Source organism: Gemmatimonadota bacterium, from assembly GCA_040882465.1.
Taxonomy (GTDB): domain Bacteria; phylum Gemmatimonadota; class Gemmatimonadetes; order Longimicrobiales; family Gaopeijiaceae; genus JBBEBG01.
The window spans coordinates 114746-171141 of the sequence record JBBEBG010000001.1; the positions used below are offsets into that span (position 1 = coordinate 114746).

The window sequence follows — 56396 nt, forward strand, 5'->3', positions numbered from 1 at the left end:
CGTCCCGTATCGGTTGTCGAAGAGGTGTTTCGTCTCGGAGTCGTTGACCGCGATGACCGGGAACCGCAGCACGCCGTCCCGCGCCATGGCCCTGAGTCGGATGACACCGGTGGTCGTCTCTTCGGTCGCACCCACGACCCCTTCCAGGATCTCCTTTCGACGCTCGGCAGAAAGGCTGCCGGCCCAGGCGCGAACGGGTGGCGCGAGATCGTCCAGCCGATCCAGGGCAAGCATGTGCAGCGACCCGACGAGGTCCGCTCCGTCATCCATCGTGACGTGCGGGGCGTGGGCCAAAGCCGCTCGGATGTGATCGTAGTAGCGGCCCTCGTTCTCGCCCTTGACCGCAAAGACCGAAATCCCCTCGTCCACGACGAGGTGCGCGGCGACGTCGTCCTGGGTGGAAAGGGGATTGGAGGCGCAGAGCACGAGATCGGCGCCCCCAGCCTTCAGCGTTCGCATGAGATTGGCCGTCTCGGTCGTCACGTGTAGGCAGGCGGAAAGTCGCACTCCCTCGAACGGCCGCTCCTTTTCGAAGCGCTCCCGGATCTGCCGAAGGACGGGCATGCTTCTCTCAGCCCATGTCGTGCGCAGGCGCCCCTTCCCGGCGAGAGCGGGGTCCTTGATGTCGTGATCAACCTGAGTCGTCGAGGTCATTCCGTATGGGTCCCTGGTGAGGCGAGATCCGTGCGGCCTGTCAGGCTCGCACCCTGCGAGCCGGCGGGATCCAACCCCTCCCCGGCAGGTCGAGTTCCAGGGTCAGGAAAGCCCAAGCGCCGCGCGGAGGTCATCGAGGCGAGGAGTCGCTTCCCAGGGGAAGAGGTGTACGTCCCGATCGAAGCGCCGCACGGTCTCGGGCGTCCGCCCGAAGTGGCCGTTGGACGCCGTGGGCCCGAATATGGGAGAACGGAGTCCCAAGTCCCTGATGATCGCGCCCGGGCGGAAGTCGAAAAGCTCGGAGATGGCGTCGGCGATCTTGGCGTCCGGGACGACCCCCGTGCCGAAGGTGTCCACCCAGACCGAGACGGGGTCGGCGACCCCGATCGCGTAGGCGAGTTGGATCTCGCAGCGACGCGCGGCGCCCGACGCAACGACGTGTTTGGCGGCCCAGCGGCTCGCGTATGCCGCCGACCGATCCACTTTCGTGGCATCCTTTCCGGAGAACGCGCCTCCTCCGTGGCGCCCCATCCCGCCATAGGTGTCCACGATCACCTTTCGGCCGGTGAGGCCGACGTCCCCTTGGGGCCCTCCGGTCACGAACCGTCCCGTGGGATTCACATGGATCGCGGCCTCATCGGGAGAGAAAAACTCCGCGGGAAGGGACGGGACGATGACCTGGTCCCGCAAGACCTCGCGGATCTCGGCGATGGGAATCCCGTCGGCGTGTTGCGCGCTCAGGACCACGGCCGTGACCCGTACCGGCCGGTCCCCATCGTAGGCGACACTCACTTGGGACTTCCCGTCGGGACGGAGCCAGGGAATTCGACCGGATCTGCGTGCCTCCGAAAGGGCGTGCGTGAGCCGGTGGGCGTAAACGATCGGAACCGGCATGAGCTCTTTCGTCTCGTCCGTGGCGAACCCGAACATCATCCCCTGGTCGCCGGCGCCCCCGACATCCACGCCGATCCGAATGTCGTCCGATTGCCGGTCGATCGTCGTGAGAACCGCGCAGGTCCGCCCATCGATCCCGAATGCCGGATTGTCGTAACCGATGGCCAGTATCGTCTCCCGCACGAGCTCCGGGATGATGACCCTCGAGGTCGTCGTGATCTCCCCGGCTACGAAGGCGAGACCCGTCGTCACGAGGGTCTCGCACGCCACGCGGGAATTCGAATCGTCCGCAAGGATCGCATCCAGGATGGCGTCGGAGATCTGGTCCGCGACCTTGTCGGGGTGCCCCTCGCAAACGGACTCTGAACTGAACTGGCGCAGGCTCAACGGGTCTCCTCGGTTGTGGTTCGGCCGATTTTCTTCAGGAAAGGGAAAGGCTCCAGCGCCCGGAAAAGGCGGAGAGATCCACGGCCGGCCCGATCCCTTCCGCCAGGGCTCTCGTGACGTCTCGAGAGGTGGGAGCCGCGAGCGCCTTTCGTGCGGCGGCCCGAGCGTCCTCGATCCTCACGCTTCGTACGACCTTCTTCAACTCCGGAAGGGCCGGCCAGGCGACTGAGAGGGCCGTAATGTCGAGACCGAGCAGAAGGAAGGCTCCGAGCGGATTCGCCGCCATCTCGCCGCAAACGCTGACCTCGATCCCCGCGGCCCGCCCCACGCGCGACACCTGGTGGAGCTGGCGCACGACCGATGGGTGGAAGGGATTGTAGAGGTCGGCGAGCCGGGCGTTCGTCCGGTCCACGGCAAGGGTGTACTGGACCAGATCGTTCGTGCCGATAGAAAAGAAGTCGCAGTGCCGGGCGAGCTCGGCCGCGTCGAGGGCAGCCGCGGGCGTCTCCACGAGGCAACCCAGCTTGTACCCCGAATAAAAGGGAATTCCCGCCTTCCTGAGCGACTCCTCCTCTTCGCTGAGGAGCTCCCGCACACGCACGACCTCCTCGACGTCATTCACGAGGGGGAGCAGGATACGAACGTCTCCATGGGCCGTCGCGCGCAGAATGGCCCGCAGTTGCGGACGGAAGAGCTCGAGGCGATCGAGGCAGACCCGGATGGCGCGCCACCCGAGGAAGGGGTTCTCCTCAGCCGGCATGTGGAGGAACATCGGGAACTTGTCCCCCCCGAGGTCGAAGGTTCTAATAAAAACGGCGTAGTTGGGGAATTCGCAGACGACCTGTCGATAGGCCTGATACTGTTCCTCCTCCTCGGGCATGGAGTTCCGCCCCATGACATGGAACTCCGTGCGAAAAAGTCCGATTCCCTCCGCCCCGTGCTCCTTCGCGCGGACTGCCTCCGAGGGGAGGTCGATATTCGCCCGGAGGGCCACGGGCTGCCCGTCGAGGGTGACCGAATCCAACCTCGCGACCTCCGAGAGATCTTCCTCCCAAGAAAGGATCTGGACTCTCCGTTCCCGGTAGATCTCCCGGTCGCGTTCCGCCGGATCGAGGATCAGCCGTCCGATCCGCCCATCCACGATCGCTTCGCGGGACCGCTCGGCCTCCTCAAAGGCGTTCACGAGTCCTCCGACCGCGGGAATCCCCAGCGAGCGAGCGAGGATCGCCCAGTGTGAAGTCCGCGTTCCGAGCTCGGTCGCGATCCCGAGGACGCGCGACGGATCCATCTGCGCCGTCAAAGAGGGGGTGAGGTTCCGCGCCACCACGATCGCCGGTTTTCCATCCCATACCAGGTCTCCGGCCTCGGGGAGCCCGAGCAAGCGATGCAGCATGCGGACGAGGAGATCCTCGAGGTCGTTCAGCCGGTCGAGAACCATGGGGTTCGAGGTCCGGATCCAGAGCACCTGGAGCTCCAACATGCGCCACTCGAAGGCGCGCGCGGCAGTGAGCCGGTTCTCGCGGATGTAGAGAAGTGTGGGCTCCACGACTTCGACGTCTTCGAGCATCATGAGTTGCGGCTCGAAGATGCGGGCTTCCATGGCTCCAAGCCTCCCGGCCGTCAGCTCCCGCATCTCTTCCAGGCGCCCACGAGCCCAGGTGCATGCCTCGTCAAAGCGTTCGACCTCGGCTTCGATTCCGTCCTCGGCCACCGTCAGATGCGGAACAGCGGGCACCCCCCAGCGGACCGTCCGCACCGGTCCGAGAGCGATCCCTTCCGAGATCGGAAGCCCCTCGTAAGTCCGGCCCACGTTCAGGTCTCCTTGAAGCCCTGTTCCACGAAGATGCGCAGCGCCTCGACGGCCTCGGCAGCGTCGCGGCCCTCGCCACGAATGACCAACTCGGACCCCCTCTCGGCTGCGAGCATCAGCACGCCCATGATGCTCTTCCCGTTCACCGCGAGCCCCTCTTTCGAGAGCTGGACCTCGGATTCGAATCGAGCCGCGAGCTTCACGAACTCCGCCGCCGGACGCGCGTGCAATCCCAGTCGATTCCGGACCCGGGCGCGCCCCTCGACGATGTTATTGTCAGTCATCCGCCATCGCGACCTCCGGTCCGTAAGGACCGGCCGCCCAGATGCACACGCGCGCACTCAGGACGGCGGGATCCTTGTTCCGGCCAGGATGAGCAGGAAGAGGAGCTCCGGCCCCCAGCGGCGGACCAAATCCCCGCCCGAGAGCCCGGCCAGAAAGAGTACGATCGCACCCGCGACCCAGGCTGGACCCAACTCCGAAACCCCCACTCCCCGGCCCAGAAGGAGCCCGAGCGCCAGGCCGAGGAGAAGGACCCCCACCGCACGGATCCGTTCCGTCCATGCGGGGAGCCCCATCTTGCTGATTCCCGCGGCCACGTTGAGTCCCGAGTCCGATCCCACCCGAAGGCCGTGGATACGAAGTGCGAGGTGCACCGCGTTGTACGTCACGAGGAAGGTGGCCAGCACGACTCCCGGTCCCCCGCCGAGGAGCGCAACGCATCCGGCCCCGAGCAGGCACGCCGGACGCCATCCTCCCCAAACGAGGCCGTCCCCGAGTCCCCCGAGGGGGCTCCGGAGCGCTTGGCGGAAGGCCCGGATCCGCGCCGGATCGACGCCGTCTTCGCGCATGCGGGCGAGCGCTCCGAGTGCTACCGGGGAGAGATACGGGTGTGTGTTGAAGGGCTCCGCGGCCCTTGCCACCTCGTCGGCTTCCGTGTCCCGGCGACCCGAGGGACCTCCCTCCGGCCCCGAAACCGACCCGTTTTCCGGCCTGAGCGCCCAGGCGAAACCCGTGCCGAGAAGGTTCCGGTAGTTCCACGATCCCTGGATGAAAAAGGACCGAACGAGAAGTCGAGTCCGACTGAACGAATGCCCCATCAGAGGATGACCGCCAAAGCCACTCCGCCGAGCGCGCCGATCAAGAAGAAGAGGGCCCGCCGCCGCGGAAAGGACCAGGACCGAAGGAGGGCGCCGCCCGCGAGCGCTCCCGGAAGGAGGAGGAGGGCGACGGTATCCGGAGTTCCGAGAGGCCACCACGCGCCGCCGAGGCGCGTCGAGAGCGCCGTGCCCATCCCGATCCCGACCGCGGTCAATACCGCGCCCCTGGTCCCGTCGAGCGCGATACACGCCCAGTGCCGGAGGGAAAGCGCGCGATAGTCGCTTCGTCCCTCGTCCACCGGACGGGTGATCCTTCCGTTCGCCCGGCGCAGGAGCGATATGGATCCGCCACCGAGCAGGCCCCACACCGTCCCGAGCGCGGCCCCCGCGGCGAGGCCCGGCGACCCGCCGAGACTCACGGCCACCACGACCCCCGGAATCGCCGCCGGGCCGGGCTCCGGGAGTCGGGCGCCGCCCATGGGAAGGCCCCCAAGGTGAACGGCTTCCAGGACCCCACCCAGGAGGAGGCCCGTCTGAGGGTCGCCCAGGACCCACCCCGCGAGCGTTCCCGACACCAGGGGCCGCGAGATCATGATCTGTCCAACCGAGGTCGTGTCGAGAGCAGCCGCCACTCCGACGGCGACGAGAAGTAGCCAACTCGAGGGCTCAAGCATCGAGGAGCCGGGCGGCGGAAGTCTTTGCCGAGGATGGGAGGTCCTGCGCGACGATGTCCACTCCTTCGGCGACAAGCGCGCGGATGCGCTCCTCGTCGGCATCGTCGAGGAAGAGGTAGGGAAGCCGCTCGCGCCGGCCCGGCCCGTGGTGGATCCCCCCGAGGTTCACGGTTTCCCCGGCGAGCGCGCCTCCACGAGCGAGGCGCGTCATGTGATCCAGGTCGCGGGTGAGTAGGACGACTCTCTCGGCACCCCTTCGCCACTCCGCGAGCCGCCCGCGGGCCTCCTCCACGCCGACGAAGTCCGAGGTGGCCTCCTGCGGCGTCCCGAGCTGGTAGAGATCCTTTTCCCAACCGCTCGCGGCCAGGGCATCGTCCACCACGACATAGTGTGAAGGCCGGATTCTCTCCCCCCAACCGAGGGTGACCTGCCCGTGGATGAGCCGCTCGTCCACGCGAAAGAGAAGGATCGCCACCCGCCGTCTCTTCCTCAGGGCGTTTCCAGTTGGAAGGAGCGCACCGCCTCCCTCCCTCTCTCCAGGACGCGCTGGACAAGCGCATCAAGGGAAAGGTGGCGGTGGAAAACGAAGTCGAGGAGCATCGGAAGGTTCGTGCCATAAACGACCCGGCGCCCGTCGGGGTCTCGGCAGGCAAATCTGGCGGCGAGGGCACAGCTCCCGGTTTGGAGGTCGGTGAAGATGATGGCGGGACCGGGCCCGGCCAGCTCATCCACGGTCCGGAGGAGCTCGTCTGGCCCCTTCGCCTCGTTGCTCACCGGAACGAGTGCGTCGGCCGGGGCTCCCGCGATCTTTCGCACCGCGTCCACCATTCCGAAGCACATGGAGCCATGGGTCACGAGGACGCCCCGCACGAGGGGGACCTCTCGCTCACTCATAGTCCTCCTCCAGGTATTCCCCGACCGGAGCCATCCCTCTCTGAAGATGCAAGTCGAACTCCGCCGCCGAATTTACGCCGGCGTATTTGAGGAGGTGGTTCATAGCCACGACTTCCGAGATGACCGTGATGTTTTTTCCCGGATTCAGCGGAATGGTGACGCGAGGCAGATTCACACCGAGGATTTGTGTCTCGTCCACGTCGAGGCCGGTGCGATCGAAGGGGCGCGAATCGTCCCACTCGTCCAGCTGCACGATGACCTCGATCCGCTTCTGGAGGCGTATGGCCCGGATCCCGAAGAGCGCCTGAACGTCAATGATCCCGATCCCGCGGATCTCCATGTGATGTCGCTGGCGTTCGTGTCCCCGTCCGATCAGAACGTCGTTTCCCCGTTCGGACACCATGACGAGGTCGTCGGCTACGAGGCGATGTCCGCGCTCGATGAGGTCGAGGACACATTCGCTTTTCCCGATCCCGCTTTTTCCCATGAAAAGAAGTCCGACTCCGTAAACGTCGGCGAGGGAGCCGTGCACGGTCGTGGAGGGTGCAAGGGTGACCTCCACGTACGGCTTGATTCGCCGGAAGAAATCACGGGTGCTCAACGAGGACCGGAAGACGGGAACGCCGGCGGCAAGGGCGATGTCCAGCAGGACGGAAGGAACCTGCTGACCCTTGGTGACGAAGGCCGCGGGGACCGCCTTCGAGAAAAAGGCCTCGAGCCGGACGCGTCGCTCCTCTTCCGAGAGCGTGGAGAGGTAGGTCATTTCGGTCTCGCCGAAGACCTGCATCCGCCCATCGGGGAACCGCGCGACGTAGCCCGCGAGCGCGAGGCCCGGCGTGGAGACGTCCGCGTCGGAACACTCCCGGTCGAGTGAAACTCCGGGGGTGAGGAGCTCGAGGGCGAGCGTCTCGCCCCGGGTGTCCATGAGCTCCTGGATGCGGAAACTTCCGGCCATCTTGGACCCCTTCTCCCCTCGTTGGGCCATGGACGAAAAAAGCTAGCGGCCGTCCCCGGAGGCGGCTACTGCGTCCTCGAAAACCCGCCCCAGGCGGGCGGCGGCCCGGTCCCAGGAGAGCCCTTCGGCAAAACTCCGCCCCGCCCGACCAAACGCCCGGCGCAGGTCCTCATTATCGAGGAGGCGTCGGATGCTCCGGGCGAGCGCAGAGACGTCACCGTGTTGCACCAATAACCCGGTTTTTTCGTGTAGGACCGAGTCGCGGAGCCCGAGGACGTCGCTCGCGACGCTCGGAGTGCCGCAGGCGGCAGCCTCCAGGATGGAGATCCCCCACCCTTCCTTTTCGGAGGTCAGGACATGTACCCAGCTCCGCTGAAGGAGGCGGACCTTATCCTCCTCCGAAATGAAGCCGAGAAACCGAATCTCCCCTTCCCCGAGTTCCAGCCGCCGGGCTTCCCTCTCCAGTACCGGACGGCGGTCGCCCTCCCCGGCAATGAGAAGCTGCACCGGAAGGCCTTCCGCTCTCAGGGCCGCCGCGGCTCGCAGCACCAGATCCACCCGCTTGTAGCGCTTCAGCCGCCCCAGATAGAGGAGGGTGGGATCCTGGAAACGGGCCCCGTCGTCCCCCGGTCTGAAGCGCTCCGCGTCCACGCCATTTTCGACGACCTCGATGCGCGCGGGGTCGAGCCCGCGGCGGGCGAGATCCTCGCGTGTGCTTTGCGAAATCGCCACGATCGGGACGCCCCGATAAACCCGAGGAATGGGGCGCTCGAGGATCCAGGTGGCGGCGGCGATCGGAAACCTCGCCTCATGGAAGGCGGTTCGTCCGAAGAGGTGGTGCACGAGGAGCACGACGGGAAGGTCCGTCCAGCGCGGCGCGAAGAGGGGGACCTTGTTCAGGTCCTCCACCACCAGCGAGAAACGGTCCGCCGCCAAGAGGCCCCGCGCGTAGCTCGGAGCCGCCGCTGCGAAGGTATGCCGCCCCCCTATGCGGTGCACCTCGATGCCGTCGAGAACACATCGGCCCGGGGCACCCGGCCACCCCGAGGTGACCAGGGTCACCTTCCATCCCTGGGCCACCAGTCTTCCAAAGCACTGGTGCAGGTGGTGCTCCGCTCCGCCGGCCTGCGGGTTCTCCCGATCCAGCCAGTTGAGCAGGAGGACGTTCATGGGGTTCAGGAGGATGGAGTCTTCCGCGGGTTGGCCCGGTACACGGCGTCGAGCACACCGTTCACAAACCGGTGGGAGTCGTCGCCGCCGTATTGCCCGGCGAGGCGAACGCCCTCCTGGAGCGCCACTTTCTGAGGAGTCTCCTCCGCGAAGAGGAGCTCGGCCGTGGCGAGCCGAAGGACCGACCGGTCCACCCGCGAGAGCCGCTCCAGCCGCCAGTTCTCCATCGCGTCCCGGAGGGCACGGTCGATTTCGGGAAGGTGGTCCTTCACGAGCGCCAGGTGGCGGCGGATGAAGGGCTTCCGGGTGGGCGCGACCCGTCGCGTCCGGAATACGTCTTCCATCGCGTCCTCGAGCGGACGGTGCGGGGTCGTGCTCTCCCAGGCGTAGAGCACCTGGAGCGCCCAGGAGCGGGCGCGCACCCGCTGCACTCGCTCGGACGCCGAAAGCGTTCCCACGCGGGTGCCCGCCGTCACCGGAGTGTACCGTAGAGGTTCGCCATTTCCAGGGCGGTGAGCGCCGCCTCCCACCCCTTGTTCTCGGATCCGCTTCCCGCGCGAACGAGTGCCTGTTCGAGAGTTTCCGTCGTGAGAAGGCCGAAGCCGAAGGAGAGCTTCGACTCCCTTGCGAGCTCGCCCAGTCCCCGGGTGGTTTCGCCGGCCACGAAGTCGAAGTGGGGTGTGTCGCCGCGGATCACGCACCCGAGCGCGACGACGCCGTCCACTCCACCTCGTTCGATGACGCGAGCGCAGGCACCGGGAAGCTCGAACGCCCCGGGAACCCGCACGATCTCGATCTCTTCGGGAGAGACACCGTGCGTGGTGAGGGCTTCGAGGGCCCCCGCGGTGAGCTCTTCGGTCACCACCTCGTTGAAACGCGAAACGACGATGGCGAATCGCCTCCCCGCCCCGTCGAGCGACCCCACCCGCTCCTTCACGGAAGGTGCCCGAGCTTTCGCCGTTTGGTTTCGAGGTAGGCGGCGTTGTGTGTCCCCGGTTCGATCCGGAGTGGTTCGCGACCGGTGATCTCGAGCCCATACCCCTCGAGTCCGACGATCTTTTTCGGGTTGTTCGTGAGAAGCCGGATCCTGGAGAGCCCGAGGTCCACGAGAATCTGTGCGCCGATCCCGTAGTCCCGGAGATCCGGCTTGAAGCCGAGCGTCAGATTTGCCTCCACCGTGTCCTGCCCCTGCTCCTGCAGCTCGTAAGCACGGAGCTTGTTCCCGAGCCCCATCCCCCTCCCTTCCTGGCGGAGGTAGACGATCGCGCCGAGCCCCTCGGCCTCGATACGTGCCATCGCGGCATCGAGCTGCTCCCCGCAATCGCAACGGAGCGACCCGAACACATCTCCCGTCAGGCACTCCGAGTGCATTCGCACGAGGACGTCTTCTTTTCCGGCGATTTCGCCCCTCACGAGCGCCACGTGTTCCCGATCGTCTATGAGGCTCTCGTAGCCGATGAGGCGAAAGTCTCCGCGCCGCGTAGGGAGGCCGACTTCGGCGATGCGACGGACGAGGCGTTCCTTCGCGAGGCGATACGCGACCAGCTGGGCCACGGTCACGAAGCGGATCGAGTGTTCGCGCGCGAAGGCTTCGAGTTGCGGGCGGCGCGCCATCGTCCCGTCGGGATTCAGGATCTCGCAGATGACCCCGACGGGCGGGAGGCCGGCCAGCCGTGCCAGGTCGACGGCCGCCTCGGTCTGCCCCACCCGGCGAAGCACACCGCCGGGCTGCGCGCGGAGGGGGAAGATGTGCCCGGGGCGCCGGAGGTCGGCCGGCTTGGATTGGTCGTCCGCGAGGACACGGATCGTCGTGGCGCGATCGTGCGAGCTGATCCCCGTCGTCACGCCGAATCTCTGGTTCGCATCCACCGAGATCGTGAACGCGGTGCGATTCGGGTCGGTATTCTGATCCGTCATCAGGGGAAGATCGAGCTCGTCCGCCCTCTCACGGGTCAGCGCCACGCAGATGAGGCCGCGCCCATGTTTCGCCATGAAGTTGACGTGCTCCGAGGTGACCTCCGCGGCCGCGCACACGAGGTCCCCCTCGTTTTCGCGATCCTCATCGTCCGCCACGATGATCATCCGGCCGTCCCGGATGTCCCGGATGGCTTCCTCGATACGGTCAAACGGCATCCGCCGGCCCTCCCTTCGTCTCTTCGCCCCGCAACCCGCTGCGGAGAAGCTTGCCCACGTATTTTCCGATCAGGTCCCCCTCCACGTTCACCGCGTCCCCCGCTTTCAGCCATCGAAAGTTGGTGTTTTCCCAGGTGTGCGGGATGATCCCGACCTCGACGCCATCGTCGCCGAGGAGACGGTTCACGGTCAGGCTCACTCCGTTGAGTGCGATCGACCCATGGAGGAGGGTCGTCCGATGCACCTCGGGCGGAATCAGGATCTCGAGGACCCGGAATTCCCCGACCTCGCGAATCTCCTTCAGGAAACCTAGTCCATCCACATGTCCCTGAACCAGATGCCCGTCCAGGCGTTCCCCAAGGGCCATCGCCCTTTCGAGATTGACCCGGCTTCCGGGGACATAGGTTCCGGCGAGGGTCCGCGCCACCGTGGTGCCAATCGCCTCGACGAGGAATCCCGCCCCTCCGACGCTGACCGGGGTCAGGCAAGCTCCGTCCACGGCGAGCGAAGAGCCGGGCGAAACGTCCGCGAGGAGGGCTTCATCCGCCTCGATATGGATCCGCCGCACCCCGTCCCCCTCCTCCACGCCGGCGACTCGCCCGACGCCCTCCACGATTCCGGTGAACATCAGGAACTTTCCTCCGTCGGACCCGGCTTCAGGGCGAGCCAGAGATCCTCGCCGAGCCGTCGGGGCGCCTCTCCAAAGCTCCATGCCGCGCCGGCCGCGCCGGCAACCGGGGGAGACGGTAGCCCGGGAAAGGCCGGAACGCCTTCCTCTCCCAGGAAGCGGGGCGCGAGCGCCAGGTAGAGTCGGTCCACGAGCCCGGAGCTGAGCAGCGACGAGGCCACCTCCCCGCCCCCTTCGCAAAGAAGGCTTTCGATTCCGCGTCTCCGCAACTCTTTCATCGCCGTATCCAGATCCACCCTTCCACCCGCGGTCGCGGGGACGTCGACCAGGATCGCACCCTTTTCTTCCACAACGCGCCGCCAGCTCTTCGGGCTCTCGGGAGTGGTGACGATCCACACCTCGCTCTCCCTGTCCCCGAACACCTGGGCACGCGGGCCGAGCTTGCCGGTCGCATCGAGGAGGATCCGGCGCGGCGCGATTCGGGGCTCCACGGGGCCCCGAACCGTCAGGAGGGGATCGTCCGCGATGGCGGTGCCTGTTCCCACGAGAATTCCATCGAACCCCGCCCGCAGGCGATGAACTTCCTCGAGAGCTTCACGCCCCGACAGTGTGCCGCGTTCCCCCGCCCTCGCCGCGATGCGACCGTCGAGGGAGAGGGCGAGCTTGAGCGCGGTCCATGGCCGCTCCCTCTCGGCGGCGAAGAAAGTGGGATTCTCCCACCGGGCCTCTTCCGCCGTCATGGCGGGACCGATGACCGCGATCCCCTTCGCGGCGAGGAGGGGCCCTCCGCCGCCGGACTCCTCCCCGGGATCGGAGGCCCCGAAGACGACCCGCGAAACTCCGGCGGCGAGAAGGGCGTCCGTGCAGGGCGGAGTTTGGCCCTGATGCCGGCAGGGTTCCAGCGAGACAAACACCTCCGCCCCGTTGCTGCGATTCCCCGCGGCCGCCAGGGCGACGACCTCGGCGTGGGGGCCGCCATATTCGGCGTGCCATCCCTCTCCGACGACCTCTCCATCTCGCACGATGACACACCCGACAAGGGGATTCGGGTGAACCCGACCCCACCCCTTTCGCCCCAGCTCCACGGCCCGTTGCAGGGAACCGCGGTCACGAGGCGAGAGGGAAGCCGGCACTTCACCACCACCGACTGGGTCGCGCTTCGTCAGAAAGTCACCCTCACGCTGAACGTGCCCTGGAGCTCGCGCTCGCCGGGACGGTAGGGGCCCGTCCCCTCCAGGGAAGCGGCGGGCGAGGCCGAGTCTGCCCAGACGATTTCGGCTGCGGCCTGGGCGACCACCCAGGTGAAATTCGCGCCGAGAAAAAGATACCGCCGCCGCATTTCGAGCTCCTCCGACCCGGCGCTTCCGGTCACCGCCGGCGACCCCGGAAGGCTCGGGTTTAGAGGCGCGCTTGCGGCGATCCTTCCGTTCCCGCCGTAATGGTCCCACCCGACGCCGCCCGAGACTCCCACGGTCAGGAGGTCCTTCCCCACGATCGCCCGATACGACGTGGCGCGGGGTCCGATCGTCGCTTCTCCCCCGGAGCTTTCGGGGATTCCATTGCGAACTCCGCCCATGCGGTAATGCATGGCGGAAAGCGTCACTCCGGGAAGCGAAAAGGATTCCCTCATGACGCCGACCCGGAACCCGCCGCCCCATCCCGCCACCGAGCCCGAAAACCCGCCCGAACCGGGAAGTCGGAGGAGTTGGGCGGTCGCGACCGCATCCACGGCAAATACTCCCCCGAACCCCGGAGCCGGCGAGAATCCCTCGAAGAGACCGACCGCCGCGGTTACCCGCGGACCGAACGCGAAGCTCCTGCGGTCCTCGAGAGCGCCGTTCACGGGAGCCCTGGCTAGATCGGGATGCCGAAACGAGGCCCATCCGACGCCGGCGTCCACCACGACACGGGGCTGGGTGGAGAGCCGCCGCCCGGCCGTGCTCGGGCTCGCGGGAACCGGTCCGCCCGCGGTCATGAGGAGGCCCAGCCCCGCTTCGAGAGCCTCCACCGCGAGCGCCGCATCGGCACACCGCCCGGCAAGCCCCTGGTGCCCCTGCGCCCCAGCGGCGCAGGTCGTGAAGAGCCGCTCGCCGGCCGTCTGAGCATGAACGAGTCCCGGAACCGCCGCGAAAAAAATCGCGAGGGGGCCGAAGAAGCCGGGGAGGACCCCGAGGACGCGTAGCCCGGCCATCACTCGGGCCTCATACAAATCGCACGCCGGAGTCGGCGGTGACCTCACCGAGGATCCAGGCGGCCTCCCCGCGGTCACGGAGCCGGGCGAGGAGGGCGCCGGAACCCTCCGGATCCACGATCGCGATCATGCCGACACCCATGTTGAAGACCCTTAGCATCTCCTCATCCTCCACCAATCCGAGCGACTGGAGCGCCTCGAAGAGGGGGGGCACCGTCCAGCTCCCCCGCTCGACCTTCGCCCCGAGCGTCCCCGGCAGAGAACGCGGAAGATTTCCGGGGATCCCCCCCCCGGTGATGTGCGCGAGGGCCCGAATCGTTCCCCCCTCCAGTTCCGGCGCCAGCACCCGGAGGTAGCTGCGATGGGGCCGCAGGAGGGCCTCTCCGACCGTTTCCTCGAGCCCGGGAACGGAATCTGACACGCCGAGCCCGGCGGCTTCGAGGAGAATCTCCCGGGCGAGCGTGTACCCGTTCGTGTGGAGCCCCGCCGAGGGAAGGCCGATCAGGTGATCGCCGGCCCGGACCCTGGATCCGTCCAGGATTCGGGCCCGCGCTACAATCCCCACGATGAAGCCGGCCAGATCGTACTCGCCCTCACCGTAGAAGCCCGGCATCTGGGCCGTTTCACCCCCGAGGAGGACACACTCGTTTTCTCGGCACCCGGCAGTGACCCCGGTCACCACCGCGTGCACGACTCCCTCCGCCACCGGGCCGGTGGCCAGGTAGTCGAGGAAAAAGAGTGGTCGGGCGCCCTGCACGAGGATGTCGTTCACGCAGTGATTGACCAGGTCGTGGCCGACCGTGTCGTGACGTCCGGAGAGGAAGGCGATCTTGAGCTTCGTCCCGACCCCATCCGCGGAGGAGACGAGCACCGGCTCCGGAACGTCCCCGGGCACAGCGTAGAGCCCCCCAAAAAGTCCGAGCTCGGAAAGGGTGCGTTCGTCGCGGGTGGCGTCGAGGAGATCGCGGAACCCCGCTTTGTCTCGCTCAGCGCGGTCGAGGTCCACCCCCGCCGTCCGGTAGTCGAGCCTCCGCCCCCCGCTCATCCCTCGACCCCCATCCCCGCGAGCGCGAGGTCGAATTGCGTCATCCGCCCAATCTCCTGAACGCGGGAGGCCACTTCCCGCGGACTCAGCCGCGCCAGACGGCGGACCCCGAAGTCTTCGACGGCGAAGGACCCGATCGCCGACCCGACGACCGCAGCCCCCCGGAGCGCGGCCGGCGAGAGTACCTCCACGTTGTGCAGGAACCCGAGGACTCCCCCGGCGAAGCTGTCCCCCGCGCCGGTCGGGTCGTTCAGGTCCTCCAGCGGATACCCGGGAACGAAGAAGATCTCATCCCGGTCGAAGAGGACCGCGCCGTGCTCCCCTTTCTTGACCATGACCCGAGCCGGGCCACGGCGCTGAACCCACCGGGCGGCGCGCACCAGATTGGGGTCGTCGGCGAGCTGCCGGATTTCGCCATCGTTCACGATGAGAAGGTCCACCCGCTCCAGGAGGCGGAGGAGGTCGTCCCGTTTCCCCACGATCCAGAAGTTCATCGTGTCGCAGGCGACGAGCCGAGGAGTTTCCACCTGGTCGAGCACTTCCAGCTGGAGGGTGGGATCGATGTTGCCGAGAAACACGATATCAGGTGACCTAAACTCCTTTGGAATACGGGGATGAAAGTCTGCGAAGACTCCCAGTTTCGTCTCCAGCGTTTCGGGCGAGGAGAGGTCGTGCGTGTATCTTCCCGACCAGCGGAAGCTCTCCCCCGGAGCCGCCTCGAGACCACTCAGATCCACTCCCCGCTCTTTCAGGAAGTCGAGCTCCGCCAGCGGATAGTCATCCCCGACCACGCCGACAACCTGCACCGGCGCAAAAAGTGAAGCCGCTGCCGAAAAGTGGACCACGGATCCGCCCAGGGTGTCTTCGGCACTCCCGAAGGGAGTCTCGAGCGAGTCGAGCGCCACGCTCCCCACCGCGAGGATCGCCATCCTACCTCTCCTCTCCTTCCTCTGGACTCGCGCCTCGGGTCATTTGCTCCGGCGCCTCGAGCCCCAGGAGGCCCAGGCCGTTTCGCAGGACGATCCTGACCGCATGGGCGAGCACGAGCCGCGCGCGGCGGAGCTCCGGGTCGTCCACGAGGACGGCGAGCTTCGGATCCCTCGTGGGGTTTCCCGCATGGTACCATGAATTGACCTCGCCCGCGGTCCGGTCCAGGTACTCGCAAACGAGGTGCGGGGCGCGGGCCTCAGCGGCACCCGCCACGGCCTCGGGAAAAGCCCCGAGCTGCTGGATCAGGGACCGCTCGCGCTCGTCCACGAGAAGCGAGGGATCCCCATACCCGGGACCGACCTCTCCGTGCGCTACGTCCGCCTTTCGAAAGATCGAGCACATGCGCGCATGCGCGTATTTCACCTTATAGACGGGATTCCGGTCCGATTGATCGAGCGCCTGATCGAGGTCGAAGATGAGGTGCGCTTCCGGCTTTCGCATGAGGAAGAAGTAGCGGGTCACGTCCACTCCCACCTGTTCCATCAGGTCTCGGAGGGTGACGTAGTCACCGGCACGCTTCGAGAACTTGACCTCCCGCCCTTCTTTTTCCACGGTCACCATCTGGTGGAGGAGGTACTCGGGATATGCGGGAGGAAGTCCCAGGGCTCGGAGCCCGGCTCGCACTCGCGCCACCGTGCCATGATGGTCCGATCCCTGCACGTTGATCGCGTGGTGGAAGCCTCGTTCCCATTTCGTCAGGTGGTAGGCGACGTCCGGGAGGAAATAGGTTGGGGAGCCGTCGGACTTGACCATGACGCGGTCCTTTTGGTCCCCGAGCTCCGAGGTGCGGAGCCAGATCGCGCCCTCGAGGTCGTAGACGAGGCCGGTTCCGCGCAGGCGCTCGATCGTCTCCGTGACCTTCCCGTCCTCGTAGAGCGATGATTCGAGGAAATACCGGTCGAAGTGAACGCCGAAGGTCGTAAGGTCGCGATCCTGCTCCTCCCGGAGCCGCCCCACGGCGAAGGCCCGCATTCGTTCTAGGGCAACGGGAAGGGAGGCCGACAGCCACCGGTCGCCATCCTCCCGCGCCAACTCGGCCGCGATCTCGACCAGGATCTCCCCGTGATACCCATCTTCGGGAATTTCCGTCTCGACGCCGAAGTGCTGGCGATACCTCGCGAGGACGCTCTCGGCGAGCCGTTCGATCTGCCGCCCCGCGTCGTTGTAGTAGAACTCCCTCGAGACGACCCACCCCGTCCATTCGAGGAGGGCCCCGATAGCGTCCCCCAGGGCGGCTTGCCTCCCATGCCCCAGGTGGAGGAGCCCGGTCGGATTCGCGGAGACGAACTCCAGGAGGATTGGCTCACCTCCCCCCGCGTCGGTCCGGCCGAAGCGCTCGTCTTGCTCGAGCGCTTGGGTCAGCAGCTCGCCGACGCTCCCGGCCGAGATCCGGAAGTTCAGGAACCCGGGTCCCGCCACCTCGACGGAGTCCACGCCGGCGCTCCCCGGAGCGATCTTCGCGGCGATCGCCTCGGCGATCGCGCGGGGCGGCCTCCGAAGCCGCGAGGCCAGCGTCAGGGCGATGTTTGTCGCGAGATCTCCGTGTGTCGGGTCTCGCGGGCGTTCGAGCTGGATCTCGGGGTCGGCGACGCCGAGATCCCGAACGATCCCCTCTAAAAGGGCGCGAAGTGCGTCCTGAGACATGGGGGGAGCGGGCTGGCTCAGGGCGCGGACGAGGAGGCGCCGCCCTTCTTCTTGGGCGCGGTTTTCGTGGAAGGGGGTGGCGCAGCCGGGCTCTCCTTCACGGGCGGGTCCTTCTCTTCTCCCGCGGCCGGAGGTTTGGCCGAGCCCCCCTCTGTTCCGGCCGCATCCCCGCCCCCCTTCCCCTCGGACTTCGCGGCCTTGCGATAGTCCTCGGAGCGGGAGTCGGTGATGTAGAAGCCTTCTCCCTTGAAGAGAAATCCGGCGCCCGACGAGAGGAGCCGGGCCGCTGCGGCGCCACAGGTGGGGCACCTCGCCCGTGGCTCGTCCGACATCCTCTGGAAGAGTTCGAACTCGTGGCCCTTCGGGCAGCGGTATTCGTAGGTAGGCATCCGTTAAAGCTAATCGTCGATCGGTTGGGGTGAAGGTGGCTCTTGCTCCCGCCCCGCCCAGGACACGGTCAGGAGGAAGGCGCTGTCTTCGAGCGCCTCCACGTCGTGTGGAATTCCCTGGTCCAGCGTGAGAAGGCCTCCGGTGGGGAGACGGAAGGTCCGGCCCAGTGCCCCCACCCGGATCTGGCCCTTCAGGGTATGAATGGAAACTCGTCCGCCCGCCGAATGCTCCTGCATTCCCGCGTGCGCCTTCAGCGCGATGAGGACGATCCGGAGGTCCGGATACTTCGCGAGCGTGCGCGCGTTCTGGCCGTTCGCCCACTCGGCTTCGCGGTGGAGGAGCTCGAGCTCCCTGCCGAGGTCGAACTCCAAAAAAGGCGCCGCGAGCGACTTCGCGTGAGTTCGACGAAGTTGTCCACCTCCGATCATTCCTTCGGACATCGGTTCCTCCTGTTGGCGTTCACGTCCCGGCATCGAAGGTACCCCAGACACGCCTGAGCGTGTGCGAGATCTCGCCGAGGGTCGCCATCGCCCGCACGGCGTCGAGGATGTGAGGCATTAGCGGACCAGCCCCCTCTGCGGCCTGGCTCAAGGCCGCAAGGGCTTCGTCAACCCGCCCTTTTTCCCGGTCTGCCCGCAACCGGGACAGGTGACTCTTCTGCACCCCCGCGAGGGCGGCATAGTCGGGGGCGGGCGGATTCGGAGGAAGAAGGCCTTCCTCACGAAACCGGTTCACGCCGACTACCACCCGCTCCCCGGACTCGATCTCTTTCTGAAAGCGGTACGCCGAGTCCTGGATTTCGGACTGCATGTAGTCGAGCGCGCGCGCCGCGCCTCCCTGGCGTCCGATCTCCGCGACGTAGCGTTCCGCTTCCTCTTCGATCCGGTCGGTGAGGCTCTCGACGAGAAAGCTTCCGGCGAGCGGGTCCACCGCCCTCGCGACTCCGGACTCGTATGCGATGAGCTGTTGGGTACGGAGGGCGAGCTTCGCCGCCGCTTCGGATGGGAGTGCGAGGGCCTCGTCGTAACCGTTCGTGTGGAGAGACTGGGTTCCCCCGAGGACCGCCGAAAGCGCCTGGGTCGTCACACGTACGACATTGTTCAGGGGCTGCTGCGCGGTCAGGGTCGATCCCCCCGTCTGCGTGTGGAAGCGAAGCCGGCATGCCGCATCGGAGGCGCCGTAACGCTCGCGCATGATCCGCGCCCAGAGCCGCCGGGCCGCGCGAAACTTCGCCACCTCCTCGAAAAAGTCGTTGTGTGCCGCGAAGAAAAAGGAGAGGCGGGGCGCGATGTCCTCGAGGCCGGCACCGGACCTGAGCACGCGATCCACATATTCGAGCGCATTCGCGAAGGTGAAGGCGACCTCCTGCGGGGCGGTGGCCCCCGCTTCGCGCATGTGATAACCCGAGACCGAGATCGGATTCCAGCGAGGAACGCGTGCGGCGCAGTACCGGATGAGATCCGACACCAGCCGGAGAGAAGGCTCGACGGGGAAAATGTAAGTCCCGCGCGCGACGTATTCCTTGAGGATATCGTTCTGGACCGTGCCCGAGAGGACCTCCGGTGCCACGCCCTGTTCTTCCGCGACCGCAACGTAGAGGGCCAGGAGGATCGGCGCGGTGGCGTTGATCGTCATGGAGGTGGAGACGCCGTCGAGCCGGATTCCCTCGAAGAGGGCCCGCATGTCACGCAGGGAATCGATCGCGACCCCGGCTCGTCCCACTTCTCCGCCGGCGCGCGGATCATCCGAGTCGAGCCCCATCTGGGTCGGAAGATCGAAGGCGACGGAAAGCCCCGTCTGTCCTTCCGCGAGCAGGTAACGGTACCGCGCGTTCGTCTCGGCCGCGGTTCCAAAGCCGGCGTACTGCCGCATCGTCCAGAGCCGTTCCCGGTACATGGTCGGATGGATGCCGCGGGTGAAGGGAAAAGCGCCGGGCTGGCCCAGCTGCGATTCCAGATCCTCGGAGAGGTCGCGCGGACCGTAACTTGCTTCCAACGGCAACCCCGAGTCGGTGCGGGTCCGTCGTTCGGAACCGGTCATTCCCCTCCCTCGGACTTCTCGAATTCGACCAGGATCTGATCCTTTTCCACCGCCTCGCCTTCGCGGGCATGCACTGCGCGCACCCGACCCGCGCCCACGGCCCGGAGCTCGTTTTCCATCTTCATCGCCTCGACGATCATGATTCCTCCGCCGGCTTCGACCAGGTCGCCGACCTGGACCTCGACCCGCACGACGAGTCCCGGCATCGGCGCGCGGACGGGAGGAGGGCCTCCCGAATCGGTGGATGCGGCGCGGATGCGGCGCATCGCGGCTTCTCCCGGGTCCATGACCTCGACGCGTCGCCTCACTCCGCCGACTTCGAGCGACCACGCCCCCGTCCCGTTCCGCTCCGGAACGACACGGAGGGAGCGACCATCCACCCGGGTACTGCGAACGGGGCCGAGTCCCCGTGGGGCGAGCTCGACATCGACCGGCTTGCCGTCCACCTCGGTCCCGTCCTTTCCGATTCGCACATGAAAGGAGCGGCCCTCGACCTGAACCGTGAGATCCATTGCGCTCAGCTCTTCGTCAGAGTGAGAAGGGTCTCGACGCGCGCGGTCTGCGGGAAGAGATCAAAAACCTCCAGGGTCCGGATGGCGTAGCTGCTCCCAAGCCTGGCCACATCCCGCGCGAGCGTGGCGGGATCGCAGCTCACATAAATGACGCGTGGCGTGACCGCGGCCGCGAGCCGCTCCATGACTCCGTCTTCGACGCCGGCCCGCGGCGGATTCAGGAGGGCGAGATCCGCGGGAAGCGCCTCGCCGATCCGATCCTCCACTCGCCCCTCCAGGAGACTGAACCCCACTTCGACGCCCTCTCGCGCCATGCGAGCGGCGCCCGGGTCGGATTCGATCCCGATACATTGGGCTCCCCGGCATGCCGCCCAACGGCCGTACCCCCCGGACCCGCAGTAAGCGTCGAGAACTCGCATCTCGCGGACCTCGCCCATCGCCCGCACGACGGCGCGGTGCAGAAGCTCCGCGGCCCTCCGGTTCACTTGGAGGAAGGCCATGGGCCCAAGGCGGAACGCCTCTCCCATCCACTCCTCGGTCAGCCCCTGGTCTCCGGCCAAAAGGACCGGCTCGGACCCGTCGCCGCCGGGAAGCCGCCAGATCGCGCGAAGCCCGGGGACGCGGGCCAGCAACTCAACGGGATCGCCGTCTCCGTGGCCGCCCGCCACGACGAGGAGGACTTCGCCCCCCGCGGTCGCTCGAAGGGTCAGCCGGAGCTCTTCCCCCTCGGGAAGGAGGCGGGCGCCCGGGCCCCAGCCCTCTCGAAGCCCTTTCCAGGCACGGAGAACGGGAACTTCCCCGAGAAGACAGCGATCGTCTACGTCCACGATCCGTTCGGGGCGGTCCATGGCGTGAAGTCCGGCCACGACCCGGCCCCCGCTCAATCTCCTCAGGGTGAAGGTGAGCCGATTCCGGTAATGGAACTCTTCCGGGGCAGCGTGGAGCCTTGCGGCCGGAAGGTTCTCTCGCTTCCCGATTCGGTGGAGCGCGGCCGTGACGATGGAGGCCTTGGCCGCGAGCTGCCCTTCGTACCGGAGGTGTTGGAGCGTGCACCCTCCGCAGCGATCGAAGAAGGGGCAGGGTGCCGAGCGGCGATCCGGGCCCTCGTCCAGGAGAGTGAGGAGGCGCCCCCGGGCCCATCGCGCCCCGGAGTGCACAACTTCGATCTCCACCCGATCGCCGGGAGCAGTTCGGTGCACGAACACGGCCCGGCCGTCCGGGAGGCGTCCGACCCCCGCACCTTCCGAGGTGATTCCGTCCACCGTGACCTCGACTTGCCGGCGGATCACCATTCGATCCTGGATCGGCACCCGGGTCATGGACGCTTCGACCAGGGAGCGACCGCAGTCCGCCAGGGCGACAACCCGTCCGTGGCTTCGCCTCGAGCCCGCGGAGTCTCGGCCGAACGTCGCCACTCGGCTTCCAGATGCGCAGCGGTCGCGGCGAGGGCGACGATCTCTGCTTCGCTCGCGCTGTCTCCGTCCCGCAGAGAAGGATGCTCTTCCAGGTAATGCGTCGAGAGATCCCCGGCGCGGAAATCGTCCTCTCGGACGACCCGCGCGAGGAACGATGCGCAGGTTTGCACGCCTTGCACGACCAGCTCGTCGAGGGCACAGGCCATCCGGTCGAGGGCCGCGTTCCTCGAGGGAGCATGCACGATGAGCTTGCCGAGGAGGGGATCGTAGTGGAGTCCGACTTCGGACCCTAGGGTGATCCCCCCGTCCCAGCGGACACCCGGACCTCCGGGAATCTCCAGGTGACGGACTGTCCCGGTCGCGGGGAGGAAGCCGGCGCCCGGGTCCTCCGCCGTGATTCGGCACTCGACGGCGTGCCCCCGGAATTGAATGGCATCCTGCTCCAGGTCGAGCCCGGCACCCGCCGCCACACGGAGCTGGGCCTGCACCAGGTCCACTCCGGTCACCAGCTCGGTGACGGGATGCTCCACCTGGATTCGCGTGTTCATCTCGATGAAATAGAAGTCGCCGTCCTGAAGGAGAAATTCGATCGTCCCGGCGCCGCGGTAGTGCACCGATCGAGCCGCCTGGACCGCGGCCTCACCCATCGCCCGCCTTAGAGCGGGCGAAACCGCGGGAGAAGGCGACTCCTCGATCAACTTCTGGTGGCGACGCTGGACCGAACACTCGCGCTCGCCGAGGTGGACCACGTTCCCGCGCCCGTCTCCCAGGAGCTGAATCTCGATGTGTCGGGGACGGTCCAGATATCGTTCGAGGTACACCGCTCCGTCTCCGAACGCCGCGAGCGCCTCCCTCCGCGCCGCGTCGAGCGCGCGGGCCAGTTCACCGCTCGAGGCCACGACCCTCATCCCCTTTCCTCCTCCCCCCGCAACCGCCTTGAGCACCACCGGGTAGCCGATCTCGTCCGCGCGCCTTGCCGCGTCGTCGGCATCTTCGATCGGACCCTCGGAGCCCGGAACGACGGGGACTCCCGCCTTCCGCATGAGATCCCGAGCCTCCGACTTGTCTCCCATCGCCGAGATCGTCTCCGGGGCGGGACCGATGAAGATCAGCCCCGCCTCCTCGACCGCGCGGGCGAATTCGGCCCTCTCGGAGAGAAGGCCATACCCGGGATGGACCCCATCCACACGCGCGCGCCGCGCGACCTCCAGGATCCGGTCCATGCGCAGATAACTTTCGGAGACAGGAGGTGGACCGAGCCGATGGGCTTCGTCGGCGAGGAAGACGTGCGGGGCCAGGCGGTCCGCGTCCGAGTAGACGGCGACGGAGCGAAGTCCCAACTCCCTGCACGCTCGAACGATCCGCACCGCAATTTCGCCGCGGTTGGCGATGAGGACGGAATTCATCGGGGCAAGGTAGCCGACGGCGCGATTCGGCGTAAAGTGAAGGGAGAGCGGCGGCCGCGGCCGATCAGGTGCGTAGCCGCCCCAGCACCCGGGCCCGGAACGCTTGGAAGGCGGGACCGTCATAAGACGCGTTGTCCAGGATGGCCGCCACCTCTTCGGCTTCCCTCCACTCCGCTTCGAGCGCTTCCCCTTCGGCGTCTTCGTCCAGGGCGATCCCGAGTGCCACGCGCTCCGTTCGCCCCAGGTCTCCCAGCGCTGTCCCGAGTTCCCCGAGTCCTCGCAGGAGGAGAGACCGGCCGCCGGCGCGGTCCAGCGCCTCGCCCGCCGACTCCCCTACCTTGCGTGCCTCGGGCCCGCTGTCGAGTACGGCAAGCCCCAGCCGGATGGCGGGGCGCGCGTCCCTCAGGTCGAGGAGGACGAGCTCGCCGCAGCTCCCGCACGGCGCCTCCACGCCGGCCCGGCCTTCGGACGTGCGAAGGGTCACCTCCTGGAAGTCCCAGGGATAAAGGGGCATCTCCCCGCCGCACGCGGGACACTCTCGGGCGAAGGGAAAAGAGGTGAAGGCGAGCGTGAGTGGCCGGGCGCTCTCCAGAAACGGCGAGGCGAGCCACTCCAGGGGCCCACTCTTCCCTCCCACCCCACCCAGCGGCCCGGTCAGCCCATACGGGTCGTACCCTTCCAGGGGAGGGGGCGGAAGGACTTCGACGAGGCGGGAAAAAAACGACGGTGCGGGACCCGTGGCGATGAGCCTACTCCCGTAGCGCCACCCGCCCCATTCAGGCGGTGGTGGACGCCCCACCCGCACCACCTCGTTTTTCCCGACGCGCAGGAGGGCGAGCTCGGAGGTTTCGAGAACGGTTCGGCCCTCCCGGCGAACCCGCTCTTCCCATTCCTCGACCGCCTCCCAACGGAGCTCGAGAGGAACGGGACTCCACCGCCAGCACCGGGAGCAGACGTCCCACAAGCGCCCGAGAGTGGGATCGTAGGCCTGCCTGCGCCCGCTGACCGTCACCTCCGGGTCTGTGCCAGGGAGCCGTGCATCGCAATAGAGGCAACGTCGCATAAGGTTCGCCTCCTTCCGCACGGCGTGGGAGGGGGGGCGGCCAGGCAGAGATAGTTGGCCAGCCCGTCAAAAAAATCCGCGAAGAATCCGCCTCGGATCGGTGGTCCCGATCGTCGACCCTATAGGGGAAGGTTTCCGTGCTTCCGAGGCGGGTTGGAGTCGCGCTTGTTTCGGAGCATATCGAGCCCCGAGATCAGGCGCTCGCGCGTTCGCCGCGGATCGATGACATCGTCTACGAACCCCCGCGCCGCGGCGATGTAGGGATTCGCGAACTTGGTCCGGTACTCCGACTCACGTTCGGTCGCCGCCTTCTCCGGGTCCGACGCTTCCGCGATCTCCCTCTTGAAGAGAATCTCGACCGCGCCCTTCGGGCCCATGACGGCGATTTCCGCGGTCGGCCATGCGAGGTTCAGGTCTCCGCGGATGTGTTTCGAGTTCATCACGTCGTACGCGCCGCCGTACGCCTTCCGCGTAATGACCGTGAGCCTCGGGACGGTCGCTTCGGCGAAGGCGTAGAGAAGCTTCGCCCCATGGCGGATGATTCCGCCGTGCTCCTGGCGAACTCCGGGGAGAAAACCCGGAACGTCTTCGAAGACGACCAACGGGATGTTGAACGCGTCGCAGAACCGCACGAAGCGGGCTCCTTTGACCGACGCGTCGATGTCGAGCACCCCCGCGAGTACGGCGGGCTGGTTCGCGACGATCCCAACCGCGTGACCGCCGAGGTGTGCGAAGCCGACAATCAGGTTTTCCGCGAAGCGGGCGTGGACCTCGTAGAAGCGCCCCCCGTCCGTGACTGCCCGGAGCACGCGGTGCATATCGTACGGCTTATTCGGATTGTCGGGAACGAGATCCAGGAGGAGCGCCTCGGAGCCTTCGGGCGGCGGATCACCCGCACCCCGGGGCGGAAGTTCTGTGTTGTTCTGGGGAAGGTACTGGATCAGGTCGCGCACGGCCGCGATCGCATCCGCTTCGGAGTCGTGCGCGAAGTGCGCCACCCCGGAAACCGAGGCATGCACGTCCGCCCCCCCGAGCCCTTCCATGTCCACGCCCTCGTGCGTGACCGCTTTCACCACGCCCGGGCCCGTCACGAACATGTAGCTCGTTCCCCGCACCATATACACGAAGTCGGTGATCGCGGGCGAATAGACGGCGCCCCCGGCACAGGGCCCGAGTATCAGCGAGATCTGGGGGACGACGCCCGAGGCGAGGGTGTTGCGGAGAAAGATGTCCGCGTAACCTCCGAGCGAGACGACCCCCTCCTGGATTCGCGCTCCTCCCGAGTCGTTGAGTCCGATCAGGGGAGCCCCACCCCGGATCGCCAACTCCTGCACCTTCACTATCTTTTCGGCGTGGGTCTCGGAGAGAGAGCCGCCGAATACGGTGAAGTCCTGCGAAAAGACATAGACCGGTCGGCCCAGGATCGTCCCGTAGCCGGTAACGACACCGTCTCCCAGGATTCGCTTCCCGTCCAGACCGAAGTCCGTCGAGCGATGTGTGACGAAGCGGTCCAGCTCCACGAAGGAGTCGGGGTCGAGGAGGAGGCGGAGCCGCTCCCGCGCCGAGAGCTTCCCTCGCTCATGCTGCGCCGCAAGGCGATCGGCGCCGCCGCCCTGGAGCGCCTCAGCGCCGAGGCGCTCCAACTCCGCCAGCTTCTCTCTGGAGCTCACGGCGTGAGTGGAATCACCCGGCGGTTCTCGAGCCGGACCGGCTGGTAGCTCCGCCGGACTCTACCGTCCACGACCGAGAGGACTCCCGTCGCACCCTCGAAGTCTCGAATCTCTTGGAAGGCGCGCAGGGTGCCGGCCGGGGTTCCGCCTCCGGCGCGTGCGGCCCGGAGAAGGAGGCGAGCGGAGTCATACCCCAGCGCGGAGACCGGAGAACGGAGGGTTCGGCGGAAGTGTGCCTCGTATGCTTGGACGAAGTCGGTCCATCCCGGGCCGAATTCGCCCTCCTGCACCCACGTCGTCACGGAGAGGATGCCGTCCGTATGGCGCGGCGGAACGACCTGGAGGACGGACTGGCTCACCCAGGCCTCGTTCCCGAAGATCGTGAGGCCCGCGATCGTATTGACCCCGTAAAAGGAGAGTTGGGGTGCGAGCGTTTCGATGTCCTGCTGAGAGAGGATGAGAACGAGTCCGCGCGGGGCCAGGCTCGCGACTTCTCCGAGGGGGGCCGCGAGGCTCGTGGCTCCCACGGGGTAGGTCAGCGTCCGCACGATCGTTCCACCGCCCGCGAGATACGCCTCGCGGAACCACCGCACCTCCTCCAGGATCTCGGCGGATGTGGGGTGGAGCAGGACGACCTGTCGGATCCCCTGCTGGAAGACGAGTGCCGCGAGGGCGCGCCCCGCTTCCGGGTCCACTCCCGTCAAGGAGAAGACGCCCGGCCCGGCATCGGGGACCATCCTCACAGTCGGGGAGAGAATGGCGAGGGGCTCACTCCGCGAGCGCGCCGCCGCGCCGAGCGACGCCTCTTCGAGCGGCCCCACGACGCCGGCGACGCCCTGGCTCTCGAGCGCGGATATCGCCTCCGCGACCCCGGAAAGTGTCCCCTGCTCGTTCATCGCGACGAACCGGACGCGAAGATCCGTCGCCTCCTCCTCGACGACAAGAGCCACTTCGATCCCCTCGCGAATCTCCTGCGCGAGCTCCCGCACCGAAGGGGAGCCCGATTCGGGGAGGATCGCCCCGATCACGGCCGCGACATTCAATTCGGCGTCGAGGGTGCCGGCGAGAAGGCTTCGCGCCCGCGCCTCCGTCCGCTCCCCAGGGTCGAGGGAAAGCGCCTGTTCAGCGAGGCCGAGCGCCTCGGCTTCCGCGCCGGCGAGGTGGCGGCGCACACCCAGCTCGAGAATGAAGACGGGAAGCAGCCGAGGGTGCGAGGGCGCCTGGTTTACCAGGTCGTGAAGGGCTTGAGTCTCCACGGCCACGGCCCAGCTCGCGGCACGCGCCTCTGCCGCGTTCAGCAGCTCTTCCCTCGATCCCGGCGGAATCTGGAAGAGGGCCTCCAGTGCCCCCCCGAGTTCGCCCTCCCAACGCACCTCGGCCCGGAGGAGAAGCGCTTCGCCGATCCGCACGTCCCCGGCCGGAAAGAGAGGCATAAAGGTGCCGAGGGCATTGTCGGCGGCCGTCCACTCCTCGAGTCCCATGGATGCCCGGGCACCCAGGAGAAGAGCGAGGGCCGACCCCTCTGTCGTCGCGAAGCGCGTCTCGATTTCGCGGCCGCGGTCCCTTGCTTCGGCGAATCGCCCCTGGTTGAGGAGCTCCGTACCCTCCGCGAGGAGACGGGCAACCTCCGCGGCCGTGCCGGGATCACTGGCGCCCGCACGAAGTGCAGGGCCGGAGATGACGGGACCGGGAGGAAGTGCGCCCTCGGACGGCCCCGCGAGCCGGCACCCGGTCGAGAGAGGGGCGAGCCCCAGGGCGAGGAGAAACAGGCGTGGCGCGAGGGCGTTGGGACGACCCACGCCTTTCCGGTTCCTCCTCACGATTGGACTTCTCATGCTCCCCCCGAAGGCCTCTGCGATCCCCTGGATCAGGATTCGGTGGTGCCTTCCTCCGCATCCGGCACAGCGTCCGGCACGGCGGCCGTCGCGCTCACCGGTGCCTCGGCCTCCACCGCAACGGTTTCACCTTCCGCCGTTTCCGCGGTGGGTTCCGTGGGCTCCACCGGCTCGGGAAGGGCCATCCGCTCCGGCACAGTCGTCACTTCCAGCACGATGCGGCGGTTGGCGGCGTCCGACTCGAGGACCCGGAGGTCCACGGCCTCACCCGGCCGGAAGTATTCGGCGAGACGATTCGCGTCTTCGACCGCGGTGTGCGAGGTCGGCACGAAGCCCTCGATCTCGTCACCGAGATCCACGACCACACCCTTGTCCTGGAGCCGGATCACCTTCCCCTCCAGCTCGACGCCGGGCGCGAACCGCTGCACGATTCCGGGCCACGGATCGTCCACCAACTGCTTGATACCGAGGGAGATTCTCTTCTGATCCGAGTCTATGTCGAGGACCATGACCTGTACGTCGTCACCCTTCTCCACGATCTCCGAGGGGTGCTCCACCCGGCGCGTCCAGCTCATGTCGGAGACGTGGACCAGCCCGTCAATTCCAGATTCGATCTCGACGAATGCGCCGAACGACGTGAGGTTGCGCACCTTCCCGGAGAGGATCGTCCCCGTCGGGTACTGCATCGGGAGGGAGAGCCACGGATCCTCCTCGATCTGTTTCATTCCCAGCGAGATCTTTTCTTCCTGCGGATCTACCTTCAGGACGACCGCTTCGATCTCGTCCCCGATCGTCACGAGCTTGGAAGGGTGCCGGACATTCCGCGTCCACGACATCTCGGAGATGTGGACGAGCCCCTCGACTCCCTTCTCCAACTCGACGAAGGCCCCGTAGTTGGTGATCGAAACGACTTTCCCGCGGACGCGATACCCCACAGGGTATTTCTTGTCGATGTCCGTCCAGGGATAGGGGAGGAGCTGCTTCAGCCCGAGGGAAATCCGCTCGCGGTTCCAGTCGATGTCCAGGACTTTGATGTCCACCGCCTGTCCGATCTCGACCACCTCGGACGGATGCCCGACCCTTCCCCAAGACATATCCGTAATGTGGAGGAGCCCGTCGAGGCCGCCGAGGTCGATGAAGGCGCCGAAGTCGGTGATATTTTTCACCAGGCCCTCGCGCACCTGCCCGACAAGGAGTTCCTTCACCAGGTTCTCCCGCTTCTTCTCGCGCTCCGCCTCGAGGATCACGCGCCGCGAAACCACGATGTTGCGACGCCGCTTGTTCAGTTTGATGATCTTGAACTTGTAAGTCTCTCCGAGCAGATCTTCGATGTGCGGGACCCGGCGCAGAGCGATCTGGGACCCCGGGAGGAAGGCATCCACTCCCATGAGGTCCACGGTGACCCCTCCCTTGATCTTCCGGGCGAGGGTTCCCTTGACCGGGCGGTCGTTTTCATAGGCGTCCTTGATCTTCTCCCAGACGCGCAGGAAGTCGGCCTTCCGCTTGGAGAGAACGACGACTCCGTCGTCGTCTTCGAGGCTCTCCAGCAGGACTTCGACTTGGTCCCCCGGAGACAGCGTCGAAGGATCCTTGAATTCGTCCAGTGGAACGGAGCCTTCGCTCTTGAATCCGAATTCGAGGATCACCGCGTTTTCGGTGACAGAAAGGATCTTCGCGGTGACGATCTCCCCTTCCCGCATGTCCTGCATCTCGCCGCCGAACTCCTCGAGCATCGCCTCGAAGTCGTCGCGGGAGAGGTCCATCTCCTCTTCCCCGTAGGGATCCCTGTAGAGCTCGGGAGAGATACCGTCGGGGATTTCCTCCCGCTTCGGCTTGGGCTTGGCGGCAGTCGCCACGGCACCGGGATCTGAGGAGAGCGCTTCCGAGGCTTCGGTTTCGGAGGCGTTCTGGTCTTCGGGAAGGGAGAACATGCGGGTTCCGGATCTCGTATTCCCCGGCAAATGCTTCGCCCGGGAGGGTGATGGACCTGCCGCGAGGGGCGAAATTCGCCTCGGGGATCCTGGTGAAGTAAGAGGGGCGGCCGGTCCCCGGGGGTGGGGCTGTCTTCCGTCCCAGCCCTTCGAAAGGGCAGCGTCGAACCCTTATGTTATTCCGCCGCCTCGCTTCGGGTCAACCCGTGAGGCCACTCCTTGGCGCCCCGCCGGGCGGGGTTGCGCCCGACCCACCCGTCGCGGCCGCCGCCTGGACCCTGCGGACCGCCTCCACTATCCGGTTCACCTGCTCCTCGAATCCGAGCTCGGTCGTGTCCAGAAGGAGCGCGCCGGGGGCCCGCCGGAGCGGCGCCACGGCGCGAGTCTCGTCGGATGCGTCGCGGTCCCGGATCCGGCCCGCCTCATTCGCGATCTCGCCTTCTCCGGCACTCCGACCCTCCTGGAGGAGTCGGCGGCGCGCCCGCTCGCCCAGCGAGGCCGTGAGGAAGACTTTCACGGGCGCCTGGGGAAACACGATCGTTCCCATATCCCGCCCGTCTGCCACCAGCCCTCCGAACGTCGCCGCGGCGCGTTGAAGGGGAAGGAGGCGCCTGCGGACCGCGGGAAACTTCGCGACCCACGCCGCGAGGCGGGTTACCTCCTCCGTACGGATCGCTTCACCGGGATCGGCGCCGTCGAGGAGGAGGCGGAATCCGCCTTCCTCGGGCAGGAGCGCCAGATCCAGCGCCGAAAGAAGCTCGGAGTCCGGTTCTCGCTCGAGCGCCCCTTCCATTCCGGCGCGGAGGAGCCCCAGCGCGACAGTTCGGTAGAGGGCGCCTGAATCGAGATGCCGAAAGTCGAGGCGGCGCGCGATTTCCCGCGCTGTGGATGATTTTCCCGAGCCCGCCGGACCGTCAATCGTAACGACGATCGTGCCCCGCAGTGGCGTCGGGGGGAGGCTCATGCCTGGCCGATCCCGCCCTTCGCGCCGGTTCCCGCCGAAAGCGATGCGAGCAGCTCCCAAAACCCCGGAAAGCTCACGTCGGCCGCGCCCGGGTCGTCCACGGTCACGCGCTGGTTCGGGAGGGCGCCCAACACCCCGAACGCCATCGCGATCCGATGGTCGCGATGCACGCTCACGCGTCCCTCCAGGGGCGCCGCCGCTCCGCGGATCCGGAGGCCGTCCGGAAGCTCCTCCACTTTCGCCCCGAGCGTCCGCAGGTTTCCGGCGATGACGTTCAGTCGATCGGACTCCTTGACCCTCAGCTCGGCCGCGTCTCGGATCTCGGTGACTCCTTCCGCGCGAGCCGCGAGTACGGCGAGAATCGGGATTTCGTCCAGGAGGAGGGGAATCGTCGCCCCGCCGACCGAAGTGCCTCGGAGCTCGGACGGCGACACGACGAGCGTTCCGGCGGGCTCGCCGGCCGGGTCGCCCTCCTCCCTGCCATCTTCCACCCGAATCTCCGCGCCCATGGCGCGGAGGACATCGAGGAGCCCGGTTCTCGTGGGATTGAGACCGACGTTTTCGATGCGGAGCTCCTCTCCGCTCCCCCCCATAAGGCCGAAGGCCACGAGAAAGGCGGCGGATGAGAAGTCTCCCGGAACATGAAAGCGGAGGGGCGCCAACTCCTTGGGAGGATCCGGGATCCGCACCCGCCAACCCGAAGGGCCCGCCTCTTCCTCGACGGCAACTCCCATTCGCCGGAGCATTCGCTCCGTGTGGTCACGCGATCGATGGGGCTCCTCCACTTCCACGGGGACCCCGCCGGTCACCGCGGCGAGGAGGAGGGCACTCTTGATCTGGGCGCTCGCGACCGGAGACCTGTACGAAAAGGACGACAACTTTCCGCCCTTCACCGTGAGGGGAAGGCGATCCGGCTTGCCCTTGTCCTCGAATCGCGCCCCCATGCTCCCGAGAGGCTGCGTGACGCGGCGCATCGGTCTCGACTGGAGCGACAGGTCCCCGGTTAGCGTGGCTTCGACCGGGAGCCCCGCAAGGAGTCCGAGGAGGAGGCGCGCGGTTGTCCCTGAGTTGCCGCAATCGAGAACCTGGGTTGGACTGCCAAGCCCGTGGAGGCCGACCCCTTCGATCCCGAACTCGCTCCCGTCGTCGGGAAGGGGGGGAAGTCGAGCCCCCAGCGCCCGCAGCACGCGCGCCGTGCTCTGGCAGTCTTCTCCATTGAGGAGACCGCGAATGTTGCTCCGGCCGCCACTCAACACCCCGAGAAGGAGGGCACGATGGCTGATGGACTTATCGCCGGGCACCTCGATCATGAAACCCCCGATCGCCACTTCTTGGTCCTCTCCATGAACTCCGAGATCTTATCCACGTCACGGCGCGCCAAGAGATCCGCGAGCACGTTGAGGGCGTTGGATACGGAGGTGAGTCCCGACCCGGTGACGGGCGCGGACGACGCCAGCAAGTCCTTCCAGACCTCGGGATTGGAAGCGGCGAGGCGGGTCATGTCGCGTCCGCCCGGGCCGAGGTCCTGGACCCCGTACCCCGCGGCGTCGAGCGCGCCCGCCAGCGCGTTCGAGACGAGTTGAGGCAGGTGCGACACCCAGGCCATGGTCACGTCGTGTTTTTCGGCCTCGATCCAACGCGGCACTCCGCCCAACCAGGACCAGAAGGATTCGGCCCGGACGCGGAGCCCCTGCTCGACCTCATCGTGCGCGCACAGCCAAATCGTCGCGTCCTCGAAGAGATCCCCGCGAGCGGCGGCGAAGCCGGACGCCTCGCCCCCGCAAATTGGATGTGCCCCCACGACCTTCCCCGCGAAGCCGCCCCTGACCGCTTCACGGATGATCGGGGCTTTGAGGCTCACGACGTCGGTGACCATCGTGTCCGGGCCCCAGAGTGCGGCGTGGGCCCGCATCAGGCGAACGGCCTCTCCCAGCGGCGTCGCGTACACGACCACATTCGCAGCCCGAAGGAGTCCCTCCGGAGTCGGCTCGAGACGATCCACGACACCGGCTTCTACGGCCCGGGCCCCCTGCGACTCATCCCGGTCGAAGCCCGCAATCTCCGGCCGACCCGGGCGTGCGCGCAGGGCGCGGCATACGGAGCCACCCATGAGTCCGAGGCCGACGACCGCGACGCGCCGAGGCGCATCCCCTTCCCCACCTTCGATCACCCCTGGCTCTCCGGCTGGATCATTCCCGTCGTCGCGCCCCGTTGTCCGGGCCTCACTCCCCGTTGTCCGGGTCATATCCGATTTCGACCGACAGGCCGTCGTAGGCGACCTCCGCCGTCGGGAAGAGTCGGCGCGCCTCCTTCTCCAGGGGCGTGGCATTCGCGGAATACCGCGCCGAGAGATGGGTCAGGAAGAGGCGCTTCACCCCCGCGTCGCGCGCCACCTGAGCGGCTTCGAGGGCAGTGCTGTGGTAGGTCTCCCGGGCCCGGGAAGCTTCGTCTTCGCTGAACGTCGCATCATGCACCAGGAGATCCGCTCCGCGCGCCCGCTCGACGAGTTCCGGCGCGGGCGCGGTGTCTCCGGAGTAGACGACGAGCCTCCCCGGTCGGGGGGCACCCACGACTTCTTCGGGTTCGATCCGCCGCCCCACCACCTCCACTCCTTGTCCCCGGTGCAGCATTCCGAAGAGCGGTCCCTCCGGAATCCCGAGCGCCCGGGCCTTCTCCACGTCGAATCGCCCGGCTCTCGGATGTTCGCGCAAGGCGTACCCCAACGCCGCCGTCCCGTGCCTGACGGGAAGGGCCTCGATGCGAAACTCGTCCCAGGTCACGGTGCCCCCCGGCTCGAGCTCGGTGATCTCCACCGGAAAGCCCGTTCGGTTCCCGCCGAGATTCACGGCGGCATCGAGGGTGGGAGCCGATCCGCGAGGGCCGTAGAGGTGCATCGGCTCGGTCCGGCCCTGAAGCGCGAGGGTGCGGAGGAGGCCGATGATTCCGAGGTAATGATCGGCGTGAAGGTGCGAGATAAAGATGTGATCCAGGGCGAATCCCGTTCCGAAACGCATCATCTGGCGCTGGGTGCCCTCCCCGCAATCGAAGAGGAAGAGTTGACCCTCACGCTGAACGGCGAGGGACGAAACGTTTCGGCCGACCGTGGGCCGGGAAGCGCAGGTTCCGAGGAAGGTGACGCGGATCATGCGACCGAAGGTAGCGGGTCCCGGGGACCGATCAACCGGCGAAAGCAGTCGGAAGTCGGCCTGGACACGGCCTTTGGGAATCCCTAATCTGCCCGCGAAGGGGCGCTCTCCGGATGGCGGTGGCGCGCCGCCCTCCCTGGCCATGACACGAGTCCCCCGGCAAAGGATCCGATGACCGTCCGAAATGTTCGCACGGGGCGCGGGCTGAATCCGCGAAGCTCTCAGCGGCGACTGCGCCTTCTCTCGCTCTTCGCCGCCGCGCCCTTTCTCGCGGCCGCGGGGCTTCCACTGCACACCGCGCTCGAACGCTCCATTCCCGATGCGAACAGCGTCCTGGAAATGGCGACGGACCGGATCGTCCTCGACTTCACCACGCCGGTGGACGCGGCCCTTTCCCGCATCACAGTACGGGGTCCGGGGGGCACGCCCGTCGAGACCGGCCCAGTGGAATACACGGAAGCGGGAGAAGACCAGATCCGGGTGGTGTTCGCTTCACCGACCGCGCCGGGCCCGTATCAGGTGGACTGGCAGGCCCTGGCGCCCGACGGACATGTGGTGACGGGGACCTTCGTCTTCCTTGTGTCGGCTCCGGCCCAAGCGCAACCGGCTCCTGGCGGGGGGGCGGGAGCCCCGGGGGCCGGTCAGACCGAGGTCGCCGGGTCCCCCCAGACCGATCCCGTTGCGGCGGAGCCCGCGCTTTCGCGCACGATGGACGTCGGAACGCGTTGGCTCCAACTGATCGGGGCGGCCCTTTTCCTGGGAATCGCGGGGATCCGCTTCGACGTGCTGCGAGTTCTCGGCCGCGCGGGTGCGCTCCCCGAGGTTCGAACCCGCATCCGAGGCGGAATCTGGCGCTTCGGCTGGTTCGCGACCTTCTTACTCCTCGTGGCCCTTCCGCTCCGATTGTGGAATCAGACCGTGGCGCTCGGCGGGGAACTGGACACTTCGCAACTCTCTCATCTCCTCTTTCAGACGGGATGGGGGGCCGGGTGGTGGCTCCATCTGACGGTGCTGGTGCTCGGAACGATCGGCCTCACCCTCGCTTCGCCGCGCGGGCTCGGAGAACGGGGTTGGGGAATCTTCGCGGGCGCGGCGGTTCTTCTTCCCCTCGTGCCTGCCCTACAGGGGCACGCATGGGGGGCCGAAGGGGGGAGGGCGCTCGCGGCGACTTCACTCTACTTCCATGTGGCGGGAGCCGGCCTCTGGCTGGGCGGCCTGATCCTCCTCGTGGCGGTCGGGATGCCGGCCGTGCGGGCGACTCCTCCGGCCCCGGAGGAGCTGGGCGACGAGCCCTCCGTCCTTCCCACCCTCGCCCGGCTGGTGAACGCCTTTTCACGGCTCGCCCTGCTCTCCGTTGCGCTCGTCCTTCTGACCGGCGCGATCAACGCGTGGATGAATGTCGGAACCATCGGAAATCTTTTGGGAAGTGCCTACGGCCGAACCCTGCTCCTCAAACTCGCGGTCGTGGCGGGCGCGCTGATGCTCGGATTCTACAACTGGAGGAAGGTGAGGCCGGCCCTTGCCAAACGCCCGGACCCGGGAGCCCTCCGAATTCCCGCGACGGTCGAGGCGGCCCTCGGGATCGGCGTACTCCTCGTAACGGCCTTCCTCGTCTCGACCGCGGCGCCCTGACCTGCGGGGCCGCTGGAACGCCTCGTCATTCGGGACGAATCCCGATATGCGCCGCCGCGAGAAACTCCTCCGCGGAGACGACTCTCGGCTCCGACTCCCCGGCGACTGCCGCCAGCCACTCGGGCGCGCGAAGTTCCAAATTGACCTTCAGCCGGATGTCGTCTCTGAGGAGAATCTGGAGATCCTCCTCGAGCACGAGAAACCCTTCGTTCCCGAGGTCCACGGTGACGACTCCGCCGCCGCTCGACTCCGAGGACCCTAGCCCCGAGGTCACATCCGCCCTGATCTCGGTGAAGAGGATGCGCAGCCCCTGGTAAACGCCGGGCGAGATAAGGAACGTGTTGAGTGGTGTGGACACGCCTTCAATCAGGCTGACCTCGACTTCCTGGTCCGCACCGGAAATGGAGATGGGAAAGGCTCCGGCGACGAGAAAGGCGCGCAGCCGCACGGTGACCGTGCCTTCGAAGGAGTGCGCGACCTGAAGGGCTGGAGTCGCCCGGGGAGGGCCCACCGAGGGTGCCGGTGCGACTACAACCTCCTTGTCGCCGAAGATGGTGACGTCGGCCTCCGCCGCGCCTCCTCCAACGACACTATTGCATCCCGCGGAGAGAATGAGAAGGAGCGCGCCACACCTAAACATGCTCGTTGACATGTTCGTTCCAATTCGCTGCATCCTTCATCCCCCCGCGTCTCCCGGACCTTTCCGCCGGGATGCCCGTCAATCGAGTGATCCACCCCAGAGCACCGCAACTTACCCCCGATCGTTTTTCCCTCGCCACTCCGCTTCGGATCCAGACCCTCGATCCCCAGCTTCGGAGCTCGATCCATGAGACCGATTGAAGATTACCGAAGGCACGTCGGCATGCGGGAAGGGACACATCACAAGGCGACACTCTTTCGAAGCGACCGTCTCCTCCTCGGGCTCAACTGCCTCGAGCCAGGGCAATCCCAGGCGGTCCACCGGCACGCGGGGCAGGACAAATTTTACCTGGTCATGGAGGGGCGCGGGAAGTTCACGGTTGGCCGTTCCCTCGTCGAAGCCGGACCCGGGGAAATCGTCTGGGCGGCCGCGGAGGAAGACCACGGGGTGGAGAATCAGAGTGCCGAGCGCCTCGTTCTCGTGGTGGGAATCGCTCCGGCGCCTTTGCCCTGAGCCGCGGGGAATGCCACGGGCACCCTGCAGGCGGGCCCGCCGCTGCCCTCGTTACATCCCCGGGCAAGGCTGGACGGGAATCTGCACCGGGCGGTACCCGTAGTTCGGCTCACGCAACTCCGCGCCCGTCGCCTCGAAGTACTCCTCCCAGAAGCGGCGTACGACCTGCGATCGGTCGTTGTCGTCCACGGCGCCCACCACGACCACGCAGAGCCCCGATAGATCGGGGAGGGTTCGCGCCGCCGCCTGCCTCGCCACCCAATCGGCGGGCGGCATGCGGACAAGGCCCTCCATGTTCATGATCTCATTCGCCTGGAGCATGTCCGAGTAGAGCACGAGCGTGGACAGGTGTCCGGGATTCACGGCCAGCTCCTCGTCCACCAGATGAAGCGTCGAAAGGATGTCCGTACCGCGAATCTCCTCCCGCCCCGCCGGATCGGTGAAGATTCCCACGTAGTCGCGGGCGTCTTGAAGGAACCGGGCAAGCGTCACCGAATCGCGCGGCATGGTCCGGTCCGGAAACTCGCGTTCCGGGACCTGCTGGGCCCAGCGATGCGGCTCCTCCACGAGCGAAAGCTGGAGGATCTCGAGGGCCACGAATCGGTCCCCGTGCGTGAGGCGCCGCATCCGGTCGCGGGTCAACGAGGCGGCGTGCGCAAGCTCGTGCTCCAGGATCGAGGACGAACGATCGAACGCGAAGATCACCAGGGAGGGCGGGTTCAGGGGGTCCGAAGCCTGGGCCAACCGCTCCCCGGGGAGCTCGCTGCACCCCGACGCGATCACGATCGCGAGAAGGACCGCCACCGCGAGCGCAACTCTACGGCGGGTCAGCATGAGAAAGCCACCTCCTCGTTGAACTGCGACCGGAGTGCATCGAACCTCGCGGAGAGCGTATTGCGCTCCTTCACGTACTCCTCGGGATCTCGCAGCGTCAGCCCTCCCGCGGCCTCCAGCGCCTCGACGTCGAGGCGGAGCGGTGTGCGGAAGGCGGCAATCGCGTGGGGATCCAGCCGCCGCGCCCGCCCGTTTTCAGACCTGTAGGTCGCGAGGACGGAATCGAGCTGGTGCAACGCCGAACGCCATTCCATGGCGTGCCCTCCCGCCGAGAGCGTGCGGAGCGCTCGGGCCTCCTTCATAACGTCTGCGAGAAGCTGCGCCGTTTCCTTGGCACATTGCTCACCCTGGTCGGCGAAGGCCTTTCGATCTTCCTCGAAGGGATGCTCGTTGAAACTCTCCGATCGTCCGTCCCTCCGATGGAAATACGCCGCAGAGATCGCGCAGAGCACCAGCGTCAGATTCAGGAGAAGAATCGGGACGTTCATCCGCGACATGGAAAGCGAATATTCGCGGAGCTCCGTCGCCGCGTTCTCCATGTCCTCGGCGCGGTTCGTCAGCTCGTTTGCGGAGAGGATCTCTCCATCCACGCGCAGCCACCCGGCCTGGCGGCGAAGTTCTTCGACCTGCGCCATGTCGTTCGTGTATCTTTCGGCACCCACTTCGCCCAGCTGAACCCGGGCCTGAAAGAGGACTCCGAGGACCAGTACGAGCCCGACCGCCGAGAGCACCAGGGGCACGATGTTTTCGCGGGCCGAACGGCTCTGGACGGTATTGAAGTGTCCTCGCCGTTCACCCTGCATCACTAGATCCCGGAGCGAATGCCCGAAGAAGTGTCCGAGCACGCAAAGTAATGTGATCACACCTGCCGCAAGAAGGGCGGCGTCGGGGCGGAAGATGATGTGCGCCCCGACTCGCTCCAGCCCCGCGATCCATCCCGTGGAAGCCTCGGTAAGAAGCCGGATCTGCCGCTCCGTGAGGGGGTCCCGGGGTAGGAGCGTGCCGAATACCGGCGCGTTCGCGAAAAACTCGACGACCCCCAGAAAAAAGAGGGCACCGGCGTAGACGGGAGTGGGAAGCCCCCGATCCCGGCGTGCCCCCTCGCTCTCCAGCTCTTTCGTGACCTCCCGGCGGCGCATCTCCCGGCGCGCCTTGAGGCGCACGAGCTCATTCGTGAGGCGCTGGAATCGGTCCACGCCGAGATTCGCCTGCGCGAGTGCGTCTGCGAGGCGCTCTTCGTGCTCCGCTGCCGCGTTCACCAGCCCCCGCCGCTCTCTCGACTGCCACCGCGCAAAGAAGGCCGTGCAGCGGTTCTTCAGCTCGATTTCGGACTCTGTCGGTCCCATGGATTCGGGTGCCGGCACGCCGCTGGCTGCATCCGCCCGCGCGATGCGTCTGGCCTCCTCGCGGAGCCTATCGACTTCCGCCTCGAAGGCGTCCTGCTGCCTGCTCCCCAGGTCCACATAAGGGGCGGTTCCGTTACCGGTCGGCGAGGAGGCTTCCTCTGTCGCTACGGGCTCCGACTCCTCGAGCCAGGACGCGCGAGATCGCTCAGCCATGATCGCCTTCCCCCTCCCCATTGTCGTGCAGGCTGTTACGTCCGTTTCCGTTGCCGCTGCCGTTCCCCTCGGCCCGGAGTTGCGGGGTGTTGATGAAGTACGCCAGGCAGGCGTCCATCATCGCCTCCTCGGTCAGGATGGGCGGCAGGCTCCGGTATTTTGCCTGGTCGCACACGTCGGCGATCAGGTCTCCCGGATGGCAGGAACGAGGTTCGATTCCGCGCCTCAGATAGAACTCGTCGAAGACAAGGGTGACTGCGCTCTCCTCGAACTTGATCTCCCTACGGGCGCACATGCGGCGGAAGATCTCCCCGAACTGTTGCCTCGAAGGATTCGGCATCAGAAGCTTGTACCGGATCCGGCGGAGAAACGCCTCTTCCGCGAGGTCAGCCGGATTCAGGTTGGTCGCGAAGAAGACCAGACAGTCAAAGGGCACTTCGAGCTTAAAGCCACTCGCGAGCCCGAGGTAGTCAGTTCCCCGGTCCAGCGGGATCATCCACCGGTTGAGGAGGTCCCGCGGACGCACCCGCTGACGGCCGAAGTCATCGATCACGAAGACGCCCCCGTTCGCCTTCATTTGGGGCGGCGCGGTGTACACGCCCGCCTCGTTGGTCTGGTGGAGCTCGAGCGCGTCGAGGGTGAGCTCGCCTCCCACGACCACGGCCGGCCTCCTGACTCGCGCGAACCGCGGATCATGCAACGATACGTCCCGGAGTAGCGCCGAGCGCAACCCTGGCGACAAACCTTCACTTTCGCTCTCAGCAGGATGGTGCACATCCGGATCGTAGATCTGGATCACTTCACCATCCATTTCGACGGCGTGCGGAACGTAAATTGCGCCACCCATGATCTGGGACATCGCGAAGGCGATCTCCGTCTTGCCGTTTCCGGGCTGGCCGTAAAGAAAGATGGACTTTCCGGAGTTGATCCCGGGCCCGAGACGGTCGATAAATTTCTCGTCCAGAACGAGATGGCTGAGCCCCGCATGAATCCGGTCGCGAGGGATGGGATCGTTTCGCACACTCTGCACAGCGATCCACCAGCGATACGCCTCACGCGTGACCGGCGCCGGCCCGACATATCCGTTCGCCTCGCGGAGCTCGCGGGCGCGGGCACGCCCCTCCCCGGTCAGGTCGAAGACGTAAGACCGACGCCCGTGCCCCTCCACCCCTCGGACCTCGAGGAGGCTCCGCTTCTGGAGGGGAAGGAGCTGCTCGTCGAGGATCGAGAAGGGGAGCTTGATCCGACCGGCCAGATAGTCCCCGGACCGGGCGCCATCAACGTAAAGGACCTTCAGAACAAGGTCTGAAACGAATGTGGCGGACAGGCCCGTCTCGGCCAGGGTCTCCGGTGCGATCGGATACTCCAGCCCTTCGGCTCTTCGGCCGGCGGCCTGCCGATAAGCGTTGCGAACGATTTCAGTTTGCATGATTTCCTCCTCCCCGCGCTCCGTGGCTACCGCCCGGAGGCTCCCCCCTGTGAGTGCCACTCGATCTCGTCCCCTTCTTCCGTTCCGCTCCGTCCGATCGCGCCTACCGGAAGCTCGAGTGCAACCCGGGCATTCCCGTGCATTCGTGTCCGGGAACCCGGTGAAAGCTCCGGGTACGAAGCCACGACGCGCCGCTCCTGATCGAGGAGGAGGACGTCGAGCGCATACTTCATCCCGTACATATGCACTCCCCCGCTCGGAAGGATGAGGAGTCCCTCTCCTTCCTCGAGCTCCGGATGTCCGAGCAGTCCCTTGAGGCGGCTGAAAAATCCGTCCGCCAGCGCAATCCGGTCACCGAGCAAGTGTCCACGCGTCCGATTCACGACCGTCATCGTGTGCTGGGCACCCATCAGGGAACGCCCCCCATGACGCCGAAAAGTTCTCCGATCCGGAAGATCGCCGGGCCGAGAATCACGATAAAAAGCGATGGGAAGATGAAAAGCACGATCGGAATGAGGAGCTTCACGGCGAGTTTGGCTGCCGCCTCCTCCGCCATCTGGCGCCGCCGTGTCCGCGATTCATCCGCGTGAATTCGAAGTGCGTGCGCGATCGAGGTCCCGAAACGATCCGTCTGGATCAGCATCGAGACGAAGCTCCGGACCTCCGCGAGCCCGGTGCGGTCGCCCAGGTGCCGAAGGGCGTCGTCCCGGGGCGTTCCGGCTCGGATCTCCAGGCTAACCAGGACGAATTCCTCCGAAAGGGCGCTGCTCACCCGATCGATCTCCTCCCCAACCCGCACCAGGGCTTGATTGAGCCCGAGTCCCGCCTCGACACACACGACCATGAGGTCGAGTGCGTCGGGAAGTGCCCGCTGGAGCTCGTCCTGGCGCCGGCGCATCTTCCGCTTGACCGCCATGAAGGGGACCATCCACCCGAAAAGGAACCCCGCCGCGACCATGAAGAGGCGGTTCTGTGGCGACACTCCGAAGATTGCGGCCGCGACGATCCCCAGGAAAAGAAAGATGGCCGCCAGCGCTACACGAGTCCCCATGAAGATCAGACCGGCACTGGGGTGCCTGAATCCGGCATGGAGAAGTGTGTCGCGGAGCTTCTTTTTCCCGGCCGCATTGCTCCCGACGCGCGCCCCAAAAGCCTCGAGGAAGTTTTCGAGCGACTCGCGCTGGGCCCTCCGGCGACGACGCTCGCGCACCTCCTGCACGCCACCGTTGGTCGCCAGAGACTGAAGCCTCCGGCGGACGAGACGCGTGTCGGACTGCGTCACGAGCTGTGAGCCGCCCAAAACGAGCAGCGTCACCGAAATGGCCGTGAGGCCGACGACGAACCAGATCATTGTGTTTCGTGCAGCTCCCGAGCCGGACTTCCGGCTCCTAGTACTTGATATCCACCATCCGGCGAATCACAAAAAAGGCCATCACCATCATCCCGAGGCCGAGTGCGAGCATCATCCGTCCGAGCGGTTCGACGAACATGGGGGTCATGTACTCCGGGTTCACCATGTACATCCCGACGGCCGCGACGAACGGCGCGGCCGCGACGACGAGCCCAGTGATCCGTCCATGGGCGGTCTTCGTCTTCACGTCGCGCTTGAAGCGGAAGCGGCCTCGGATCACGCTCGACAGCCCATCGAGGCTTTCGGCCAGGTTCCCCCCGGACTCGCGCTGGATGAGGACCGCAGTCACGAGAATCCGCACGTCCACGATGTCCACTCGGTCCGCGAGACCCAGGAGGGCATCCTGGATCGGAAGCCCGAAGCGCTGCTCTTCGAAGACTTGGCGGAACTCGGATGCAATCGGCTCGGCGCCCTCTTCGGAAACGACTTCGAGCCCGGATGCCAGCGAGTGACCCGCCCGCGCCGCCCGCGCCAGGAGATCGATCGCATCCGGAAATCCCTCTTCGAATGCGGCGAAGCGCCGGTTCCTCTTGATCTTCAGGAAGCCGATGGGGATGTATCCCCCCAGGGCTGCCCCCGGGAGCGCCGCGATGAGATTGCCGGTCAGGACGAAGACGATCCCCGCGAGCACCACTGCGATACCGACAGAGGCCACGAGGATCGTCGGGATGCTCAGAGCACGGATTCCCGCCTGGTCCAAAAGGCGCTGGAGGTCATCCCGGTGGGGAAGTCGGACCACAATCGCTTCGAGCCAAGGGGGAACCCCACTTCCTTCCTCCGCACGGAGAAGGCTTCCCGCCTTTCGCGCGTCATCTTTGCCCTTCTGCACACGTGCCGCCGAGATTTCCCGGAGTGCGCGGGATGCGGACTGCGCCCGCAGCCAGCGGCGCGCTCCCTCCCAGAGGAGTCCGATAGCGACCGTGCCCAGCGCGACGACGATGAAGGCCGTGATCGCGAGGATCAGCCCGCGAGAATTCAGGAGTTCTGACATGGCGGCTCCTACCGGCCCCGCGCCGGCATGTCGGAGAAGAGTGTCTCTTCCAGGTTGATCCCGACCGCCTGGAGCCGTTCCGCAGCGCGCGGGCGTATCCCTCGTGCCCGGAAAGCTCCCGTAACGGATCCGTCTTCGCCCACGCCCTTCCTCTCGAAGAGGAAGAGGTCCTGCATGGTGATGACCTCGCCCTCCATCCCGACGACCTCCGAAATGTTCATGACCTTCCTCTTCCCGTCCGAAAGGCGGGAGAGGTGGATCACGATGTCGATGGCCGACGCGATCTGCCGGCGCATCGCGGATTCCCCGAGGCTCATTCCGGCCATCTGGATCAGCGTCTCCAGGCGGCCGAGGGCGTCCCGCGGCGAGTTCGCGTGGAGGGTCGTGATGGACCCGTCGTGCCCGGTATTCATGGCCTGAAGCATGTCGAGGGCCTCGGCGCTCCGGACCTCCCCGACGACGATCCGGTCGGGGCGCATGCGGAGGGCATTGATGACGAGCTGGCGCTGGTCCACCTGCCCGCGACCTTCGATGTTCGGCGGACGGGTCTCGAGCCGAACCACGTGGGGCTGACGGAGCTGGAGCTCCGCCGAGTCCTCGATGGTCACGATTCGTTCGTTCGCGGGAATCGCGTCGGAGAGGACGTTCAGGAAGGTCGTCTTCCCTGAGCCGGTTCCCCCCGAGATCAGGATGTTCAGTCGAGCTGCCACTGCGGCGCGCAGGAAGGTCAACATGGACTCGCTGATCGAGCCGTTTCGAATGAGATCCTCCGCTGAGAGCACGTCTCGACGGAACTTACGGATCGAGATGTGAGGACCGTCGAGCGCGAGCGGGGGGATGATCGCGTTCACGCGCGAGCCGTCGCGAAGCCGTGCGTCCACCATCGGCGACGAGTCGTCGATACGGCGGCCGACCGCCGACACGATCCGGTCGATTACCTGGAGGAGGTGCTGGTTGTCCCGAAAATTGATGCTCGACTTGTAGAGGCGACCGTTCCGCTCCACGTACACCGAATTGTAGCCGTTCACCAGGATGTCCGAGATGGACTGGTCCTTGATTAACGGTTCGAGTGGGCCGAGGCCGAAGATTTCGTGGACCACCTGCTCCACGATTTTCTCCCGCTCCTCCATGTTGAGGGGAGCGCTTTCCGTCGCCAACATCTGGCGGACGATGCGTCCGACCTCCGTCTCGGCCTCTTCCTGATTGCGCTCGCTCAGCGAGCTCAGGTTCAGGCGCTCCAGAAGCTTCCGGTGGAGCCTCGTCTTGATTTCCTGGAATTCGGTGGAGCCTTCGTTCCCTTCCTCGTCGACCCCTTCCGGATTCCAGATGGCCTCGAGAGTCTCCGGGATCGCGGGGAGGTCGGAGGGATTCCAAACCGCTCCGCGCTCGTGCCCGGGACTGCTCACGGAATTCGTCTTGCCGCGCGCGAACACGCTCATCGGTTGCTACCCTTGGTTGCGAGCTGCGAAGTGAATCGGGTCGTTCGGTCCTTTGGGACCTGGCCGCCGCGCTTCCCACTCAACAGGCTACCGAAGAAACCGCCTTTCTCGTCTTCGGAGGGCCCCATCCCGGTAATCCGCGCGGCAAGCTTTCGGACGTCCTCTCCATATTTCGACTTCTTGTTCAGCACGACGGGCCGCCCTTCGTTGATCGAATCCATGATCGGGCGGTAGTCGTTCTGGAGAGTGTGGTAGACCTTCATTCCCAGCGTCCGCTCCACTTCGCCCACGCTGATGGGGAGGGAGGGGTTGAAGCGGTTCACGATGGGACGGATCCAGTTATCGGGTCGTTCCCCGGCGAGTCCCTTCAGAAGGGGAAGCGACCGGGTGACGTTCCGAAGCGACTGGAGATCCGCCGTGCAAAGTAGGTAGATCTGGTCCGACGCCTCGAAGGCGTTCATGGTGACCGGATTCAGCGTCTTCGGGGCGTCCGCGACGATGTAGTCGTAATGCTCCTTGAGGAAGCCGAGGATCATCCCGATCCTTTCGCCGTCCACACTGTGGAAATCCGCCGGCTGATATGGAGCCGAGAGGAGCTCCGTGCCGGATTCGTCGCGCTCGATATATGAGGCTAGGAGTCCCTCGTCCACGCGGTGATAGTTCCGCACCAGATCCACGCTGCTGAAGCGCGGCTCCATTCCCAGAAGGAGTGCGGTCTCACCCAGCTCGAGATCCAGGTCGACGATCAAGGTGCGCTTTCGCGTCAACTGATGGATGGCGACCGCGAGATTCACCGCGAAGGTGGTTGCGCCTGAGCCGCCCTTAGGGCTGAATACCGACAAAAGCTTTCCGACCTCCGCCCCATTTCCAACCGTGCGTCCGGATTTCCCGGCCTTCTTCTGAAGCCGTTCGATCACGCCGGAAAGGCGGTTGGATTCGAGCGGCTTCGGGAGAAACTCCTGGATTCCCGCCTGCATCGCCTGGAGGAGGATCTCCGGCGAATCCGCGCTCCCCGACGCCACGATCGCGCGGCCGAGGGCCGAATCGACGAGGAACTGGGCGAACTTGAGACCGATCTGGGGATCCGACTCGAGATCCACAAAAACGACATCGGGATCGAGGCGGCGTAGAGCCTCCAGGTGCGAATCCGTGATCGAGGTGAACGGCTCAGCCACCTCGAGCGCCATACGCACGTCGGCCGAGGGCGGAAACATCTCCACCAGCCGTCGTGCGAATTCCGGGTCCGTGGACACGATGGCGCTAATCAACGCGCTGTGTCCGTTCCCGTTTCCGTTTCCATTGCCGGTGGGGTGTCCGTTCCCCTGGCCGTGTCCCTGTCCATTCCCCGATGCGTTCGTCACGTCACTACCCCTCTCTTCGAGAACCTCCGGGCGTCCCGGAGTCTGATTCCTGATCCAACCAAGGGCCGTTCGCGAGGCCCCGTCGCGTCAGCGGTCGTTCGTCGCGTCGTTCACTTCGTCCACGGTAGATTCGACCTCCACATCCTGTTCGCTCTCCTCGGCCGGATCTCGCATGAAGCGCATCCAATCCCAGGTGCCGGGCTCACCAGTCGGAATCTCCGGCACTAGGGCATCCGGACCAACCAGGAAAGGCGTCACGAGAACGAGTAGCTCGGTCTCGGACTGCTGCACCGCGGTGGAGCGGAAAAGCGCACCCAGGATCGGAATGTCTCCGAGGATCGGGATCTTCCTCACGCTCTCGGTCATCTGGTGATCCAGGAGTCCAGCGATCGCGAACGTCTGCCCTTCCTGGATCTCGACCACCGTGCTCGCACGGCGGGAGAGGAGGACAGGGATCTGGAACCCCGAGATCTCGAGACCGCCCGAAAAGTCGAGGGTCGAGACCTCGGGCTGGACCGACATCCGAATGGCGCCCGCGTTCGTGATTTCGGGCGTGAAGCTCAACCGGATCCCGAATTCGCGGAATTCGATACTCACACCACCGGCTGCGGCGCCCCCCTGCACGACCGGGAAGGGGAACTCCCCACCCGCCAGGAAGGAGGCCGTCTCGCCCGGAAGGGTCATGAGGTTCGGCTCGGCGAGACTCTTGAAACTCCCCTCCGTCTGGAGCGCTTGGATCAGCGCGGAGACATTCGACTGCTTGTGGAAGAGGAAAAAGTTGACCGCGTCGGAGAACGTCTGGTCGGGCCCCGGAGGGTCGTTCAGAAGGTTCCCGCTGGGCGGCACGACGCCCCCCGGCGAGAGGATCCCCTCATCGTCCCCGCGGAGGTTGAATGGATCGACCCGCACGATGTGCGCGCCGAGGTCGCGAATGGCGTTTCGACTCACTTCCGCGAAGCGAACCTGCAGGAGCACCTGTCCTCGGTCCGGGACCTGGATGTAGTCCACCACCTGCGCGTCGCCCTCCAGGCTCGTGGCCAGCGCGAAAGCGCGCGCAGCCGCGACCGAATTCATGGTCTCGCCGGAGAGAATCAGGGTGTTTCCGACCGCGGTCACTTCGAACGACTCGTCCGGGAAAACCCGGGTGAACTCGCTCTGAAGGCTCGCCGCATCCCTGGTGACTCGCACTGAGTAGCTCGTGCGGACGCCGTTGATGTCCCAGAAGAGAAGCGTCGTCGTGCCGGGGGTAACCCCGTTCACCACAATCTCCTGGGCGGAAACGGGGACCACATCCGCGATTGCGGGATCCCCGATCAGTATTCTCTGGAGAATGACCGGATGCGCGACCACGATGGAGTTTCCTCTCGCCACGGTCAGCTGCTGCATCTGCTGCGCTTGGGACCCTTCAGGGAGCGTCAGGAAAGCGAACCCTAGGAGCGCCCACCTCCACCCCACGCACCTACGTGCGTGTCCGCGACCAATCCCGCGTGGGAGTCGCGAATTCCTCTCTGCCTCTCTCACGAGCCACCTCCTCCGCTTGCCTCAAGGGTACGATCTACATCGGACGTCGAACGCTCGGGTCCGCGATATACTTCGAGCTGCAACTGCGTCGGCGCCTGGGGCGCCGGGGTCGTGGCGGCCGGGCGCGGCGCAGTGGACCTTACCACCGGCTGCGGGCGACCCGCGATGACCTGACTCGCCGTGATTCCGGGAGTGGACACCGAGTCCATGTCGAGGGGGTTTCTGAGGGCAAGCTGGAGACGCCCGTTCGAGTGTGAAATGGCGAGCTGCTCGGCTTGGTCCGGAGCTACGAGAACCGTGACGACCGCGACCTCCACCGGATTCCCATCGGGGTCCCGCTCGAGCGACTGCCCGGCCGAAACCACTTCGATGTTCTGGAGCACGAGGCGCGTCTGCGCCTCGTCGCTCGATCCGGTCCGATCCATCGTTACGACCACGTCCACGCGGGTCCCCGGAAGGACGAAGCCGGCGACGCCGACCACCTCGTCCACGCGAACCGACATGGCGCGTTTCCCTTGAGGAATCATGATCGGCATCCCGCCGCCCGATTCCACGCTGGCCAATTTCTCAGAGAGGAGCGGCTCGTTCGTCCGGACGGGCTGCAGGAGCCCCCGTCCAAGCACGTCCGCGGCCGAAGTGCTGTAGCCCGCGGGGAGGTGGCTCGCCGGCCACTCCACCATGGTCACGTCTTCCGGCCCCAAGAGAGTCCCGGCGTTCATGTCTCGGGCGGCAACCGCGACACTCGTCATGCCCGTCTCCGCCGCCTGAGCCACGTTCGACTCGGGAGTTCGGAGCACGCGCATGGCGAGGAGAGCCGCAGCTCCCCCGGCCGCCACCGCCAGGATCAGTAATATCATTGCCTGTCTTCGCATGGCCCTTTCCGGTTCGTGTCAACCACTCGCTTCTTTTCCCGATGCCGGCTGGCATCGTGGACGCCTCCCACGGCGTTGCCACCTTCCCCTACCCTTCCCCTCCACGACCATGAGGGCGGGACTCCCCGGGTCTCAGAAAAACCAGGCGAAGACCGCACCCGCCGAAATCGCCAGTGCGTACGGAACGGTCACCGCACCGGCTGAGTGAATCGTGAGCCAACCGTCCGAATCCCCCTTCTTCCATCCCGTGAGCGTTCCACGGCCGAGCGTCATCGCCATGAAGAAGAGATTCCTGAACGTCCGACCCACTGCGCGGCGTCGAATCATCTCCACGGCCGCGAGAACTCCGCCCACCAGCGCCATCGCGATGAATCCGCTGACCAGGCGCTGCGGACCCAAAAACGCACCGAATGCCGTGAGGAGCTTGACGTCCCCACCCCCCAACCCTCCCACCAGAAAAAGCGGAAGAGCGAAGAGGAAGCAGATCGCCGCGCCCGCCAGCGCCATCCCGACCCCGGGGAGTCCATCCGCCAGTCCCATGAGAACCGCGAAGCCCAGGGAAGGGATCGTGAGCGCGTTCGGCACCCGCCGTTCGCGGAGATCGAACCATGACGCTGTGATAGCCACCAGGATCAGTGTCCCGCCGATCATCCATTCGAACACGTCGTTTCCTCCTGGACTGCACCTACGAGAGTCTGCCAGACTGCCCAGCGGCCAGAACGGAAGACCGGAAAGGCCTCCCTCATCCTGACCGCTGGGCCGCCAGAGGCACACGTGATGCGTTAGGGCGCACCGCCGCCACCGCCACCGAACAGCGCGTTGGTGACCTGAGTGAACCCACCCGACACGGCGTTCGCGAACGGCGTAAGGACAGCCATCACGACGATCGCCACGAGGACGAGCAGCATGGCGTATTCCGCCAGGTCCTGCCCCGACTCGTCCTGCCAGAGACTCCTGAACATCTGCGACATTCTTTCCTCCCGGCCTTTCGGCCATTGATTCAGATCTCGGCTCTCTCGGCTTGCGGTCGGTCCGGCCCATCGAGGAGCCTCGCCGCGGACGCGCCGTTAAGGGGCCCGTCGCGCCCTATCCCGCAAACCCGGACCGGAGGGATCTGAGGCCCCGATCTCCGCATTGGATGTCTTTGATTCCCAACCCCCTTCCTTCGATCTACGCCTCCACTCCCTCCACCCGCCGTCCTCGCCGCTTGGCGAAGAACCAAGCCGTCACGCCGGCAGCGACGAGGAGGAGTCCGGACCTCCCATCCCCTGCGATGAGCGCGAGCACTCCCAGCAGGGCCACGACGACGCCGCCCCAACTGAAGAGCGCGGTGAAACGCAGTGGCTTGACCTCTTTTTCCGACATGATCCGCTCCTTTTCTCCGTGCCCTCGTTGCTGCCGCGTTCGCGGCGGCACCCGACCGCCGTGCATCCGATCTTCGGCCCGAAGCGCCGACCCATTAGCCGGCGCGGATCCAGTGCTACAGCGCGGGTCCGACAGAAGGGGGGGAAGTGCATGGTCTGTGCCACGCCGTCCAGAGAGGGCGATTGCGCCCATTCCACAGTCACTTTGAGGGGTTTGGCAGGGATCCAGTGGAGAGCGCAGTATCGGTAACTCCTTCGGCACTTTTGTTCGGTATGCAGGAGGGGTTTGAAGCGCACGCGGCATGGAATCGCCTCGTTGGGCGAATCGAGTCTCCGGCACGCTCGATGCATGGTATGGAAGGGACGACGACTGCGGAGAGACCTTCGCGGGTCCTCGAGCCAACGAGGATCGGCACCTAGGGAGATGTCATGTACCTTCAGTGCACTTCGTAATGCATCAGGCTCTCGGAACGTTGACTTCGAGTCGCGTTGCCGTGGCGGGCGGTGGTTTTCGCTCGACGCTCCCCCCCGAAGTCCCTTCGGTGAACGTCCGCGCCTCGCGCCTCCCCCCGGGTCCTTCGCTCCGCGTGCTCTGGCTCGCAGATTCGGAGCGTGAGGCCCTTGTCGAGACCCGGGTCGAGGCCTTCGCCGAAGCGGCCGATCCGGAGCAGCTCCGAATCGAGTTGCTTGGATGCTCCCGGCCGGACGGTGCGCTTTCCTCCGACGTCGGCTTCCACCCAGCCATGCGGCCAGAGTCCCTGGACGGCCGAACCCCTCGTGACATCGCCGCCTTCATGCGGCTGGTTCGACTTCTCAGGAGCGGTGACTACGATCTGATTCACGCCCACCTTCCCTGGGCGTGTGTGTGGGGATCGCTCGCCGCCCGGCTGACCGGCGTTCCCCTCGTCGCGAGTCTTTACGGAACCGGGGGCACGGAAGGGGAAGCCGCCGCCTACGCGAAGCTCGAGCGGACGGCCGTGAAGTCGCTGCAGCGCTGGTCGCGCCGCGTGGTCGCCCTCTCGGGAGCGCAATGGGACCAGTTCGTGCGGAACCACGTCTTTCCCCGTGGGCTTCTCGAGGTCGTTTACCCTGGCGTGGACACGATTTCGCTACCGGAGCCGAACGTGCGGGACCGCCTCGCGCTCCGCCGCATGACCGGGTTCTCCGCGGATGCCCTCGTGGCCGTGACGATCGCCGAGCTGGAGGACCGCCGGAGCGGCGTGGATCTCCTCCTCTGGGCCATCCCCGAGATCCTCGCCGCGATTCCCGACATCCGTTTCCTGATCGTCGGGGGTGGGACGGCCAAGAATGAGCTAATTCGCAGGGTTAAGGCGCGTGGCCTAAATCGTTATGTACATTGGCACGACGATGGACCGGAGGCCCGCAGGTTGCTCACGGGAGCGGACTTCTTGATCCACCCGAACTCAGGGGAACCGTTTCCCTTTCCAGTTGTGGAAGCCATGGCCGCCGGCCTCCCCGTCGTCGCGACGCGCGCCGGGGGCGCGCCGGAGCTCCTGGGACCCGACAACGCGGGGCGTCTCGTTCCTTCGACCAATCCTGAGTCGCTGGCCAAGACTGTCATCGAGCTTGCACAGGTCCCCGAGCAGCTCGCACGAATGGGGCTGGCCGGGCAGGCTCGCGTTCGGGACAAATTCTCCTCGGATCGCTGGGTGTCTCAGATGACGCGAATTTATCGGAGCGTCGTGGCCGAGGCGGAGTCGGGGGTGAAGCGGCCGGCGTGGCCACATGCGGGCCTCAGTGTCGAACTCCTGGGACTGAAAAAGGGACTGGCCGCACTCGCATCTGCGCGCCGCTGAGAGCTGGCCCCGTAAGTTAGTCCCGTGTGTCACCCGGGGTTACGGTACCACACCTCGCCTCGCTTCGGCGCCGCGTGCCTAAGAGTCTCCGGCCCCACCTTCGGGTAGCAGGAGCGGCCCCGGCCGGGTTCCTTCCGCCGACACCCGATCGACGCCCGATACGGTCACCGCGAAGCGCCCGTCCTCGAGCCGCTCGATCCATCCTTGTTCCTTCAAGTACCAGACATGGAATTTCATGTGCTCGGACGGACAGTCGAGGAGCCGTTCCAGCTCATAGATTCCCACTCCCGGCTGGTCCACGTCCTGCCGCCGGGCGGCGTATAGGAGTGCGAGGATGGCGGTGCGAATGCGGAGGTCCGAGGCGAACTCGTTCTCGGCGGGTCCGGGGTCGAGGAGCTTCCACCGTTCCGCACGGATTCTCGAATGGCGGGCGTCGTATTGGGCGCGGCGCTCCGCGTCGGTGAGGACCCGGAACGCATCCGTGATCATCGCGAATCGGTCGGGATCCCCTCCGTCGGGCCCGTCCGGATGGTAGCGCTTCGCGAGAAAACGAAAGACCCGCCCGATCGTTTCACTGTCCGCGTTCGGGCTGACCTGCAGGATCTCGTAATAGTCCGCCGATTCCCCACTTGCCATGGCACTTCCCCCCCCTGGTTACCCTCCGGAAATCGCCCCGATGACCAGGAAGGCCTCGGATCCATCGAGTACCGAATCGGGCAACGGCGTATTTGTCGGATCATGGGAAAGATCCGTGCCATCGGCGAAATACCGAATGAAGGCCCGGCGCTCCTTCGTCCTCTGGTCCCGAATTGTCCCACGCAGCATCGGGTAATGGCCCTCGAGGGCATCCAGGACATCTTTGATGGTCGGCGCCTCCACCAGGTCCACATGCACTTCTCCCCCCACGCGCGCGAGCGTGCGAAGGTGTGCGGGAAGCGCGACCCGGACCGATCTCACGGAAGTGTCTGAACCTCGACCGAATAAACGGCCGGAAGATTCTTCACGATCGGCTTCCAGCTGTCCCCTCCGTCGGGGGAAACGTAGACTTGCCCGCCCGTGGTGCCGAAATAGACCCCGCAATCGTCCAATGAGTCCACGGCCAACGCGTCGCGGAGGACGTTCACGTAACAGTTCCGCTGCGGGAGCCCCTTTCCCAACATCTCCCACTCGTTCCCCGCGGTCCGGCTCCGTGCAACCCGGAGCCGTCCGCCGGGAGGATAGTGCAACGCGTCGCTCGTGATTGGAATCACGTAAATCGTCTCCGGTTCGTGGGCATGCACGGCGATCGGGAAGCCGAAGTCCGTCGGGAGGTTTCCGCTTACCTCGATCCACGACTCTCCGGCGTTGTCGCTCCGGCAGACGTCCCAGTGCTTCTGCATGAAGACGGTGTCCGGACGCGACGGATGGAAGGCGAGGTTGTGAACGCAGTGACCGACGCTCGCGGTGGGATTCGGGAGAAAGTCAGAATTGAGTCCGCCCGTCGCGACATGCCAGGATGCGCCCCCGTCATCCGTGCGGAAGGCTCCCGCGGCGGAGATCGCGACATACATGCGCTTGGGATTCGCGGGATCGATCAGAATCGTATGGAGGCACATTCCGCCCGCCCCCGGCATCCACGCTTGCGGAGTGCAGTCGGTGCGGAGGGCGGGAAGCTCCGACCAGCTCTTCCCTCCGTCCCGTGACTGGAAGAGGGCGGCGTCCTCGACCCCCGCGAACACGGTGTCGGGATCGGTCACCGAAGGCTCCAGGTGCCAGACTCGCTTGAAGGCCCAAGGGTGGGGGGTCCCGTCATACCAGAGATGCATGCCCGGCTCGCCGCGATAGGCGAACTCGTTCCCGACCGGCTCCCAACTCTTCCCTCCATTGTCCGAACGCTGGACGACCTGCCCATGCCAGTCCGTCCATTGCGAAGCATAGATCCGGTTCGGATCCGCGGCCGAGCCGTTCACATGCATCACTTCCCACCCCCCGAAGTGAGGGCCCGACACCTTCCAGCTCCGCCGCGCTCCGTCGGACGAAAGAACGAACGCGCCCTTCTTCGTGCCGACGAGGACTCGGACTCCGGTCATAACAACCTCCGCTTCGCATGGACCGACGTGGGAAAGTGGAACTACTCAAGGGTCGAATACGGAAAGATAGTCGCCCGGGGAAATGGGGGACAGCCTTACTCGGGGGCTGATCTCGTGGCCCTTTCCGGACGAATTCCTGACCTTTTGGAGGGTGGCGCGGTCGTGCTCCGCTTCACGGAGCACGGCGGAAAGTTCATTGACACGGCACCCTCTTATGGCGCTTCCGAGCAGGTGCTCGGGGAGCTCGCCCGGGATATCGGGAGCTCCGACGAGATGTGGTGGGCCACGAAAGTCAGTGGAGTGAATGGTCGCGCCACGGGGCTGGCGCAGGTCGCGCAATCCGAGGCACGCTTGGCTCCCGGCCGGATCCGGTTGCAGCAGGTCCATAATCTGGGTGACTGGCAGGTCCAGCTCCCGCTCCTCCGCGAGCTCAAGGCCGAAGGGCGGATCAGCTATCTCGGGATCACGACGACGGGCGACAATCGTTACGAGGACGTAATCCAGATGCTGCGGAACGAGACGCTCGACTTTGTCCAACTCGACTTCGCGATCGACAATCGTGAGGTGGAGGAGACCATCTTTCCGATCGCGCGCGACCGGGGCATCGCGACCATCGCCGCCCTTCCCTTTGGGCGAGCGCGCCTCTTCAGCCGCGTGCAGGGACGGACTCTCCCCGAGTGGGCCGCAGAGTTCGACGCGAATTCGTGGGCCCAATTCTTCCTCAAGTATCTCCTCAGCAATCCGGATATGACCGTAGTGATTCTGGGGACTTCGAACCCGGACAACCTGGTGGACAACATGGGTGCTGGACTGGGGAGGCTACCGGACGCGGCCATGCGCCGCCGGATGGCGGAACACGTGGACGCGCTGCCGCAGGCCTGACGCGCCGCGCCGAAGCGGCGCCATCCGGCTACGACGTCGGATCGGATCGGGCTCAGCGACGGTCGAAGATGACGCCGACGAGGATCCATCCGGCGGCCGGCTCGCCCGCGATGCGCCCTGGAGTGAAGGCGAAGTCATGGGCGACGCGGAGCGCCGCTTCGTCCAGCTCGGAAGCTCCGGAGCTCTGGTGCAGCTGAACACTTTCCGCCACCCCCTCATTGTTGACGTAGAACCACAAGTCGGCTCTTCCTCCGATCCCCGCCTCCAGCAGGTTCGAGGGGTATTCCCTGCGAAGCGCCGCTCGGACCGCGGTGGAGTTGCTGACGCGGGGCGGGACCTCGAAAAAAGTGACGATCGGCCGGCCCCTGGGGTCCACCGCCGGCGACGGAGCCGCGGTGGGAGCGGACAGGAGGTCTTCGATTCTCACCACCTCGGCGATCGTAGGTAGGCCGACATCCCCGCCGTCCGACGGGAGTTCAGCGCTCAGTTCGATCACGGGCGGCGGGATCGGAATGCTCTGAACTGCCTCGTCCACAAGGACCGCGGGATCCACCTCGAAGTCGGACTCGGACACGCGAACGGCCTCGGAGCCTTCCGGGACCAGTCGGAAGGGCGCCGGCGGTGAAACTGCGCGATCGGCGCCGAGATCCGTCATGGCGATCGGACCAAGGCCGAGGTCCAACACGGACTTCGCCCTCGTAAGGTTCGTGGAGTCCGCGAACGCCTCCTCCGTTCTCAAGCGGGGGATGACCAGGAATGCGGCCACCACGAGAGCTCCGGCAATCGTTATGAGAAACGCCGCCGCGCGGCGTGGACTTCCGATTGAAACCCGAGCTGGGAACGATGGGCTGGGCTGGAGCGGGGATCGGACGGAAGGAATGTCGGGAATCGCGGCCGCGACCTCGAGGGACGGTGGCTCGACCTTCGCGGGGGCGCCGACACTGCCGACCGCCGCGGGTGGAGCACCCGACGCAGACGTCGTTTCGACGGACGCGACTGACTCCGTCCTATCCGTCGTTGTCTCGGAGATGGCATCGGAGCCCGCGACCCAGGCCTCCAGCGGCTCCTGCAGCTGGAGGCTCGCCTCTTCCACGACGAATCTCACCACCGGGATGTCACCTGCCCGCCGCCACTCGTTCGTCCCCGAGTCGTAAATCGGCGTATCCGGCAGGACATCCCCGCGGACGACGCGGAGGGTCAACGCCTCCATCGAGAGAACGGCGAGCTCGCCACCGTCCGTCGTGCGAATGCGGAAGCCGGGGGGAGGAAGAGGACAAAAGTTCGCCTTCGCGGAAGATGATACCGCTCTCCACACGGTTCATCGCAGTAGCCGTCCGAGTGAGACCGATGGGGAAGACCCCTTCCCTACGCGACCCCAGGCACCCCGCACGGCCGGAGCACCGAGTGGATCGGTGGAGGCAAGAGCAAGTGCCCTGCGCCGCACTACGCCGGGAACATACCAGGGCCTCCGCCAGCGAGAGTCCCGGAGTCTCGAGACGATTAGGGAAAGCAAGTTCCGAGCCGTGGAGCCGTCGCCGGGTGACGCCCCATCGGATGCGCCCTAAACGACTGCCCTAGCCTTGAGATGATGGGCGTCGAGCGCCAGAGCCTGAAACGGCGAGAACCTGGCGGGACCCTGTCAGTTCGCTGGACAGCTACGCCCCCCCTAGCACCGCCGGCCGGAAGCGAGGCCGTGCGGAAGATTGGGCGCAGCCGGCAAGCCGAGCTCTCCGCGCTTGTATACCTGTTGCACGGTAGGCCGAATATGCTTATATTGAAGCATGGACAGTCACTCACTCCTTCGGCGCGGGCTTCGGATCGTCCTTGTGGGCGACCTTCTTAAGCTCTTTGACGACCTTTTTGGAAAATACCTTCTCCATGAGTTCGTCGGCCGTGAGTGCTCTCACGTCGGCCGGAAGCTTGTCTTTCTCCCTACGCTTGGTTTCTGACATGCCTAACACCGCTAAGCTGAATTTGATGTCCCTTATGGATCAGTTCGGGGACGACAACACTTGCCGCGAGTACATCGAGAAGCTTCGCTGGCCTTCCGGCGTTGCTTGCCCGCGTTGCGGGGATCTTTCCGTCTCGGAGATCAGCACTCGCGACCAGTTCGATTGCAACGGGTGCCGCTACCGCTTCTCGGTTACGTCGGGGACGATCTTCGACAACACCAAGCTTCCCCTGCGGAAGTGGTTCGTCGCGATTTACCTCATGCTCGAATCCAAGAAGGGGATCAGCGCGAACCAGATGAAGCGGACCCTCGGTGTCTCCTACAAAACCGCATGGCATCTGTGCCATCGGATTCGTGAGGCGATGGAGGGTGGCAACTTCAGCATCGGCCCCACGCTGTTCGGGATCGTCGAGGTGGACGAAACGCTCGTGGGCGGTAAGCGCGAAGGTGTAGGGACCGGCAACACCGTCGGCAAGCATTGGGTTGTCGGTGCCGTCCAGCGCGGCGGCAACATCCGCCTTGAGGCCATTCCGAACGTGCGGAAAGCCACCCTGCACGACTTCATCTTCC

General features: G+C 66.1%; 57 protein-coding genes (2 of these 57 running past the window's edge). 5 read left to right on the forward strand and 52 right to left on the reverse strand.

Annotated features, from left to right (window positions below; all coding sequences use genetic code 11):
* The 33 genes from ahcY to rnz form a co-directional block, all read right to left on the reverse strand.
* A protein-coding gene (gene ahcY, locus WEG36_00500) for an adenosylhomocysteinase (protein ID MEX1256075.1) crosses the window boundary here: on the reverse strand, positions 1-654 show its 5' portion. The gene continues 690 nt to the left of window position 1, outside the view; 654 of the gene's 1344 nt are visible here — the first part of the coding sequence; its start codon is at positions 652-654; its stop codon lies off the left edge, out of view.
* Between the two features lie 102 nt (positions 655-756).
* Positions 757-1935: a methionine adenosyltransferase gene (gene metK, locus WEG36_00505; protein MEX1256076.1), complete on the reverse strand. Its 1179-nt coding sequence runs from the start codon at positions 1933-1935 to the stop codon at positions 757-759.
* Positions 1936-1969: 34 nt separating this feature from the next.
* Positions 1970-3745 (reverse strand): phosphoenolpyruvate--protein phosphotransferase, encoded by a 1776-nt coding sequence (gene ptsP, locus WEG36_00510; GenBank protein ID MEX1256077.1) that lies wholly within the window; start codon positions 3743-3745, stop codon positions 1970-1972.
* Between the two features lie 2 nt (positions 3746-3747).
* The gene (locus WEG36_00515) at positions 3748-4029 is read right to left on the reverse strand and encodes an HPr family phosphocarrier protein (protein ID MEX1256078.1); all 282 of its coding nucleotides are present in this window, start codon (positions 4027-4029) and stop codon (positions 3748-3750) included.
* A gap of 57 nt (positions 4030-4086) precedes the next feature.
* Positions 4087-4845, reverse strand: a complete 759-nt coding sequence (locus WEG36_00520) for a PTS system mannose/fructose/sorbose family transporter subunit IID (GenBank protein ID MEX1256079.1) — start codon at positions 4843-4845, stop codon at positions 4087-4089.
* On the reverse strand, positions 4845-5519 hold the full coding sequence (locus tag WEG36_00525) for a PTS sugar transporter subunit IIC (GenBank protein MEX1256080.1): 675 nt from the start codon (positions 5517-5519) through the stop codon (positions 4845-4847). Before WEG36_00525 ends, WEG36_00520 begins: the two co-directional genes overlap by 1 nt.
* Positions 5512-5994 carry a PTS sugar transporter subunit IIB gene (locus WEG36_00530; protein MEX1256081.1) on the reverse strand — a complete coding sequence of 161 codons (483 nt, stop codon included), beginning with the start codon at positions 5992-5994 and terminating at the stop codon, positions 5512-5514. The genes WEG36_00525 and WEG36_00530 overlap by 8 nt, the downstream gene beginning before the upstream one ends.
* Before the next feature lie 14 nt (positions 5995-6008).
* On the reverse strand, positions 6009-6413 hold the full coding sequence (locus WEG36_00535) for a hypothetical protein (protein MEX1256082.1): 405 nt from the start codon (positions 6411-6413) through the stop codon (positions 6009-6011).
* Complete coding sequence (hprK, locus tag WEG36_00540; protein MEX1256083.1) at positions 6406-7368, reverse strand: HPr(Ser) kinase/phosphatase; 963 nt, start codon at positions 7366-7368, stop codon at positions 6406-6408. The genes WEG36_00535 and hprK overlap by 8 nt, the downstream gene beginning before the upstream one ends.
* Positions 7369-7410: 42 nt before the next feature.
* The gene (locus tag WEG36_00545) at positions 7411-8538 is read right to left on the reverse strand and encodes a glycosyltransferase family 4 protein (GenBank protein ID MEX1256084.1); all 1128 of its coding nucleotides are present in this window, start codon (positions 8536-8538) and stop codon (positions 7411-7413) included.
* A gap of 5 nt (positions 8539-8543) precedes the next feature.
* The gene (gene nusB, locus WEG36_00550) at positions 8544-9014 is read right to left on the reverse strand and encodes a transcription antitermination factor NusB (GenBank protein ID MEX1256085.1); all 471 of its coding nucleotides are present in this window, start codon (positions 9012-9014) and stop codon (positions 8544-8546) included.
* A complete protein-coding gene (ribH, locus tag WEG36_00555; protein MEX1256086.1) occupies positions 9011-9475 on the reverse strand; it encodes a 6,7-dimethyl-8-ribityllumazine synthase in 465 nt (154 codons plus the stop codon). The genes nusB and ribH overlap by 4 nt, the downstream gene beginning before the upstream one ends.
* Entirely contained in the window at positions 9472-10671 is a 1200-nt protein-coding gene (locus WEG36_00560) for a bifunctional 3,4-dihydroxy-2-butanone-4-phosphate synthase/GTP cyclohydrolase II (protein ID MEX1256087.1), read from the reverse strand. Before WEG36_00560 ends, ribH begins: the two co-directional genes overlap by 4 nt.
* Complete coding sequence (locus WEG36_00565) at positions 10661-11299, reverse strand: riboflavin synthase (protein ID MEX1256088.1); 639 nt, start codon at positions 11297-11299, stop codon at positions 10661-10663. The genes WEG36_00560 and WEG36_00565 overlap by 11 nt, the downstream gene beginning before the upstream one ends.
* The gene (ribD, locus tag WEG36_00570; GenBank protein ID MEX1256089.1) at positions 11299-12432 is read right to left on the reverse strand and encodes a bifunctional diaminohydroxyphosphoribosylaminopyrimidine deaminase/5-amino-6-(5-phosphoribosylamino)uracil reductase RibD; all 1134 of its coding nucleotides are present in this window, start codon (positions 12430-12432) and stop codon (positions 11299-11301) included. The genes WEG36_00565 and ribD overlap by 1 nt, the downstream gene beginning before the upstream one ends.
* 29 nt (positions 12433-12461) lie before the next feature.
* The gene (locus tag WEG36_00575) at positions 12462-13490 is read right to left on the reverse strand and encodes a hypothetical protein (GenBank protein MEX1256090.1); all 1029 of its coding nucleotides are present in this window, start codon (positions 13488-13490) and stop codon (positions 12462-12464) included.
* A gap of 10 nt (positions 13491-13500) precedes the next feature.
* Positions 13501-14535 carry a phosphoribosylformylglycinamidine cyclo-ligase gene (gene purM / locus WEG36_00580; GenBank protein ID MEX1256091.1) on the reverse strand — a complete coding sequence of 345 codons (1035 nt, stop codon included), beginning with the start codon at positions 14533-14535 and terminating at the stop codon, positions 13501-13503.
* The gene (locus WEG36_00585; GenBank protein MEX1256092.1) at positions 14532-15464 is read right to left on the reverse strand and encodes a PfkB family carbohydrate kinase; all 933 of its coding nucleotides are present in this window, start codon (positions 15462-15464) and stop codon (positions 14532-14534) included. Before WEG36_00585 ends, purM begins: the two co-directional genes overlap by 4 nt.
* A 1-nt stretch (position 15465) precedes the next feature.
* Positions 15466-17169, reverse strand: a complete 1704-nt coding sequence (argS, locus tag WEG36_00590) for an arginine--tRNA ligase (protein MEX1256093.1) — start codon at positions 17167-17169, stop codon at positions 15466-15468.
* A gap of 17 nt (positions 17170-17186) precedes the next feature.
* Positions 17187-17558 (reverse strand): FmdB family zinc ribbon protein, encoded by a 372-nt coding sequence (locus WEG36_00595; GenBank protein MEX1256094.1) that lies wholly within the window; start codon positions 17556-17558, stop codon positions 17187-17189.
* Between the two features lie 9 nt (positions 17559-17567).
* Positions 17568-17999, reverse strand: coding sequence for a cupin domain-containing protein (locus WEG36_00600; protein ID MEX1256095.1), 432 nt, complete (start codon positions 17997-17999; stop codon positions 17568-17570).
* A 19-nt stretch (positions 18000-18018) separates the two neighbouring features.
* On the reverse strand, positions 18019-19599 hold the full coding sequence (locus WEG36_00605; GenBank protein MEX1256096.1) for a methylmalonyl-CoA mutase family protein: 1581 nt from the start codon (positions 19597-19599) through the stop codon (positions 18019-18021).
* Entirely contained in the window at positions 19596-20111 is a 516-nt protein-coding gene (locus WEG36_00610; protein ID MEX1256097.1) for a biotin/lipoyl-containing protein, read from the reverse strand. Before WEG36_00610 ends, WEG36_00605 begins: the two co-directional genes overlap by 4 nt.
* 5 nt (positions 20112-20116) lie before the next feature.
* Positions 20117-21430: a TRAM domain-containing protein gene (locus WEG36_00615; protein MEX1256098.1), complete on the reverse strand. Its 1314-nt coding sequence runs from the start codon at positions 21428-21430 to the stop codon at positions 20117-20119.
* Positions 21427-22932 carry an acetyl-CoA carboxylase biotin carboxylase subunit gene (locus WEG36_00620; protein MEX1256099.1) on the reverse strand — a complete coding sequence of 502 codons (1506 nt, stop codon included), beginning with the start codon at positions 22930-22932 and terminating at the stop codon, positions 21427-21429. Before WEG36_00620 ends, WEG36_00615 begins: the two co-directional genes overlap by 4 nt.
* Positions 22933-22996: 64 nt before the next feature.
* Positions 22997-23995, reverse strand: a complete 999-nt coding sequence (locus WEG36_00625; protein MEX1256100.1) for a hypothetical protein — start codon at positions 23993-23995, stop codon at positions 22997-22999.
* A 119-nt stretch (positions 23996-24114) separates the two neighbouring features.
* The gene (locus WEG36_00630) at positions 24115-25665 is read right to left on the reverse strand and encodes an acyl-CoA carboxylase subunit beta (protein MEX1256101.1); all 1551 of its coding nucleotides are present in this window, start codon (positions 25663-25665) and stop codon (positions 24115-24117) included.
* A complete protein-coding gene (locus WEG36_00635) occupies positions 25662-27464 on the reverse strand; it encodes an ABC transporter substrate-binding protein (GenBank protein MEX1256102.1) in 1803 nt (600 codons plus the stop codon). Before WEG36_00635 ends, WEG36_00630 begins: the two co-directional genes overlap by 4 nt.
* Positions 27465-27532: 68 nt before the next feature.
* Positions 27533-29431: a 30S ribosomal protein S1 gene (locus tag WEG36_00640; protein MEX1256103.1), complete on the reverse strand. Its 1899-nt coding sequence runs from the start codon at positions 29429-29431 to the stop codon at positions 27533-27535.
* Between the two features lie 199 nt (positions 29432-29630).
* A complete protein-coding gene (gene cmk / locus WEG36_00645) occupies positions 29631-30395 on the reverse strand; it encodes a (d)CMP kinase (protein MEX1256104.1) in 765 nt (254 codons plus the stop codon).
* Positions 30392-31723, reverse strand: a complete 1332-nt coding sequence (aroA, locus tag WEG36_00650) for a 3-phosphoshikimate 1-carboxyvinyltransferase (GenBank protein ID MEX1256105.1) — start codon at positions 31721-31723, stop codon at positions 30392-30394. Before aroA ends, cmk begins: the two co-directional genes overlap by 4 nt.
* The gene (locus WEG36_00655; GenBank protein MEX1256106.1) at positions 31702-32565 is read right to left on the reverse strand and encodes a prephenate dehydrogenase; all 864 of its coding nucleotides are present in this window, start codon (positions 32563-32565) and stop codon (positions 31702-31704) included. The genes aroA and WEG36_00655 overlap by 22 nt, the downstream gene beginning before the upstream one ends.
* A gap of 52 nt (positions 32566-32617) precedes the next feature.
* The gene (gene rnz, locus WEG36_00660; GenBank protein MEX1256107.1) at positions 32618-33538 is read right to left on the reverse strand and encodes a ribonuclease Z; all 921 of its coding nucleotides are present in this window, start codon (positions 33536-33538) and stop codon (positions 32618-32620) included.
* A 174-nt stretch (positions 33539-33712) separates the two neighbouring features.
* On the opposite strand from rnz, the gene WEG36_00665 reads away from it, so the two are divergent.
* Entirely contained in the window at positions 33713-35173 is a 1461-nt protein-coding gene (locus WEG36_00665) for a CopD family protein (protein ID MEX1256108.1), read from the forward strand.
* A gap of 25 nt (positions 35174-35198) precedes the next feature.
* Here the strand turns inward: WEG36_00665 and WEG36_00670 are convergent, their stop codons facing one another.
* On the reverse strand, positions 35199-35813 hold the full coding sequence (locus tag WEG36_00670; protein ID MEX1256109.1) for a hypothetical protein: 615 nt from the start codon (positions 35811-35813) through the stop codon (positions 35199-35201).
* A 186-nt stretch (positions 35814-35999) separates the two neighbouring features.
* On the opposite strand from WEG36_00670, the gene WEG36_00675 reads away from it, so the two are divergent.
* A complete protein-coding gene (locus tag WEG36_00675) occupies positions 36000-36326 on the forward strand; it encodes a cupin domain-containing protein (protein ID MEX1256110.1) in 327 nt (108 codons plus the stop codon).
* Positions 36327-36377: 51 nt separating this feature from the next.
* Here the strand turns inward: WEG36_00675 and WEG36_00680 are convergent, their stop codons facing one another.
* From WEG36_00680 to WEG36_00740, 13 genes are all read right to left on the reverse strand, one after another.
* On the reverse strand, positions 36378-37160 hold the full coding sequence (locus WEG36_00680) for a hypothetical protein (protein ID MEX1256111.1): 783 nt from the start codon (positions 37158-37160) through the stop codon (positions 36378-36380).
* Positions 37154-38719, reverse strand: coding sequence for a hypothetical protein (locus tag WEG36_00685; GenBank protein ID MEX1256112.1), 1566 nt, complete (start codon positions 38717-38719; stop codon positions 37154-37156). The genes WEG36_00680 and WEG36_00685 overlap by 7 nt, the downstream gene beginning before the upstream one ends.
* Positions 38712-40148 (reverse strand): hypothetical protein, encoded by a 1437-nt coding sequence (locus tag WEG36_00690; GenBank protein MEX1256113.1) that lies wholly within the window; start codon positions 40146-40148, stop codon positions 38712-38714. The genes WEG36_00685 and WEG36_00690 overlap by 8 nt, the downstream gene beginning before the upstream one ends.
* Before the next feature lie 26 nt (positions 40149-40174).
* Positions 40175-40558, reverse strand: coding sequence for a DUF192 domain-containing protein (locus WEG36_00695; protein ID MEX1256114.1), 384 nt, complete (start codon positions 40556-40558; stop codon positions 40175-40177).
* The gene (locus WEG36_00700) at positions 40558-41499 is read right to left on the reverse strand and encodes a type II secretion system F family protein (protein ID MEX1256115.1); all 942 of its coding nucleotides are present in this window, start codon (positions 41497-41499) and stop codon (positions 40558-40560) included. The genes WEG36_00695 and WEG36_00700 overlap by 1 nt, the downstream gene beginning before the upstream one ends.
* Positions 41500-41536: 37 nt before the next feature.
* A complete protein-coding gene (locus WEG36_00705) occupies positions 41537-42550 on the reverse strand; it encodes a type II secretion system F family protein (protein MEX1256116.1) in 1014 nt (337 codons plus the stop codon).
* 8 nt (positions 42551-42558) lie between these two features.
* Positions 42559-43989, reverse strand: a complete 1431-nt coding sequence (locus tag WEG36_00710) for a CpaF family protein (protein MEX1256117.1) — start codon at positions 43987-43989, stop codon at positions 42559-42561.
* Positions 43986-45350 (reverse strand): AAA family ATPase, encoded by a 1365-nt coding sequence (locus tag WEG36_00715; GenBank protein MEX1256118.1) that lies wholly within the window; start codon positions 45348-45350, stop codon positions 43986-43988. Before WEG36_00715 ends, WEG36_00710 begins: the two co-directional genes overlap by 4 nt.
* An 87-nt stretch (positions 45351-45437) precedes the next feature.
* A complete protein-coding gene (locus tag WEG36_00720; GenBank protein ID MEX1256119.1) occupies positions 45438-46736 on the reverse strand; it encodes a type II and III secretion system protein family protein in 1299 nt (432 codons plus the stop codon).
* 131 nt (positions 46737-46867) lie between these two features.
* Positions 46868-47743: a Flp pilus assembly protein CpaB gene (cpaB, locus tag WEG36_00725; GenBank protein MEX1256120.1), complete on the reverse strand. Its 876-nt coding sequence runs from the start codon at positions 47741-47743 to the stop codon at positions 46868-46870.
* A gap of 132 nt (positions 47744-47875) precedes the next feature.
* Positions 47876-48406, reverse strand: a complete 531-nt coding sequence (locus tag WEG36_00730; protein ID MEX1256121.1) for a prepilin peptidase — start codon at positions 48404-48406, stop codon at positions 47876-47878.
* 119 nt (positions 48407-48525) lie between these two features.
* Positions 48526-48714, reverse strand: a complete 189-nt coding sequence (locus WEG36_00735) for a Flp family type IVb pilin (protein MEX1256122.1) — start codon at positions 48712-48714, stop codon at positions 48526-48528.
* 199 nt (positions 48715-48913) lie between these two features.
* Entirely contained in the window at positions 48914-49108 is a 195-nt protein-coding gene (locus tag WEG36_00740) for a hypothetical protein (GenBank protein ID MEX1256123.1), read from the reverse strand.
* Positions 49109-49649: 541 nt separating this feature from the next.
* On the opposite strand from WEG36_00740, the gene WEG36_00745 reads away from it, so the two are divergent.
* Positions 49650-50924 (forward strand): glycosyltransferase family 4 protein, encoded by a 1275-nt coding sequence (locus WEG36_00745; protein ID MEX1256124.1) that lies wholly within the window; start codon positions 49650-49652, stop codon positions 50922-50924.
* A gap of 78 nt (positions 50925-51002) precedes the next feature.
* Here the strand turns inward: WEG36_00745 and WEG36_00750 are convergent, their stop codons facing one another.
* Genes WEG36_00750 through WEG36_00760 form a run of 3 tightly spaced genes read right to left on the reverse strand, consistent with a single transcriptional unit; the run spans position 51003 to position 52993 of the window.
* The gene (locus WEG36_00750; GenBank protein ID MEX1256125.1) at positions 51003-51560 is read right to left on the reverse strand and encodes a J domain-containing protein; all 558 of its coding nucleotides are present in this window, start codon (positions 51558-51560) and stop codon (positions 51003-51005) included.
* Positions 51561-51578: 18 nt separating this feature from the next.
* Positions 51579-51881 carry a MoaD/ThiS family protein gene (locus tag WEG36_00755; GenBank protein MEX1256126.1) on the reverse strand — a complete coding sequence of 101 codons (303 nt, stop codon included), beginning with the start codon at positions 51879-51881 and terminating at the stop codon, positions 51579-51581.
* A complete protein-coding gene (locus tag WEG36_00760; GenBank protein MEX1256127.1) occupies positions 51878-52993 on the reverse strand; it encodes an exo-alpha-sialidase in 1116 nt (371 codons plus the stop codon). Before WEG36_00760 ends, WEG36_00755 begins: the two co-directional genes overlap by 4 nt.
* A 27-nt stretch (positions 52994-53020) precedes the next feature.
* Here WEG36_00760 and WEG36_00765 point away from each other — a divergent pair, with 27 nt between their 5' ends.
* A complete protein-coding gene (locus WEG36_00765; protein ID MEX1256128.1) occupies positions 53021-53875 on the forward strand; it encodes an aldo/keto reductase in 855 nt (284 codons plus the stop codon).
* Positions 53876-53927: 52 nt separating this feature from the next.
* Here WEG36_00765 and WEG36_00770 read toward each other — a convergent pair whose 3' ends face one another.
* Positions 53928-55076 carry a TonB family protein gene (locus WEG36_00770; protein MEX1256129.1) on the reverse strand — a complete coding sequence of 383 codons (1149 nt, stop codon included), beginning with the start codon at positions 55074-55076 and terminating at the stop codon, positions 53928-53930.
* 592 nt (positions 55077-55668) lie between these two features.
* Entirely contained in the window at positions 55669-55827 is a 159-nt protein-coding gene (locus tag WEG36_00775; protein ID MEX1256130.1) for a hypothetical protein, read from the reverse strand.
* Here WEG36_00775 and WEG36_00780 point away from each other — a divergent pair.
* Positions 55826-56396, forward strand: the 5' portion of a protein-coding gene (locus WEG36_00780; GenBank protein MEX1256131.1) for an IS1595 family transposase. Its footprint extends 338 nt past the window's final position; the window shows 571 of its 909 coding nt (coding positions 1-571); it begins with the start codon at positions 55826-55828; its stop codon lies off the right edge, out of view. The two genes, WEG36_00775 and WEG36_00780, sit on opposite strands and share 2 nt — an antisense overlap.

What these genes read in the sequence shown, in the direction of transcription:
- WEG36_00515 (MEX1256078.1), bottom strand. Translation starts at nt 4,029, where the DNA reads ATGACTGACAATAACATCGTCGAGGGGCGCGCCCGGGTCCGGAATCGA.
- WEG36_00520 (MEX1256079.1), bottom strand. Translation starts at nt 4,845, where the DNA reads ATGGGGCATTCGTTCAGTCGGACTCGACTTCTCGTTCGGTCCTTTTTC.
- WEG36_00525 (MEX1256080.1), bottom strand. Translation starts at nt 5,519, where the DNA reads ATGCTTGAGCCCTCGAGTTGGCTACTTCTCGTCGCCGTCGGAGTGGCG.
- WEG36_00535 (MEX1256082.1), bottom strand. Translation starts at nt 6,413, where the DNA reads ATGAGTGAGCGAGAGGTCCCCCTCGTGCGGGGCGTCCTCGTGACCCAT.
- hprK (MEX1256083.1), bottom strand. Translation starts at nt 7,368, where the DNA reads ATGGCCGGAAGTTTCCGCATCCAGGAGCTCATGGACACCCGGGGCGAG.
- WEG36_00545 (MEX1256084.1), bottom strand. Translation starts at nt 8,538, where the DNA reads ATGAACGTCCTCCTGCTCAACTGGCTGGATCGGGAGAACCCGCAGGCC.
- WEG36_00560 (MEX1256087.1), bottom strand. Translation starts at nt 10,671, where the DNA reads ATGCCGTTTGACCGTATCGAGGAAGCCATCCGGGACATCCGGGACGGC.
- WEG36_00565 (MEX1256088.1), bottom strand. Translation starts at nt 11,299, where the DNA reads ATGTTCACCGGAATCGTGGAGGGCGTCGGGCGAGTCGCCGGCGTGGAG.
- WEG36_00575 (MEX1256090.1), bottom strand. Translation starts at nt 13,490, where the DNA reads ATGGCCGGGCTACGCGTCCTCGGGGTCCTCCCCGGCTTCTTCGGCCCC.
- purM (MEX1256091.1), bottom strand. Translation starts at nt 14,535, where the DNA reads ATGAGCGGGGGGCGGAGGCTCGACTACCGGACGGCGGGGGTGGACCTC.
- WEG36_00585 (MEX1256092.1), bottom strand. Translation starts at nt 15,464, where the DNA reads ATGGCGATCCTCGCGGTGGGGAGCGTGGCGCTCGACTCGCTCGAGACT.
- argS (MEX1256093.1), bottom strand. Translation starts at nt 17,169, where the DNA reads ATGTCTCAGGACGCACTTCGCGCCCTTTTAGAGGGGATCGTTCGGGAT.
- WEG36_00595 (MEX1256094.1), bottom strand. Translation starts at nt 17,558, where the DNA reads ATGCCTACCTACGAATACCGCTGCCCGAAGGGCCACGAGTTCGAACTC.
- WEG36_00600 (MEX1256095.1), bottom strand. Translation starts at nt 17,999, where the DNA reads ATGTCCGAAGGAATGATCGGAGGTGGACAACTTCGTCGAACTCACGCG.
- WEG36_00605 (MEX1256096.1), bottom strand. Translation starts at nt 19,599, where the DNA reads ATGACCGGTTCCGAACGACGGACCCGCACCGACTCGGGGTTGCCGTTG.
- WEG36_00610 (MEX1256097.1), bottom strand. Translation starts at nt 20,111, where the DNA reads ATGGATCTCACGGTTCAGGTCGAGGGCCGCTCCTTTCATGTGCGAATC.
- WEG36_00615 (MEX1256098.1), bottom strand. Translation starts at nt 21,430, where the DNA reads ATGACCCGGGTGCCGATCCAGGATCGAATGGTGATCCGCCGGCAAGTC.
- WEG36_00620 (MEX1256099.1), bottom strand. Translation starts at nt 22,932, where the DNA reads ATGAATTCCGTCCTCATCGCCAACCGCGGCGAAATTGCGGTGCGGATC.
- WEG36_00625 (MEX1256100.1), bottom strand. Translation starts at nt 23,995, where the DNA reads ATGCGACGTTGCCTCTATTGCGATGCACGGCTCCCTGGCACAGACCCG.
- WEG36_00640 (MEX1256103.1), bottom strand. Translation starts at nt 29,431, where the DNA reads ATGTTCTCCCTTCCCGAAGACCAGAACGCCTCCGAAACCGAAGCCTCG.
- cmk (MEX1256104.1), bottom strand. Translation starts at nt 30,395, where the DNA reads ATGAGCCTCCCCCCGACGCCACTGCGGGGCACGATCGTCGTTACGATT.
- WEG36_00665 (MEX1256108.1), top strand. Translation starts at nt 33,713, where the DNA reads ATGACCGTCCGAAATGTTCGCACGGGGCGCGGGCTGAATCCGCGAAGC.
- WEG36_00670 (MEX1256109.1), bottom strand. Translation starts at nt 35,813, where the DNA reads ATGTTTAGGTGTGGCGCGCTCCTTCTCATTCTCTCCGCGGGATGCAAT.
- WEG36_00675 (MEX1256110.1), top strand. Translation starts at nt 36,000, where the DNA reads ATGAGACCGATTGAAGATTACCGAAGGCACGTCGGCATGCGGGAAGGG.
- WEG36_00680 (MEX1256111.1), bottom strand. Translation starts at nt 37,160, where the DNA reads ATGCTGACCCGCCGTAGAGTTGCGCTCGCGGTGGCGGTCCTTCTCGCG.
- WEG36_00685 (MEX1256112.1), bottom strand. Translation starts at nt 38,719, where the DNA reads ATGGCTGAGCGATCTCGCGCGTCCTGGCTCGAGGAGTCGGAGCCCGTA.
- WEG36_00690 (MEX1256113.1), bottom strand. Translation starts at nt 40,148, where the DNA reads ATGCAAACTGAAATCGTTCGCAACGCTTATCGGCAGGCCGCCGGCCGA.
- WEG36_00695 (MEX1256114.1), bottom strand. Translation starts at nt 40,558, where the DNA reads ATGGGTGCCCAGCACACGATGACGGTCGTGAATCGGACGCGTGGACAC.
- WEG36_00700 (MEX1256115.1), bottom strand. Translation starts at nt 41,499, where the DNA reads ATGATCTGGTTCGTCGTCGGCCTCACGGCCATTTCGGTGACGCTGCTC.
- WEG36_00705 (MEX1256116.1), bottom strand. Translation starts at nt 42,550, where the DNA reads ATGTCAGAACTCCTGAATTCTCGCGGGCTGATCCTCGCGATCACGGCC.
- WEG36_00710 (MEX1256117.1), bottom strand. Translation starts at nt 43,989, where the DNA reads ATGAGCGTGTTCGCGCGCGGCAAGACGAATTCCGTGAGCAGTCCCGGG.
- WEG36_00720 (MEX1256119.1), bottom strand. Translation starts at nt 46,736, where the DNA reads ATGCAGCAGCTGACCGTGGCGAGAGGAAACTCCATCGTGGTCGCGCAT.
- cpaB (MEX1256120.1), bottom strand. Translation starts at nt 47,743, where the DNA reads ATGCGAAGACAGGCAATGATATTACTGATCCTGGCGGTGGCGGCCGGG.
- WEG36_00735 (MEX1256122.1), bottom strand. Translation starts at nt 48,714, where the DNA reads ATGTCGCAGATGTTCAGGAGTCTCTGGCAGGACGAGTCGGGGCAGGAC.
- WEG36_00740 (MEX1256123.1), bottom strand. Translation starts at nt 49,108, where the DNA reads ATGTCGGAAAAAGAGGTCAAGCCACTGCGTTTCACCGCGCTCTTCAGT.
- WEG36_00750 (MEX1256125.1), bottom strand. Translation starts at nt 51,560, where the DNA reads ATGGCAAGTGGGGAATCGGCGGACTATTACGAGATCCTGCAGGTCAGC.
- WEG36_00760 (MEX1256127.1), bottom strand. Translation starts at nt 52,993, where the DNA reads ATGACCGGAGTCCGAGTCCTCGTCGGCACGAAGAAGGGCGCGTTCGTT.
- WEG36_00775 (MEX1256130.1), bottom strand. Translation starts at nt 55,827, where the DNA reads ATGTCAGAAACCAAGCGTAGGGAGAAAGACAAGCTTCCGGCCGACGTG.